The sequence below is a fragment of the Paenibacillus brevis genome, assembly GCF_018919145.1.
GTDB classification, from domain to species: Bacteria; Bacillota; Bacilli; order Paenibacillales; family Paenibacillaceae; genus Fontibacillus; species Fontibacillus brevis.
The window spans coordinates 288,358-346,028 of record NZ_JAHLQJ010000004.1; the positions used below are offsets into that span (position 1 = coordinate 288,358).

At 51.7% G+C, this 57,671-nt stretch carries 54 protein-coding genes, 1 tRNA gene and 2 other annotated features (1 of these 57 running past the window's edge); of the genes, 8 read left to right on the plus strand and 47 right to left on the minus strand.

Going from position 1 to position 57,671, the window contains the following annotated elements:
* Positions 1 to 214 precede the first annotated feature (214 nt).
* Positions 215 to 1,438, plus strand: coding sequence for an MFS transporter (locus KQJ23_RS06560; RefSeq protein WP_430522283.1), 1,224 nt, complete (start codon positions 215 to 217; stop codon positions 1,436 to 1,438).
* A gap of 231 nt (positions 1,439 to 1,669) precedes the next feature.
* On the opposite strand, the gene KQJ23_RS06565 is transcribed toward KQJ23_RS06560, so the two are convergent.
* The 3 genes from KQJ23_RS06565 to KQJ23_RS06575 form a co-directional block, all read right to left on the minus strand.
* On the minus strand, positions 1,670 to 3,373 hold the full coding sequence (locus KQJ23_RS06565) for an S-layer homology domain-containing protein (RefSeq protein ID WP_216477948.1): 1,704 nt from the start codon (positions 3,371 to 3,373) through the stop codon (positions 1,670 to 1,672).
* 170 nt (positions 3,374 to 3,543) lie between these two features.
* Entirely contained in the window at positions 3,544 to 4,803 is a 1,260-nt protein-coding gene (gene tyrS / locus KQJ23_RS06570; protein WP_216477949.1) for a tyrosine--tRNA ligase, read from the minus strand.
* A 220-nt stretch (positions 4,804 to 5,023) separates the two neighbouring features.
* Positions 5,024 to 5,252, minus strand: a binding site (T-box leader).
* Positions 5,253 to 5,320: 68 nt separating this feature from the next.
* Positions 5,321 to 5,974, minus strand: a complete 654-nt coding sequence (locus tag KQJ23_RS06575; protein WP_249529544.1) for an O-methyltransferase — start codon at positions 5,972 to 5,974, stop codon at positions 5,321 to 5,323.
* Between the two features lie 105 nt (positions 5,975 to 6,079).
* On the opposite strand from KQJ23_RS06575, the gene KQJ23_RS06580 reads away from it, so the two are divergent.
* Both KQJ23_RS06580 and KQJ23_RS06585 read left to right on the plus strand, forming a co-directional pair.
* Positions 6,080 to 7,225 carry a THUMP domain-containing class I SAM-dependent RNA methyltransferase gene (locus KQJ23_RS06580; protein ID WP_216477953.1) on the plus strand — a complete coding sequence of 382 codons (1,146 nt, stop codon included), beginning with the start codon at positions 6,080 to 6,082 and terminating at the stop codon, positions 7,223 to 7,225.
* A gap of 180 nt (positions 7,226 to 7,405) precedes the next feature.
* Entirely contained in the window at positions 7,406 to 9,388 is a 1,983-nt protein-coding gene (locus KQJ23_RS06585; RefSeq protein ID WP_430522284.1) for an LTA synthase family protein, read from the plus strand.
* Between the two features lie 101 nt (positions 9,389 to 9,489).
* Here KQJ23_RS06585 and KQJ23_RS06590 read toward each other — a convergent pair whose 3' ends face one another.
* The 19 genes from KQJ23_RS06590 to KQJ23_RS06680 all read right to left on the minus strand — a co-directional run bounded on the left by KQJ23_RS06590 (position 9,490) and on the right by KQJ23_RS06680 (position 32,496).
* Positions 9,490 to 9,972: a DUF6773 family protein gene (locus KQJ23_RS06590; RefSeq protein ID WP_216477955.1), complete on the minus strand. Its 483-nt coding sequence runs from the start codon at positions 9,970 to 9,972 to the stop codon at positions 9,490 to 9,492.
* Positions 9,972 to 10,169, minus strand: a complete 198-nt coding sequence (locus KQJ23_RS06595) for a helix-turn-helix transcriptional regulator (RefSeq protein WP_216477957.1) — start codon at positions 10,167 to 10,169, stop codon at positions 9,972 to 9,974. The genes KQJ23_RS06590 and KQJ23_RS06595 overlap by 1 nt, the downstream gene beginning before the upstream one ends.
* Before the next feature lie 212 nt (positions 10,170 to 10,381).
* Positions 10,382 to 11,440: a LacI family DNA-binding transcriptional regulator gene (locus KQJ23_RS06600; RefSeq protein WP_346779355.1), complete on the minus strand. Its 1,059-nt coding sequence runs from the start codon at positions 11,438 to 11,440 to the stop codon at positions 10,382 to 10,384.
* A gap of 48 nt (positions 11,441 to 11,488) precedes the next feature.
* Positions 11,489 to 12,598, minus strand: a complete 1,110-nt coding sequence (locus KQJ23_RS06605; protein ID WP_216477960.1) for a glycoside hydrolase family 172 protein — start codon at positions 12,596 to 12,598, stop codon at positions 11,489 to 11,491.
* 40 nt (positions 12,599 to 12,638) lie between these two features.
* On the minus strand, positions 12,639 to 13,565 hold the full coding sequence (gene rbsK / locus KQJ23_RS06610) for a ribokinase (RefSeq protein WP_216477962.1): 927 nt from the start codon (positions 13,563 to 13,565) through the stop codon (positions 12,639 to 12,641).
* A gap of 11 nt (positions 13,566 to 13,576) precedes the next feature.
* Positions 13,577 to 14,194 carry a KpsF/GutQ family sugar-phosphate isomerase gene (locus KQJ23_RS06615; protein WP_216477964.1) on the minus strand — a complete coding sequence of 206 codons (618 nt, stop codon included), beginning with the start codon at positions 14,192 to 14,194 and terminating at the stop codon, positions 13,577 to 13,579.
* Positions 14,195 to 14,459: 265 nt separating this feature from the next.
* The gene (locus KQJ23_RS06620) at positions 14,460 to 15,281 is read right to left on the minus strand and encodes a carbohydrate ABC transporter permease (protein ID WP_216477966.1); all 822 of its coding nucleotides are present in this window, start codon (positions 15,279 to 15,281) and stop codon (positions 14,460 to 14,462) included.
* Positions 15,282 to 15,291: 10 nt separating this feature from the next.
* On the minus strand, positions 15,292 to 16,179 hold the full coding sequence (locus KQJ23_RS23675; RefSeq protein ID WP_216477974.1) for a carbohydrate ABC transporter permease: 888 nt from the start codon (positions 16,177 to 16,179) through the stop codon (positions 15,292 to 15,294).
* 72 nt (positions 16,180 to 16,251) lie between these two features.
* On the minus strand, positions 16,252 to 17,571 hold the full coding sequence (locus tag KQJ23_RS06630) for an ABC transporter substrate-binding protein (protein ID WP_216477976.1): 1,320 nt from the start codon (positions 17,569 to 17,571) through the stop codon (positions 16,252 to 16,254).
* An 89-nt stretch (positions 17,572 to 17,660) separates the two neighbouring features.
* Complete coding sequence (locus KQJ23_RS06635) at positions 17,661 to 18,992, minus strand: ABC transporter substrate-binding protein (RefSeq protein WP_216477978.1); 1,332 nt, start codon at positions 18,990 to 18,992, stop codon at positions 17,661 to 17,663.
* A complete protein-coding gene (locus tag KQJ23_RS06640) occupies positions 18,982 to 20,562 on the minus strand; it encodes a response regulator (RefSeq protein ID WP_216477980.1) in 1,581 nt (526 codons plus the stop codon). The genes KQJ23_RS06635 and KQJ23_RS06640 overlap by 11 nt, the downstream gene beginning before the upstream one ends.
* A 3-nt stretch (positions 20,563 to 20,565) precedes the next feature.
* Positions 20,566 to 22,374 carry a cache domain-containing sensor histidine kinase gene (locus KQJ23_RS06645; protein ID WP_216477982.1) on the minus strand — a complete coding sequence of 603 codons (1,809 nt, stop codon included), beginning with the start codon at positions 22,372 to 22,374 and terminating at the stop codon, positions 20,566 to 20,568.
* Between the two features lie 145 nt (positions 22,375 to 22,519).
* On the minus strand, positions 22,520 to 24,526 hold the full coding sequence (locus KQJ23_RS06650) for a glycoside hydrolase family protein (RefSeq protein ID WP_216477984.1): 2,007 nt from the start codon (positions 24,524 to 24,526) through the stop codon (positions 22,520 to 22,522).
* A 69-nt stretch (positions 24,527 to 24,595) separates the two neighbouring features.
* A complete protein-coding gene (locus tag KQJ23_RS06655) occupies positions 24,596 to 25,678 on the minus strand; it encodes a glycoside hydrolase family 172 protein (protein ID WP_216477986.1) in 1,083 nt (360 codons plus the stop codon).
* A 43-nt stretch (positions 25,679 to 25,721) separates the two neighbouring features.
* Positions 25,722 to 27,986 (minus strand): DUF6259 domain-containing protein, encoded by a 2,265-nt coding sequence (locus KQJ23_RS06660; RefSeq protein WP_216477988.1) that lies wholly within the window; start codon positions 27,984 to 27,986, stop codon positions 25,722 to 25,724.
* Between the two features lie 21 nt (positions 27,987 to 28,007).
* The gene (locus KQJ23_RS06665; protein ID WP_216477991.1) at positions 28,008 to 28,832 is read right to left on the minus strand and encodes a carbohydrate ABC transporter permease; all 825 of its coding nucleotides are present in this window, start codon (positions 28,830 to 28,832) and stop codon (positions 28,008 to 28,010) included.
* Between the two features lie 27 nt (positions 28,833 to 28,859).
* The gene (locus KQJ23_RS06670; protein WP_216477993.1) at positions 28,860 to 29,744 is read right to left on the minus strand and encodes a carbohydrate ABC transporter permease; all 885 of its coding nucleotides are present in this window, start codon (positions 29,742 to 29,744) and stop codon (positions 28,860 to 28,862) included.
* Positions 29,745 to 29,857: 113 nt separating this feature from the next.
* Positions 29,858 to 31,267: an ABC transporter substrate-binding protein gene (locus KQJ23_RS06675; RefSeq protein WP_216477995.1), complete on the minus strand. Its 1,410-nt coding sequence runs from the start codon at positions 31,265 to 31,267 to the stop codon at positions 29,858 to 29,860.
* Between the two features lie 89 nt (positions 31,268 to 31,356).
* Complete coding sequence (locus tag KQJ23_RS06680) at positions 31,357 to 32,496, minus strand: glycoside hydrolase family 183 protein (RefSeq protein WP_249529546.1); 1,140 nt, start codon at positions 32,494 to 32,496, stop codon at positions 31,357 to 31,359.
* Positions 32,497 to 32,871: 375 nt separating this feature from the next.
* Here KQJ23_RS06680 and KQJ23_RS06685 point away from each other — a divergent pair, with 375 nt between their 5' ends.
* Entirely contained in the window at positions 32,872 to 33,783 is a 912-nt protein-coding gene (locus tag KQJ23_RS06685; RefSeq protein WP_216477997.1) for an AraC family transcriptional regulator, read from the plus strand.
* Positions 33,784 to 33,938: 155 nt separating this feature from the next.
* Here KQJ23_RS06685 and KQJ23_RS06690 read toward each other — a convergent pair whose 3' ends face one another.
* From KQJ23_RS06690 to KQJ23_RS06710, 5 genes are all read right to left on the minus strand, one after another.
* Complete coding sequence (locus KQJ23_RS06690; protein WP_216477999.1) at positions 33,939 to 34,172, minus strand: YuzB family protein; 234 nt, start codon at positions 34,170 to 34,172, stop codon at positions 33,939 to 33,941.
* 54 nt (positions 34,173 to 34,226) lie between these two features.
* The gene (locus KQJ23_RS06695; RefSeq protein WP_216478001.1) at positions 34,227 to 34,529 is read right to left on the minus strand and encodes a HesB/IscA family protein; all 303 of its coding nucleotides are present in this window, start codon (positions 34,527 to 34,529) and stop codon (positions 34,227 to 34,229) included.
* A gap of 96 nt (positions 34,530 to 34,625) precedes the next feature.
* The gene (locus KQJ23_RS06700) at positions 34,626 to 34,889 is read right to left on the minus strand and encodes a YkvA family protein (RefSeq protein ID WP_212939502.1); all 264 of its coding nucleotides are present in this window, start codon (positions 34,887 to 34,889) and stop codon (positions 34,626 to 34,628) included.
* 134 nt (positions 34,890 to 35,023) lie between these two features.
* Positions 35,024 to 35,950 (minus strand): M14 family metallopeptidase, encoded by a 927-nt coding sequence (locus tag KQJ23_RS06705; protein WP_346779356.1) that lies wholly within the window; start codon positions 35,948 to 35,950, stop codon positions 35,024 to 35,026.
* 23 nt (positions 35,951 to 35,973) lie between these two features.
* Positions 35,974 to 36,612, minus strand: a complete 639-nt coding sequence (locus tag KQJ23_RS06710) for a TraX family protein (protein ID WP_216478005.1) — start codon at positions 36,610 to 36,612, stop codon at positions 35,974 to 35,976.
* Positions 36,613 to 36,892: 280 nt separating this feature from the next.
* Here KQJ23_RS06710 and KQJ23_RS06715 point away from each other — a divergent pair, with 280 nt between their 5' ends.
* A complete protein-coding gene (locus tag KQJ23_RS06715) occupies positions 36,893 to 37,795 on the plus strand; it encodes a diacylglycerol/lipid kinase family protein (protein WP_216478007.1) in 903 nt (300 codons plus the stop codon).
* A gap of 65 nt (positions 37,796 to 37,860) precedes the next feature.
* Here KQJ23_RS06715 and racE read toward each other — a convergent pair whose 3' ends face one another.
* From racE to KQJ23_RS06750, 7 genes are all read right to left on the minus strand, one after another.
* The gene (gene racE / locus KQJ23_RS06720; protein ID WP_216478115.1) at positions 37,861 to 38,679 is read right to left on the minus strand and encodes a glutamate racemase; all 819 of its coding nucleotides are present in this window, start codon (positions 38,677 to 38,679) and stop codon (positions 37,861 to 37,863) included.
* Positions 38,680 to 38,863: 184 nt separating this feature from the next.
* Positions 38,864 to 39,304, minus strand: a complete 441-nt coding sequence (locus KQJ23_RS06725) for a YtxH domain-containing protein (protein ID WP_216478009.1) — start codon at positions 39,302 to 39,304, stop codon at positions 38,864 to 38,866.
* Between the two features lie 142 nt (positions 39,305 to 39,446).
* Complete coding sequence (locus KQJ23_RS06730; RefSeq protein ID WP_216478011.1) at positions 39,447 to 39,875, minus strand: DUF86 domain-containing protein; 429 nt, start codon at positions 39,873 to 39,875, stop codon at positions 39,447 to 39,449.
* A gap of 45 nt (positions 39,876 to 39,920) precedes the next feature.
* On the minus strand, positions 39,921 to 40,208 hold the full coding sequence (locus KQJ23_RS06735) for a Dabb family protein (RefSeq protein WP_216478117.1): 288 nt from the start codon (positions 40,206 to 40,208) through the stop codon (positions 39,921 to 39,923).
* A gap of 118 nt (positions 40,209 to 40,326) precedes the next feature.
* A complete protein-coding gene (locus KQJ23_RS06740; protein ID WP_216478013.1) occupies positions 40,327 to 41,634 on the minus strand; it encodes a 6-phospho-beta-glucosidase in 1,308 nt (435 codons plus the stop codon).
* Positions 41,631 to 42,620 (minus strand): N-acetylglucosamine kinase, encoded by a 990-nt coding sequence (locus KQJ23_RS06745; protein WP_216478015.1) that lies wholly within the window; start codon positions 42,618 to 42,620, stop codon positions 41,631 to 41,633. The genes KQJ23_RS06740 and KQJ23_RS06745 overlap by 4 nt, the downstream gene beginning before the upstream one ends.
* A gap of 444 nt (positions 42,621 to 43,064) precedes the next feature.
* Entirely contained in the window at positions 43,065 to 43,937 is an 873-nt protein-coding gene (locus KQJ23_RS06750; protein WP_216478016.1) for a helix-turn-helix domain-containing protein, read from the minus strand.
* Positions 43,938 to 44,111: 174 nt separating this feature from the next.
* Here KQJ23_RS06750 and KQJ23_RS06755 point away from each other — a divergent pair, with 174 nt between their 5' ends.
* Entirely contained in the window at positions 44,112 to 44,423 is a 312-nt protein-coding gene (locus tag KQJ23_RS06755) for a hypothetical protein (RefSeq protein ID WP_216478018.1), read from the plus strand.
* A gap of 89 nt (positions 44,424 to 44,512) precedes the next feature.
* Here KQJ23_RS06755 and KQJ23_RS06760 read toward each other — a convergent pair whose 3' ends face one another.
* The 13 genes from KQJ23_RS06760 to KQJ23_RS06815 form a co-directional block, all read right to left on the minus strand.
* Complete coding sequence (locus KQJ23_RS06760; protein ID WP_216478020.1) at positions 44,513 to 46,036, minus strand: 2-isopropylmalate synthase; 1,524 nt, start codon at positions 46,034 to 46,036, stop codon at positions 44,513 to 44,515.
* Between the two features lie 94 nt (positions 46,037 to 46,130).
* Positions 46,131 to 46,366: a binding site (T-box leader), on the minus strand.
* Positions 46,367 to 46,543: 177 nt separating this feature from the next.
* Entirely contained in the window at positions 46,544 to 46,933 is a 390-nt protein-coding gene (locus tag KQJ23_RS06765) for a PadR family transcriptional regulator (RefSeq protein WP_249529547.1), read from the minus strand.
* Positions 46,897 to 47,070, minus strand: a complete 174-nt coding sequence (locus KQJ23_RS23680; protein ID WP_249529548.1) for a PadR family transcriptional regulator — start codon at positions 47,068 to 47,070, stop codon at positions 46,897 to 46,899. Before KQJ23_RS23680 ends, KQJ23_RS06765 begins: the two co-directional genes overlap by 37 nt.
* A gap of 136 nt (positions 47,071 to 47,206) precedes the next feature.
* Positions 47,207 to 47,279, minus strand: a tRNA-Lys gene (locus tag KQJ23_RS06770).
* A gap of 178 nt (positions 47,280 to 47,457) precedes the next feature.
* Positions 47,458 to 48,144: an MBL fold metallo-hydrolase gene (locus tag KQJ23_RS06775; RefSeq protein WP_216478119.1), complete on the minus strand. Its 687-nt coding sequence runs from the start codon at positions 48,142 to 48,144 to the stop codon at positions 47,458 to 47,460.
* A gap of 50 nt (positions 48,145 to 48,194) precedes the next feature.
* Positions 48,195 to 48,752, minus strand: a complete 558-nt coding sequence (gene maa / locus KQJ23_RS06780; protein ID WP_216478022.1) for a maltose O-acetyltransferase — start codon at positions 48,750 to 48,752, stop codon at positions 48,195 to 48,197.
* A 24-nt stretch (positions 48,753 to 48,776) separates the two neighbouring features.
* Positions 48,777 to 49,982, minus strand: coding sequence for an MFS transporter (locus KQJ23_RS06785; protein WP_216478024.1), 1,206 nt, complete (start codon positions 49,980 to 49,982; stop codon positions 48,777 to 48,779).
* A 25-nt stretch (positions 49,983 to 50,007) separates the two neighbouring features.
* Positions 50,008 to 51,036 (minus strand): ROK family transcriptional regulator, encoded by a 1,029-nt coding sequence (locus KQJ23_RS06790; protein ID WP_216478026.1) that lies wholly within the window; start codon positions 51,034 to 51,036, stop codon positions 50,008 to 50,010.
* Between the two features lie 142 nt (positions 51,037 to 51,178).
* Positions 51,179 to 52,273 carry an ABC transporter permease gene (locus KQJ23_RS06795; RefSeq protein ID WP_249529550.1) on the minus strand — a complete coding sequence of 365 codons (1,095 nt, stop codon included), beginning with the start codon at positions 52,271 to 52,273 and terminating at the stop codon, positions 51,179 to 51,181.
* A 14-nt stretch (positions 52,274 to 52,287) separates the two neighbouring features.
* Positions 52,288 to 53,553 (minus strand): ABC transporter permease, encoded by a 1,266-nt coding sequence (locus KQJ23_RS06800; protein ID WP_216478029.1) that lies wholly within the window; start codon positions 53,551 to 53,553, stop codon positions 52,288 to 52,290.
* A gap of 11 nt (positions 53,554 to 53,564) precedes the next feature.
* Positions 53,565 to 54,497: an ABC transporter ATP-binding protein gene (locus KQJ23_RS06805; RefSeq protein ID WP_216478031.1), complete on the minus strand. Its 933-nt coding sequence runs from the start codon at positions 54,495 to 54,497 to the stop codon at positions 53,565 to 53,567.
* A 112-nt stretch (positions 54,498 to 54,609) separates the two neighbouring features.
* Positions 54,610 to 55,245 carry a response regulator gene (locus tag KQJ23_RS06810; protein ID WP_216478034.1) on the minus strand — a complete coding sequence of 212 codons (636 nt, stop codon included), beginning with the start codon at positions 55,243 to 55,245 and terminating at the stop codon, positions 54,610 to 54,612.
* Positions 55,242 to 56,309 carry a sensor histidine kinase gene (locus KQJ23_RS06815; RefSeq protein WP_249529551.1) on the minus strand — a complete coding sequence of 356 codons (1,068 nt, stop codon included), beginning with the start codon at positions 56,307 to 56,309 and terminating at the stop codon, positions 55,242 to 55,244. Before KQJ23_RS06815 ends, KQJ23_RS06810 begins: the two co-directional genes overlap by 4 nt.
* Before the next feature lie 271 nt (positions 56,310 to 56,580).
* Here KQJ23_RS06815 and KQJ23_RS06820 point away from each other — a divergent pair, with 271 nt between their 5' ends.
* Together KQJ23_RS06820 and KQJ23_RS06825 are read left to right on the plus strand one after the other, a co-directional pair.
* Positions 56,581 to 56,967, plus strand: a complete 387-nt coding sequence (locus tag KQJ23_RS06820) for a MarR family winged helix-turn-helix transcriptional regulator (protein ID WP_249529552.1) — start codon at positions 56,581 to 56,583, stop codon at positions 56,965 to 56,967.
* Positions 56,968 to 57,030: 63 nt separating this feature from the next.
* A protein-coding gene (locus KQJ23_RS06825) for an MFS transporter (RefSeq protein ID WP_216478040.1) crosses the window boundary here: on the plus strand, positions 57,031 to 57,671 show its beginning. 790 nt of this gene lie beyond the right edge of the window; the window shows 641 of its 1,431 coding nt (coding positions 1-641); the start codon lies at positions 57,031 to 57,033; the stop codon falls past the right edge of the window.

Consider the following 57,671-nt stretch of genomic DNA (forward strand, 5'->3'; position numbering starts at 1 on the left):
TGAACTATCACTTAATTCACTAAGTTTTATTATGCCCTTTTTAAGAGCAAGTCACAACATTCGCGCTGTGATTCTCACGGACTCTTCATTCATGTCGATCCCATGACAACATATCGACAATGCTGCAGGACAGTCTGAGGAGAGTTTTAACTGTGGTATACTGGAATAACTTGTTTACTTCGAACCGGATGACGCAGAAAGGAAGTGAAGCACATTGAATAAGTCATGGAAGGTTAACCTCATTGTGCTCTGGTTCGGGTTGTTCTTTGTCAACGCGGGAATGACGATGGTCACTCCGTTTCTCTCCTTGTTCCTTGCAAGGGATCTGAATGTGCAGGGAGAGCATGCCATCGGGATCTGGGCAGGGATGATCTTCGCGGCGAATTTCGCCACCTCCTTCATCTTCCAGCCGCTGTGGGGCAAGCTCGCCGATAAATATGGCCGCAAAGTAATGGTGCTGCGCTCCGGCTTCGGGATGGCGCTGGTCATCGCCCTTATGGGCTTCGCGACGCATCCTTGGCACTTGCTGGCTCTTAGGCTCCTGAACGGAACCATCTCTGGCTTTAACCCTGCAGCCGTGTCGCTGATTTCAGGTACCGCGCCGAAGGATAAGATGGGCTTGGCCATGGGAACGATGCAATCCGGTAATGTCGCCGGTACAATTCTAGGTCCGCTGATTGGCGGATTACTGGCAGAATGGATCGGCTTCAGGCCTATTTTTTTTGTGACCGGAATTTTGCTGTTTCTGGCTTCCATGCTCACTCTATTTTTCGTGCATGAGGATTTTGACCGGAAGGAAGCGGCCCAAATGCCGCAGGTCTCTGTGCTGCAAGGCTTCACTGAGCTGAGCAAAACCCCTCAGCTGCTTGCATTATTTATGGTAACGCTGCTGCTCCAATTTGCCTTGGTCAGCCCCATGTCCCTCTTGCCGCTCTACGTCGAGAAGCTGCATGGCATACCGACAGACGTGGCTTTCTGGGCCGGCTTCGTCTCAGCAGTCGCAGGAATGTCCAATATGGTCACCTCTCCCGTGCTTGGAAGGGTGAGCGACAAATTGGGGGCACATCGCGTATTGACAGTCTGTCTGATTGGAGCTGCCGCCAGTATTATTCCGCAGGCTTTTGTAGAATCGGTCTGGCAATTGATCCTTGTCCGCTTTGTGATGGGCGTCTTTATGGGAGGTTTGCTTCCGAGCGTGAACGCCTTGATTCGGTTCTATACCCCGGACGGAATGGAAAGCCGCGCCTATGCCTTTAACAGCAGCACGATGGCGCTCGGAAATATGCTCGGCGCGATGATCGGCGGATTCCTCGCCGGATTCATAGGCATCGAAGGACTGTTCATTGTAGCCGGAGCGCTTCTGCTTGTGAACATGGTCTGGGTCAGAATGAAGCTCTATGCCCATCCCGCAAAGAGCATCCCAGAGGGCCGCACCTAGCGAATAAACAATAAGGCTGAGCAACAAGTATTTGAAAAAGGTAGGCGAGAAAACATCAGTTCTGTTTTCCGCCCACCTTTTTATTTTTTTGCTTTAATCTATATAAAGCGTTCGCCTTTGTGAACGGATTTCTACTCTATGATGCCTTCGTCCAGTCAAAGAAATCCGTGAACAACAGCGATCGTAAGAACACTTCACACGTTGCCTCCAGTGTACAATCTTTAGTTCAACTTATCTAGTATACTTCTCCATCAGCTTCGCGAGCATGACATATACCTGTTCCTTTGTCAGATTGGCCTTAGGCTGAAATTGGTTAGCGCCTGTTCCCTGTATAAATCCAAGGTTATATGCAGCATAGGCGTCAGCTTTCGCCCAGGATGCTATTTGAGCATCATCGGCAAAGATTGCGTTTGTATTGCGTAATGCCGCAATATTTCCGCCAAGCTTCTTGTGCAAGTTCATCAACACAACTACAGCCTCCTGTCGGGTTAGCTGCTTGTCAGGAGAGAATAGCCCCGCTGAAGTGCCTTGAATGATTCCAAGCTTGGCCGCATGGGAGATTTTCGATTGATCGATATCGGCGAACGGGCTTGCCGCTTCCTGCATTTCATAGCTTGTCAGATATTGATACAGGTTAAAAGCGATCGTGGTGAACTCCTGCCGGCTGATTTGGCGGGAATGGTTGATATCTGCAACACCGTCAAGCAGGGCATTGCTTTTCAGCTTTAAATAGTATTCTTGCGCCCATGAGCTGACCGTTGCATCGGACGATTCATTTTGCAGATTAGTTTGTGGGTGGGTCTGGGATTCAGATATTGATTCTTCTTGCTGCCCGGCTGTGAAGAACTGCGTGTCATAAGCGATCGAAACCGATTGGCCATTTGCCTTGCTGTAAAGTCCCGTAATCTCGATATGAAATTGATCCTCCGGATTATATTTAATGCTGGAATCAGGCCGGAAAATAATACAGAACGGAATCGCATAATAACCGGTATCTACCTTAAAATACTTGCCGCCCTTATTCTGATCGCTTGGATCCAAGCTCCATACCTTGCCATCTGCTTTACGCGTCATCTTTACCTTAATTCCATTCGTTCGCTTGTTATCATAAATATCCGGGTTCAGCGAAACCGACCATGGATCCTTATCATGCCATACTTCCAGCGGGAACTGTCCCGCCGACGGCCAGGCAATCTGATCGTAAACCACTTCACCCGCCGCACGAGAGGCATCGAACGAGTACATATTAGAGTAGGGTACTTCTATTGTGCCCGACTGACCGACTACGGCGCCAAACATGGTTTTCTTCATAACTGGATTCAGAATCCAGCGGCGATGTCCTACTCGATCCATGTTGCTCTCACCGGAATCCGCCATATAAAGATCAAAGACGGCTTCTCTAAACGTATCAGCTCCATATGCGATATTGCTGCTTTTTGCTGCGTTTGCTCCTATACGGTATAAATCCTCGTTCATTCCGCTTGGCTGGGAGGGATAATGACTAAGCTGTCCATTTATGGCATTAAGTAATGCGGCCGCCTGCTGCTGCTTGCCCAGAGCGTAATCCGGCTGTACATCATCGGGAAGACCAGCTAAATATCGGGCTAGATTCACAGCTTTGATTCCTTCCAAAATATATGCATCTTTGAGCTTACCAGATGAATAAGGTGCCGTTATGCTTGGCCGTTCCTCATACGCCTCTTCCCATAAGTACCCTGCCTCGGGCTGTAGCGGTGCATACTCCTTCATCTTCTGCACAATCGCCTCGCGCGTATGCTGCTCTATACTGCCCTGTACATCATGTTTAGCATAGACTTCCTGACCAGGCAGAAGCACCGTCGCAGCCAGCACCGCAGCTGCAATAATCGTCGCTATTCTCCCCCTTTTCTTTCCATCCTTGTTGCTCCTCTGACTGGCTGAAATCATCTTGTTCATGTTCCCTCCGATTTACTCTGTGATAAATTTCCTTCTATAATATAATTCGGTTTGAAGTAGCGATGTTTGAACCAACAAAAAGGCAAGACATATCCCTCCTACTCAAAAAGGAGGTAAGCCTTGCCTTTGGTCGCTCACTTTGATGTTCTGTTGTCGGTGTTCCTCAGTCCCTAAGTCAATTTCACCAAATGATATTTCTTCTTGCCTTTGCGGATAATGATGAATCGCCCTTCGATCGCTTGCTCCGCGCTAACCTCGAACTCAAGCTCACTTACGCGGTCACCATTCAATGAGATGGCACCGTTCGTGATATCCTCACGAGCTTGGCGTTTCGATGGCTCAATACCGATATCAACAAGCCAGTCAACGATATTCTTGGCTTCTTTGCCAGCTTCAAAAGCAGGCATTTCCTTGAAGCCTTGTTCGATCTCATCCGCAGTCAACGATTTGATGTCGCCGCTGAACAGAGCAGCCGTAATTCTCTTCGCTTGCTCCAGCATGTCTTCGCCATGCACGAATCTGGTCATTTCTTCAGCCAGCCTGATTTGAGCTTCACGTTTATGCGGTTCCGTTTGAACCTTCTCTGCAAGAGCCTCGATCTCTTCCTTACCGAGGAACGTGAAGTATTTCAAGTATTTAACGACATCGCGGTCATCGGTGTTCGCCCAGAATTGGTAGAATTCATATGGTGTCGTCTTCTTCGGATCAAGCCAGATGGCACCTCCAGCCGTCTTGCCGAACTTTGTGCCGTCCGCTTTTAACATTAAAGGAATCGTCAAGCCAAATGCCTTGGCTTCCGAGCCTTCCTTTTTACGGATCAGATCCAAACCGCTAGTGATGTTGCCCCACTGGTCGGAGCCGCCGATCTGCAGCTGCACATCCTCATGCTGATACAGATGCAGGAAGTCCATCGATTGTAAAATTTGATAAGCAAATTCGGTGAAGGAAATCCCGCTTTCAAGGCGATTGGCAACAATATCCTTGGCCAGCATCGTGTTGATGCTGAAGTTCTTCCCGTAATCACGCAGGAAGTCGAGCACATTCAATTGATGCGTCCAATCATAGTTGTTCACCATGCGCAGTTTAGTATCTCCGTCGGTCAGAAACAGCTTCTTCATTTGCGCAGTCAGAGCATCCACGTTCGCCTGTACTTCCTCCATCGTCTGCAAGGACCGCTCGGATTGGCGTCCGCTCGGATCACCGATCGTTCCTGTTGCGCCGCCGATCAAGATAACCGGCCTATGTCCTGCCAATTGGAATCTTTTCAGCATCATGAAAGGGATCAAATGCCCGATATGCATGCTATCTCCGGTCGGGTCAACCCCGCAGTATAAAGAGATCGATTTCTCCTCCACCAGCTTGCGAAGACCTTCCTCATCCGTCTGCTGATTAATCGCCTCGCGCCATGCCAATTCATCAATAATGTTCACTGTATTCAGCCCCCTATATTTCTTCTATGATAAGTTGAACCACTGAATTTTACGTTCTGGGGGCAACATGTGAAGTGTTCTTACGAACGCTTACGCTTCTACAGCACACTTCACACTTATGTCCTTTCTACGCAGCTTTTATAGGTCAACTTATATAGTCCTGTCCTAACCCGATATACGAGTTTGAAAATAAAAAATCGCCCCTAAGTCCATAACAGACTACAGGGACGATTGAATTCACCGTGTTACCACCCAAATTGTATGATGATATTATTCGCCGGCTCATCATACCACTCTCAGCTTGATTATCGTAAGCTAACCCGCTTGGCATTACCCAAGATACTCCAGAGTGTAATTCGCAAAGGATCAGTGTGCTGCCAGGTTCCATCAACCCCTGGCTTTCTGGAAAGCAGTGACTGCCTGCTACTTCGCTCTTTCAACGTATATCGCATATAAGATTACTGAGAAGTATAGTGAATTCTTTTTCAATTGTCAAATGGAATTCTTGCTGCCTTTTCTACTTCACGATCGCCAGCGCCAAACCGTCATAAGCCGGAAGCATAGTACTGAGCAGCCGCTCATCTGAAGCAATCATTTCATTGAACTTACGGACAGCCTGTACCGAGGGACCGTTCTTCTCCGGGTTTACCGTCCGGCCCCGCAGCAAGGTATTGTCGCCTGCAATGACCGCTCCTTGATTCGCCAATGTAATGGCATACTCCAGATAGGATGGGTAATTTTCCTTATCGGCATCAATCAGGAACATGTCAAAACGCGCTCCCTCACTCTCAAGCTGCCTCAGACTTTCCAGCGCAGGCCCAATTCGGTACTCTACACGATCTCCATATCCGGCTTTTTTTAAGTTACGGGCAGCGAGCGCAGCGTTCTCTTCTTTCAGCTCTAACGACACAAGCTTGCCGTCTTCCTGCATCCCACGCGCCAGGCAAATCCCGCTATAACCGCCTAATGCGCCGATCTCCAGAATGCGGGACGAGCCGGAGAGCTTGGCCAGCATCGTAAGCAGCCTCCCGTACCCCGGCGCAATCGACACATCCCGAATGCCGCTCTCTAGGATAGAGGCTGTAACCTGCTCCAATACCGGATCTTCCTTATAAATTTGTTCACTGTATTGTTCAGGGGTTAGCCCCCCGCCGTTTTCATGATCTTCCAAGGGTAATCCTCCATTTTCGGTTTGTATCTTCCCGGACATTGTCCTATACTGAATTGTATGGCTTTTTCCAAGGAACGACAAGTAGATCACGGAGTTGATAGATAGATGAAGGAAAAATTACAGTTGATCGCCACGGCGCCAATGGGGCTGGAAGCGGTTGTTGCACGAGAATTAAAGGAACTGGGATATCAGGATACGATCACTGAAAATGGACGGGTTACGTTTAGCGGAACCTTGGCTGACATTTGCCGCTGTAATCTTTGGCTGCGCACCTCTGATCGGGTTCTGATCAAAATGGGTGAGTTCAAGGCTACAACCTTTGACGAGCTGTTCGAAGGCACCAAAGCATTGCCTTGGCACGACTGGATTCCCGTACATGGTGAATTTCCGGTAGAAGGCCGTTCCCACAAATCACAGCTAAGCAGCGTGCCTGCTTGCCAGGGGATTGTCAAAAAGGCAATCGTAGAGAAGATGAAGGAGAAATATCATACAGAATGGTTTCAGGAAAATGGACCGCGCTATGTCATCGAGGTGAACCTGTTAAATGATGTAGCTCTGTTGACGCTGGACACGACCGGACCGGCCCTGCATAAACGGGGATACCGGAAGCTCATTACCGAGGCTCCCCTGAAGGAAACGATGGCCGCCGCGCTCATCCTGCTCAGCCGCTGGAACCAGAATCCTGCGCGCCCGTTCTACGATCCTTGCTGCGGATCAGGGACACTGCCTATCGAGGCTGCGATGATCGCCTGGAACATTGCTCCTGGCTTGCGCCGCACCTTCAATTCCGAAGCCTGGCCAGTCCTTCCGGAGGAGCTTTGGCAGAATGCCAGGGATGAAGCGATCGATGCGGTCCGGGATGACATCCCTCTCCAAATTGCCGGAAGCGACATCGATCCCAAGGCGATTGAAGTAGCGGAGGCTGCTGCCAAAAGCGCCGGACTGGCCAAGGAAATTTCTTTTCAGACTCTGCCTGTTACGAGAGTCCGGCTGGAGGGTGAATACGGCTGTATCATCACCAATCCGCCTTACGGAGAACGTCTTAGCGAAGAGAAGGAAGTTCGCAAGCTTATCGGTCAACTCGGCCGCCTGTACGTGGAGCTTCCGACCTGGTCCTTCTTCACCATTACGCCAACCAAGCAATTTGAACATGATTTTCAGCGTAAAGCGGACAAGCGCCGCAAGCTATTTAACGGCCGAATTGAATGCCAATACTTGCAATTTCTCGGACCCCTACCTCCGCGGCATTAATGCCAAGGCGGAGGGGTTCTTCGCCGCTAATAGACAGGTCCTTGAGTTTTTGTACAATTTTCCGCACAAAAAGTGGATATACGAGGGGACAGCCGTTCATTTAAATTTTTTTCGTATAAAAGAGCTCCTTGGATTGATTTATCGAGGACTTTTATCCATGACTTTATTTCATAACTGGAGGTGAGCACTTTGCTGGAATTTATCGTGTTCATTTTGTCCTTATTCTACAAGCTCACCGTTCTGCACGGTAATCTTCATGCGCGCTATATCGATATGAACCTGCTGGACGATGTCATTGCCATCGGCTCCGTGATGCTCGTCTCCTTCTGGACTCTGTGGCTGCCGCGCCGTGGGCGGATAATAGCTCTAATCGTTCTGGATGTGCTGTTAAGCCTGCTGATCTTCGCCGATCTGGTCTACTATCGTTATTTCGGCGATTTTATTACGGTGCCTGTACTCCTTCAAGCAGGTCAGGTTGGCGAGCTCGGCGGCAGCATTCGGGAACTGCTCCGTCTCTCAGATCTTCGATTGGCTGCTGATTTTCTGCTCATATTTGTTGTCTGGACAGGCATGAAACTGTTTAAAAGCAGCCGCAAGCACCGCTACAGCACTTATGAAGCAGCGCCAACATTGCGAGGTTCAGAGCATAGCGGAACGGCAATACGCTTATCCGGCACCGGACGGCGCCGCAGTCCTCGCTCTCGGCTGCTATCCGGAATTCTAGCTTTTGTACTCGGATTCATCTTGACAGTCGGTCCGATTACCTTCTACGCGAACACCTGGGCTGTCGGGTTGTTTGAAGGTGCCTGGTGGAACCTGTCCCTCTACAATGTGACCGGACTGCTGGGCTTTCATTATTACGATGTCTCCCGTTATGTGAAGGAAAACGTACTCGGCAAGCCCAAGCCTTCCCCTGAGGAACTGGACGAGATGAAGCAGTGGTTCGCTGAGGCTGCCCAGGTAAGGCAGGGAAACAAAGAGACATTCGGTGCCTATGAAGGCAGTAATGTGATCGTCGTTCAAGTCGAGGCCTTCATGAATTTTATGATTGGCAAGGACATCCATGGTGTGGAGATTACGCCGAACTTTAACATGCTGATGGGGAACAGTCTTTACTATCCGAACTACTATCATCAGACGGGACAAGGCCGAACCTCGGATGCGGACTTCACCTCCCATGTATCGCTGCATCCGCTGCCTTCTGGTTCTGTGTTCACCCGTTTTTCCAATCATACCTTCGACTCGCTTCCCCAGATTCTCGCTGGACAAGGCTATGACACGGCGGCATTCCATGCCTATGAGGGAAGCTTCTGGAATCGGACGCAGATGTATGAGGCGATGGGATACGATCATTTTTATACCAGAAAGGATTATACTCTCGATGAAGCGATCGGTTGGTCTCTCGGCGATAAATCCTTTTTCAGGCAGTCGTTGGAACTCATGGATGACCAGCAGCAGCCGTTCTATAGCTTTCTGATCACCTTATCAAGCCATCATCCATATACACTGCCGGACTCTGCCAAGGATTTTGACTCCGGTGAATTTAGCGGCACCATTTTCGGCTCCTATCTGGAATCGATCCATTATGCGGACGCAGCGTTGGGACAATTGGTAGAAGGACTGAAATCCCGGGGGCTGTGGGAAAATACAATTCTCTTTGTCTACGGAGATCATGATAATTCGCTGACAGATATGTCTGATTACGAGCAATTTCTCGGCAAGCCGCTCACTGAGCTGGACATACATCAAATTCTGAATCAGGTGCCTCTTCTGGTCCACCTCCCTGATGAGGCGCTCACCGGGATCGATGACCGTGCATCTGGACAGCTTGATTTGGCGCCCTCCCTGCTCCATTTGCTCGGCATCGACTCGTCGCCTTATCCGATGATGGGTAACAATCTGTTTGCCGATTCCATGGATGCGTCGCCGCTTGTCGTGTTGCGTTCCGGTGCCTTTACGGACGGGAAGCTGTACTATATTCCATCACCGGATCATCAATACGACAATGGAAGCTGTTACGATCTTGCCACTAGGAGCAAGACCGATATCGAGGCGTGCCGGATTCCCCATGAGGAAGCGCAGAAGCGGCTTCTCATGTCCGACAAGGCCGTCGAGCTGGACCTGATTCCGTTGCTGAGAAATGAAGCCGGCTCCCCGAATTAAACATACGAGGTGAGCATCTTTTTGCCTGCTTCGGTTGCATAAACTCCATTTCCTTAAAGTCCTTCCTCTGTATAACGGAGAAAACAGGATTGATTCAGCAATCAATCCTGTTCCTCTTCTTCATTTAGTCTTTTTTCAATCCTTTCTTGCCCCTTCCTGTTAAACCAATACAGAAGAGCGATCACAACGGAGATAAAAACAGCTGCCGAGATAAAGGTTACCGCTAATACTGCAATAAAATATCCGTCGAATATGCCCGTATATTTATCACCGTACAAGGTATAGTTCCTTATTCCATTTGTAATGCTGACAGCAAGGCTTAATACTAAGACAGCTGATACTGTCAGTCCTTTGCCGCCCTTAGACGTATTCATGAAATTGGATCCGACCAACATGCTTCTTACCGCAATATAAGCTATGGACAAAACAATAACGCCCAGTTCAACGGCATACTGTGAAAAGGACATGTCCATGACATAGGATTTGATTAAAACAGAAGCCGCCGAAAGGAACAGCACTACAAAATAAGCTTCGCTTTGAATTTTGTTATTTAATTGCAAGACGCGTTCATCTTTGATCTTCATCAGGGTTCCTCCCAAAATAAGTCGTTCAGATTTTTGTTAAGAGCTTTACATATGGCGATGCAAAGCTTCAATGTCGGATTATAATTCCCGGACTCGATCAAACCAATCGTCTGCCGGGTGACGCCAACCTTATGGGCCAAATCCTCCTGGCTCATATCACATTCAATTCGGGCTATTTTGAGCTTTTTATTCTTCACGAAAGTCCTCCTTCCTTAGCTATATTATACATTATGAATTACTAAATGCAAATTATATATTACATTTAGAATGATAAAATTTACCTTTGGTCACCTGTTGCCAGTGTATTTATACTTCTGAACTCTAAAAAAACAGCTCCCCCTGAGGCCACTACGGTTTGTTAAACCGTCTGCCTCACGGGAAGCTGTTCTGTCTTGGAATATGAAAACTGTCACACGTTCAAGACGCTAGACCGGCTCGATTCGCGCACGACAAGCCGGGGCTGCAGCCGGACATTGGCAATCCTGGACGGATCATTCTTCATTTGCTTTAAAAGTAATTCAGCAGCTCTCCCCCCAATCTCCTCTGCACAAAGCTCAACAGAAGTCAGCTTGGGAGATATCCGCTCACATATACTCAAGTTATCCATTCCCGAAAGTGCAATATCCTTAGGGACCGATAACCCTTTCTGTTCACATGCACGTAGAATGCCCATCGCCATCAGGTCATTTGCAGCAACAATCGCCTCCGGTAGTTCGGACGAATCCGACAATAACCGGGTCCCGGCCATATAACCGCTGTTTTCCGTAAAGTCGCCCTCCTGCACATAGTTCTCCGGTTCGCTCAATCCGGACTCCAGCAATGCGTCGCGATAGCCGCAATACCGTTCATAGCCTGTCTGCTCGCTGGCCGGTCCCCCCACATAGGCGATCCGCTTCAAGCCCTGGGAGATAAAATGCTCCGTCGCCTCCCGGATGCCGGCATGTGTATCCACATATACATAATTGAACCGGTCCTGCCCGGACGCCGACTCATATTTATTTGTCAACACGACAGGCGCATTGAGCCGGTTAATTGCCTCGATATTTTCCTCGCAAAAATGAAAGGATACCATAATCATTCCGTCGGCATATTTCTCACGAAGCAGTTGAATCGCCCGTAGTTCCTCAGTCAGGCTATTCTTCGTATCTACTAAGATCAGCAGATAGCCTGACGGCTCCAGCACGCTATTGATCCCTTGGATCATATCGAAGTAGAACGGATTGCAGATGTCCGGAACTGCGAACAAGATTTTGCTCGATACGCCGGTCTTGAGCATCTTCGCCGAATGATCCGGTGCATAATCCAGCTCGCTGGCCGCCTGTAATATTTTGCGCCGGGTCTCCTCCTTGCAATAGCCTCTTCCGGACAAAGCCCTGGACACGGTAGAAGGAGATAGGCCCAAATGTTCCGCTATATCATAAATTGTAGCCAATGGATTCACCTCAAACCAATCTGATATCGATTGCACATCTTAATATCCATATTCTAGAATAGGAATCATCCATTGGCAATAGCATTACGGATTCCGATGCGCGAACTGCTTGCGGTTGGACTCCTCGTCAAAAGGCAAAATATCCGGCAGCGGCATCCGATCCTTCATCTTCGGCAACGGCGCGAACGGCTTGTGGGGCTCAGCCTGGTACCAGTACGCGGTGGAGGAGACATCGTCGCTGCGGTGATTGTTATGTCCGTGCTCAATCGTCACGCGAATGCTCTTATCGAACAGAATCGGGTCTTGAATGTGATAACGGTAGACTGAAATCTTGCCGCTCCAGTTCGGCCCGCCGCCCAGAATGATCCCGTGATAAGGCGTGGATTGCTCCTGCTGCGGACACCAGGCTGTATTGAAGTAGTCCTCGGTACCCGTACCATGCAGGGATGGCGGCCATGGCTCGCCGTCGATGAAGATCATGTCGTCACCTTCGCCGTACCAGTTCCATTCCAGCGTCGGGCGAAGGTTATGAATATTCATGTTGCAGCCTACATAATGCCCCTTCCCTTCAGCCTCCAGAATGACATAGTTGCCGTCGCCCGTTGTATTTTTTCCGCCAAATTCAAAAAAGGCATTGTCTGCGTCTTGGTCAGAGATCCCATCCGTCGGGCACTCCCGGTGCCATTTGGCATGAAATCGAAGCTCATCCTCGGGCAGGCTTTCGTATTGCTCATAATCCACGTAGAAGTAAAACTTGATGACCTGATCCGCTTCGCTTTCGATTTCAATTCGGGCTCCGTCCGCAAACGGCATCGGGAAATAACTCACGAACGACTTGCCGTCCTCCGGACTCATCATCAGGCAAGCAGAAGCGTAATTTTTGGTGATCCCGTGGCCGAGTCCGAAAAAGTCGCCGATCGGCGCTTCCACGCTGGGCTCGGTCTCCCCGTCCCAATACATCCGAAGGACGATCTTCCGAGGAAGGAACATCTCTTCAACCGGCGCATCCGTAGCCATCGTCATCCAAATATGCTTAATGCAGCCTGCACCGGACATCCGGCAGATTTCTGTCCTGTCTCCGGGAGATATCGAGAAATAATCCTTGTTGCCGCCTGTGCGGTCATAGCTGGATTCGCGCTTGCTCTTTCCTTGGCGGGCGCGGGAGATGCTAGCAATGTTAGGTGTCAATTCCATGTTATCGTTCTCCTTGAGTTTATGAGTCAAAGCTTATGGGTTAAGCTCCGGTTTTTCTCTCCTGTAAAAAAAGCTCCACTTCCTCACGGCGCGGCAGCGATGGAATCGCCCCGTGCCGCGTCACGGTCAAGGCTCCGACCGCATTAGCGAACCGGACGGCCTCCTGTACGGAAGCACCGCGGATCAATTCCGCAGCCAACGCTCCATTGAACGAGTCCCCCGCCGCTACCGTATCCACGGGCTCGACCGGATAACCCTCGACCCGGGTAACCCCGGTGCTGTCGGCTACGAGCGCCCCTTTTTCCGCCAGTGTTACAATGACGCAGGCTACCCCCTGATCGCGCAGCTTCTGCGCTCCAAGGATCAGATTCTCCTCCGTATCCGCGGCAATGCCTGTCAGCAGCGCCAGCTCGCTCTCATTCGGTGTCAAATAAGTAATTTTGCGCAGCAGATCCCGGGGAAGCGGCCTGGCCGGCGCCGGATTCAAAATGACCGGAATACCGCATTTATCGGCAATGTCGGCCGCTTGGACCACGACTTCCAGTTCCATTTCAAGCTGCATGATCAGCATCCTGGACGCCTTGATCCCGGCTTCAAGCCTCCGGGTCTCCTCGGCGGTGAACTTCATGTTGGCGCCGGGCACCACAATAATCCGGTTCTGCCCGCCTTGCTCAAGCACGATATTGCCGACGCCGGTCGGTGCCTCTCCGTCGACCAGCACGTCGCTCCTCTCAATGCCTTCCTGCTGCAGCACTTGCAGGAATTGCTCGCCGAAGGAATCGCGGCCCAGCTTGCCGGCCATGCTGACCTTGGCTCCGAGCCTGGCGGCCGCAACCGCCTGATTCGCGCCTTTTCCGCCGGGAAACCGGTCGAAGCTGCGCCCGATCACCGTCTCTCCCGCCTGCGGAGCGCGTTCGGCACCGATGACCAGATCCATCATAAAGCTGCCGATGACCATAATACTCATGCAAGCACCCCCTATTTTCCCTGCTCGGATTGTGCTTTGTCCCCCGCCTGGGAGAGCTGGTTGCCCAAGCTTCCGCCCGGATGGAACAAATGGAAGCTCTCTTTGGTGAAGCCCTTCACCTTGCACAGCGTGACGACAAGGGCATCGCCTACCGCAAGCTGAAGCAAGGCGCTGGTTGTTGGAGCAAGACCGAGATGGTCGGCTTCCCTTTCATACCGGTAAGACAGCACTGCACTGCTGCCTCGTCCGAGTGTCGACTCCGGATTTTTCGTAATGGCAATGCATTGGGAGCCGATCTTCCTGATGATGTTCAGTACGTTCAATACCTCCGCCGTCTCCCCGCTGTTCGACAAGAGGATGACGACGTCCTTGCTCTCGATCATTCCGCTGTCCCCGTGTACGGCTTCGGCGGAATGGACAAAGAAGGCCGGCGTACCTGTACTCGACAGGGAAGCGGCAATCTTTTTACCGATATGGCCCGATTTGCCGATCCCGGTAACAACCACCTTGCCCGTGCAATGCTGCAGCATCTCTACCGCTTTTACATATTCCTCGCCGACCTGCTCGCTGGTCGACATCAACGCGTTAGCCTCATTTTGCAGCGCTTCGCGCACCCATTCATGTATCATGGCTCTCAACCTTTCTTCTAGTTAATTTCTTTAAGGGGTTGTTCAAAAAGTCATCTTTTGATCACGAAGTGTTGCACGGGAGTTGAATCGACATCGAATCTTGCGTTCACCCTTGAAGTCCGGGCGGATGCTTACGAGGCATGCTTCCTTTGGAAGCATTTCACTCCTGTAGGTTTTGCCTACACTCCGTTCCTCCTTCTTCAGGTTCTCACAACCTTCTCGGTGCTGAAAAGCTGACTTTTTGAACTCGCACTTTAGTAAAAGTTCACTTGATTCCCGTCATTTTGATCCCCTCAACGAGATACCGCTGTGCGGCAAAGAACAGTATTAAGGTTGGAATCGCTGCGATCACGGCCGCCGCCAGCACGACATTCCACGGCGTGTAATATCCGCCTCCGACAAGATTAGCGAGCTGCTGCTGGACGACCCACAGACTTTCGCTCTGCGTAATGATCAACGGCCATAGATACGAATTCCAGTTCGCCACGAAGAAGCCGATGGTCAGAGGGATAATGATCGATCTGGATAGGGGCAGAGCGATCCGGAAGAACGTTCCGGCAATCGACAAGCCTTCAATGTATGCCGCCTCCTCCAGCTCCTTCGGAAAGTCTCGATAGAACTGGCGGAACAAAAAGATTCCGTAAGCATTAAAGATCGAGGGAACGATCAACCCCGCATAGGAATTGAGCATGCCGAAGTTTTTGGTAATCAGGTACAGCGGAATCGTGATGACTGCAAACGGAACCATCAAGGTACTGAGCGTCCAGGAGAAAATTAAATTCCGTCCGGGAAAATGAAGCCGGGCAAGAGCATATCCATACATCGAATGGAAGATCATAGCCACGATCGTAACGGTGATGCTGACGAACAGCGAATTACCGATCGAACGCATCATATTTGTGCTGACGACGACTTCTTTAAAGTTTTGCCAGACGAATTCGACGGGGAACCAGGTTACCTCCAGCACGTTCGCTTCGGACCGCATGGAACTGATTAACAGCAAGTAAATCGGGAATATCATCAACAAGCCAAGAATAACGGCAATAACGGCCAGCATTGTCTGAGCATTGAATCTTACAGTCCTCACTTTGGTCACCTCAATCTTTGGTAGAGAATAGTTTCATTTGGACAAGGGAGAGACAGAAGATCAGCAAGAACAAGACAAATGCCAGCGCCGAGGAATATCCCATGTTGAGCAGCTGGAATCCTTGCTTGAAAATATAGATGACGCTTACTTCCGTACTGCTCGCCGGTCCTCCCTTGGTCATAACCATAATCTGGTCAAACACCTGGAATGAACCGATCGTAGTAACGACGAGAATAAACGTATTGGTTTCTTTAAGCAGCGGAAACGTAATTTTCCGGAAGGTCTGCCAGCGGGAAGCGCCGTCGATTCGGGCCGCCTCGAAATAATCCCTGGGGATTTCCTTGATTGCCGACAGGAAAATAATCATGTTATAGCCGATGTTGATCCAGAGCAATACGGCGATGATGCTGTAGATGGCCTGGGACGGGGAACCGAGAAACTGCTGGGATGATCCTCCGAAAAACCGAATGATCTCATTGATGATCCCATTGCGGGGATCGAGCATATACATCCCGATGATGGCCGAGATAACCGAAGTAATGGCATAAGGCATCAGAAACATCGTTCGTGCCGGTGATACTACTTTCCCTCGAAGTCCGTTCAGCAGCAGTGCCGAGCCTAGCGACAGGCAGAACAAGAGCGGAACGTAGATGACGCTGAACTGCAGCGTTTTCCCTACCGAATGCCACCAATCCATATCCTTGGATAAGGCGACGTAATTGTCCAGACCGATGAACTTCATCGGATTCAGCGCATCCCAATCATGGAGGCTGACATAGAAGGCATAAATAATCGGCAGGAATACAAAAATGAATAATCCGATTAAATCAGGCAGTAAAAAACAGTAGGCTGTGATTCTTTCCTGCATCGCTCTTGTACGTAGTTTTTTGAGAACCACTGGTTTTCCCTCCTCCGGCAAACCTCCCGGGGGCACACGGCTCACGCACGCCCCCGGAGTATTTACACTTGATCACTTCATCGCTTCATTGATTTTCGCGTCGGCTGCTTTCGCGGCTTCCTCGCCTGTCATATCTCCGAACATGACCCGTGTCATAGCATCGCCGATGGCCTCTACCACTGCCGGATTGTAGACCGGCTCAGGAATGGCGGAGCTGTAGATCTCGTTCGTAAATACTTGACGCAGGCCTTTATTATAGATCTCTTGGCCGGCATCAATGACGGACTGGCGGGCTGGATAAGCAAATTTCGTCTCCGTAGCCCATTTCAGCGGACGGGAAGTATCCTGATCGGCGAAGGCCCACATGACGAATTTAGCCGCTTCCTCCAAGTTCTTGCTCTTGGCATTGACCGCGAATTTCCATCCGCCTGCCGTCGTCACCGGCTTGCCTCCTTCAGGAATCGGAAGCGGAGCCAGCTTGATCGGCACATCGCCGAACACTTCTTCAATCCGGCTGACCGCCCAAGTGCCGCAAATTTGCATGGCAGCGGTCTGTTTGCCCAGATTGTCGATTTCCCATGGACCGTACTGAAGCTTCGCAGGAGAGAGCTTCTCCTGGAAGAACGTGCCCCAGAAATCGAGCGCCTTAGCCGTTTCCGGCGAATTGAACGCGGAAGTTTTGCCGTCTTCGGCCAGAACCTGACCGCCGGCTTGCCAGAGGAACGGATAGAAGTTGAAATTGAAGTAAGCCCCTTTATCCGGCGGCAGGACCAACCCTGCTACCTTATCGGTAGTCAGCTTGCGGGCGGCATCCAGCAATTCGTCCCATGTCTTGGGCACTTCCACATTGGCCGCCTTCAGCATATCCTCGTTATAATAGAGTCCCATCAATTCCATCTCATAAGGCAGCGCCTGGATTTGTCCGTCTACCGTTACGGCATCGAGCGCGGAAGGAAGGAAATCCTCCTTAACCCCTTCCGGGAAGTAAGGCGCCAGATCGGCCAGGTAGCCGGAATTTGAAAACTTCATGAAGTCGCCGGGGCTGATCATGTAAATATCGGGACCATTGCCGCCGGAAAAAGCGATCGGGAGTTTGGTAGCCGTATAATCGGCCTGATTGTAAGTCGAATATTCAATTTGCACACGATCCTGGGCTGCGTTGTATTCCTTCACCAAGTCTTCAAAATACTTCTGCTCGGCTTCGGTGTGCATATCCCAGAACTGCAGTTTAATCTTTTCCTTCGATCCTCCATTGGTGGACTGAGCTCCGCTCGAGCCGGACTGGTTAGCCTGGTTGTTCGAGTTGCCGGAACCGGAGCCGCAGCCTACCTGGAGAAGGAGCAAAAGCGCCATCATGGCAGGCAAGACGATTTTCCAACTGGTCTTCTTCATCTCGTATGAATCCCCTTTCATTTTGTGATCGACTTCAGTATAGTCTCAGGGATTCAAGCCCGTAACGGGAAATAATTTCGGAGGGTGGATTATTTTTCGGTATCCGTCAGGTAATCCGTAATTTGCCTGTACGTGCTCTCGGTAAGATCATTTGGCAATGCGCCTCCATACAGCAGCCGTTGCAAGGATTCGGTAAATATACTGCTGATCTCCGCCGGATACTGCGGCTCCTGGCGCTCCGTTCCGTAAATTTGCTCGGTGAACACGCGGCGAAGGCCATTCAAATATTGCTCCTCTCCCGCTTTCATCACGGACTTGCGCGGGGAATAAGCGAATTTGACGTCGCTTACCCATTTGAGTGGAATTTCCGGTTCTCCGGCAAAAGCCCACATCACGAATTTCTTCGCTTCTTCGTTATACTTGCTGAAGTGGTTGACGCCGATCTTCCATCCGCCGGCGATCGTGACGGGTTCTCCCCCCTCCGGAACCGGCAGGGGTACAACCCCGATCGGCTTGTCGGCATAGATCGTCTCCAGCATACGGATATTCCAGGTTCCGCTCACCTGCATCGCCGTCTCGCCACTGGCCAGGATTCCGATATCCGTCGTCGGACGGGATGGGTGCATGTTAAGCAGGCCCTGATCCACCATACCCCGATAGAACCGGAACATCGCCGCAGCATCCGGTGATTTCAGTCCGGACGTGCGCCCGTCCCCGGACACCAGATCGGCCCTGGTCTGCCACAGGAAAGGAAGCCAGGTGAAGCTCTGGTACACGCTCTTGAACGTCTCTATCGTGAGCCCGCTGACTCCGGGAGACTTCAGTGCGTTGGCTGCCGCCTCAAGCTCCGGCCAGGTGGCAGGAGGCATGAGCCCATGCTCGCGGAACAACTCCTCGTTGTAATACAAACCGAGCAATTCCGTCTCGAACGGCACCGCATAGATCTGATCGTTCAATGTAACCGACTCCAGGGCGGCAGGATCGAAATCCTGACGGATTTCCGGGGTGAACTCCTTCGTCAGCGTCTCCAGAATGCCCGCATTTTCAAACCGGCGAATCGTCCCCGGGGATACGAAGAAGATATCCGGCCCATGACCGGTGGCGAAGGACGCAAGCAGTTTATTATCGGTGAAGTAGTCGTCGCTCGAAATAAAGTCCACCTGGATTTCCACATGGGGAGCCTGCTTCGAGTATTCCGCGCCCAACCACTTCCAGAATTCGAATTCCTGGCCGGTATGAAAGGACAACAAGTGAAGGACGATCCGGTCCGGGCTCGCCGCCTCCACCTCGGGATTATGCAGCACGATATCCATATCACTGCGGTTCCCCGGCGTCTTCCCGCCTCCGCACGATGCCAGAAGGAGTACGAGAACAAGACCGAGAAGCCCCATCCGCAGTAAAGACTCAGACTTACTTCTCATCGTCCTCCTCCTTCCGGTAGAAGAATTGCCGATACTCGCCGGGGGTGACACCTTCCGCCTTCTTGAACAGGCGCGAGAAATACTTCACATCCTGATAGCCGACCATCTGCGAGATGTTATACAGCTTGAGATTCGGATCCGTCATCAGGATTTTGGCTTTATCCATGCGAAACTGCGTCAAGTACTCGATGAACGACATGCCCATCTCCTGCTTGAAGAAGGAGCTGAAATAACTGCTGCTCATTCCCGCTTTAGCAGCCACATCATTAAGCGAGATATCGTTCACATAGTTCTGGTGAATGTAATTGACTGCTGCCTCCAGCGTCCGGTTATGCTTCTGCTGCTTCTTCCACTCCGCCTTGGCAATGCTGATCGCAATCAGTTCGTCCACGAACCGGATGAAATCATCGGCCGAGAAATTGAACTGGAACCACTCGTACGGCTTCAGCTCATCCTGGAACACCAGGGCGGTAATTTTCTGCTCATGAACATACCTTACGACGGAGGATAACAACTGCAGGCAATAGCCGTGAAAAATCGGGTATCCTGCATTTCGTTCCAGAATCGTCCCGACGAACCGGCGCAACGTCTCGCAGGCGCGTTGAACCTCGCCTTCCCGAAGGGACAGCACGAGCGCGGCATCCAGATCGCTCGGGTACCCTGACGAATCTTTGCCTTCATCAGGGGAACCCTCATATTCATGAACTTTCCCGCTGCCATAAATCCAGCGGTTAAGCAAGGCCTCTCTTGCCTGGGAAAACGCATGCGGCAACTGCTCAAAATGACAGATCTCTCCGCTGATACCAAGGGAGATCGAAATTCGCACCCACCTGTGCACCTCATAAATAATGGTTTCGTACAACTGGCGCGGGCAGGCCGCATTCATCAGCAGGAAGTAAATCTGGGAACTGTTCCCGAACAGAAAACGGGTACTCAGCCCCTCGCAGCCGTTCAGAATTTCATAGACAATATTCCGTACGGCAAAGGTAACGAGTTGCCGGTCTCCCCATTGATCCTCAGTCACGAGCTCATCCAGATCCTCGATGTCGATGGCGAGCACACGGAACGAAACGGCGTCCTCCGGAATTTGCCGCCGCAGACGGCCGCTATGATCGGCGGAATCCTCAATGCCGAGCAGCCAGTCTTTCCACAGCTTGGCGTAATGGAAATCAGCTGCCGCAGCCGTTACCTGAACCGCAGGCTTGCGGATTTCCTTCTTCAGCCTGCCGAGCAAATCGCGCACCTCTTCCGGCTTCAACGGCTTCAGCAAGTAATCAAACGCGCCGAAACGAATGGCCGTCTTGGCATATTCGAAATAGCCGTAGCCGGACAGAATAACCACCTGAACGGGGTATTCCCGCAAATAATTCAGCAGATCAAGCCCGTTCATGTGCGGCATGCGAATATCCGTAATCACCAGGTCAGGGATATCCTTCCGCACCATTTCAAGCGCCTCGATTCCGTTCTTGGCCTGGCCGATGACGGTCCACTCGGGATCCAGGGCGGGGATGAGCCTTGTCAATCCGTTCCGGACCTTCGGCTCATCGTCTACGATCAATACTCTATACATGTTTTAGCCCTCCTGTTGTTCATCATAGGTTCCGCCAAGCCGTTCTATGGCCGGAAGGACGATCGTGACCATCGTGCCTTCCCCGTACACCGAATGGACCTGGACGCCGAATTCCGGACCGTATTCCAGCTTCAGCCGGTCGTTGAGATTATACATGCCGATACCATGTGCCATGCGGCTGCGAATCAGCTGCAGGCGATCCCCCGGAATGCCGCTTCCGTTATCCCGGATCGTAATGACAATCGCCTGCCCGTTCTCCTGCCTCTTCATCCGGACTTCGATCAGTCCGCCGGACTCCAGCTCTCCCATCCCATGCAAAATGGAATTTTCCAGGTAAGGCTGCAGCAAGAGACGCGGTACTCTATATTCATACAGTTCTTCATCGATATCGAATCGGACCTCGAACCGCTCCTCGAATCTCATCTCCTGAAGATAGGCATAGTTCCTTGCCCATTTCAGTTCCTCCCTGATCGTGACGAGCGGGCTCCCCGGCCGGATCGCATATCGCATAATATCGCTCAAGGAGGTAATCATGCTGCTGATCTCCGGCTGCTCCCTTTCGATTGCGATCCAGTTCATCGCATCCAGCGTGTTATAGACAAAATGAGGATTGATCTGGGCCTGCAGCGCTTTGACCTCGGCCTCCTTCTCCTGCTCGGAGATTTCCTTCACTTCCTGGATCAAATCGTTGATCCGGCTGCTCATGCTGTTGAAGGAGCTCTGAAGCAGGCCGATCTCGTCCTCCGACTGGGCCTGGAGCCGGTACTCGAAGTTGTCTTTCTGGATCCGCTTCATCGCAACGGCCATCTGCCGGATCGGCTTGGTGATATAATGGGTCGTCAACGAGGCCAGCAGCACGAACAACAGGGCAAACACGCACAGCGTTACGATGAAGAAACGCTTGAGCGAACCCGACTCCTTGCCGACGTCGGATTGGGGAATGAAGGAGAAGTAGTGCCACCCGTTATACTCGGACTGCACCATGCCGATGCGGTACATCTCTCCGTCAATGTTCTGAAGGGACAAGGAGTCGCCGCTTGAGACCATCTCCTTGAAGAACGGCTGCCCGGCCAGGTTGATTCCGTAAGCCTCGTCATTACGGTGCCAGATCATGTGCCCTCCGCTGTCCGCAATCAGGATCACCCCGTGCGGACTAACGTTGACTCTTTCTACGATCTGGTCCAGCGCCGAAATTTTCACGTTCATCATCAGTACCCCGATGTTCTGCAGCGAGTCCGTAACGTCCTTTACCAGCATTCCGGCCGGAATGTACTGCGTCGCATAGCCGAAATAGTTATTGGGGGGCATTTCATAAGTCGGAAGCCAGATAATCTGTCCCGCTTTCCGCTCAATCTCCTCCGTCCATTCCGGATGCTCCTGCAAAATCGGCTTGAACAATCCGGAGCCCTTAATATCGGCGAAATACATGCTGCCGCTTCGCGCCAGCAAATAGATGGAGTCGATATCCTCCTTGCCCCGGAGCGACTCCCGCAGAAACCGGTTGACCGAATCCTCCGCACCGGCGGCACTGTTCTTGAGATTGCGCCCGTCCATCAGGCTCAATTGCTCGATCATCAGCTCATTGTCATAGACGGCAAGCATGCGGTTCTCGATTTCCGACAACAGCTGGTCGACGTTGTTCCGCACAAGATGAAGCGCTTGCAGCGATTCGCGGTCTGCCCGTTCGGCGGCAAAATTGCTGGAACTCCGATAGAACAGAAATCCGGCAAACACCAGCGGGGCCAAAATGAATAAGGCAAGCATCACCATCAGCTTGTTTCGAAGTTTGGCATTTTTCAGCTTCATCCACATTCTTCGGGTTCTCCTCCTGTTTGCAAGCAATTACGTGGAAATACAGCATTTGTGGCATCGATTGCAGAATTTGCCATTCAGAAGCAACCGAAGCTATCATTGATGCTCTCGTAACCACTCTATCACAATTCGAAGAACTCCAGAACTAGAGATTTAACGCCGGATAATGGGCCTTCAATCGCAAGTAGCTTTCCGCTGCCGCACCGTTGCCCCAATCGAATATCGTGAACTCTCCCATACCGAGTCCTTCCCCGTCGGCCTCACCTCCATGCCCGTAGTTTTCCATCATGAATCCGTAGTCCCGCTCCCCGAAAAAAGGATATGCCTTCTCCCATTGCTCCTTGGTTCCGGGATTCTCCGGACAGTACATCATGACGAACGCGCATTTGATCGCTGCGATCCCCCGTTCGATATACTCCGTCCGCTTGAGCACATGCCCGTATTCGATCAGCAGCTCGGCGAACAGGCTCTGGCGCGCATCATTCCACTCTCCATCCGCGTTCATCACGCCGAACCCGCCCAGCGCCCGAACATAGATATAGGGAGGCTGCCAGGAAGCCTGCGTCATCAGCAGTTCATCCAGACAGCGCTCTCCAAGCCTCAGGTACCCTTGGTCCCCCGTCATCCGCCAGCATCCCAGGAAAGCCTCGGCCGTCCAGAACATAGACAGGTTGCACTGCTTATACATAGCGTTGCGGACAAATTTAGCACCGAGATGCTCCAGGCCGTAGCCCGAGCAGGACCAATAAGTCTCAAAATCCTCCCATCGGCCAATCGGAATGATCTCTTCGGCCACGATGTCCGCGGCCTTCAAAGCACTGTCGGCATAGCGCTTTTCCCCGGTGAGCTCATGAAGCTTCAACAGGAACGTTACGGACACCGCAGTCTCCGGAGATTCCCGCAGCTCCTCCAGCGGTTCCAGCGACAAGGCATCCAGCCAAGCCGGGTAGTATCCCTTGGCATCCTGTAACCGAAGCAAGGCCTCCCCGTAGCGGACGGCATAGGAAAGCAGCCTTGAATCCTGCTCGAGCTCCTCGTACCAGCGAAGCATCCACAGTGCCGTCCAGCTCATATCGGCGATATGATAAGGGGCGCACTTGATCGAACCGTCCCGACGGGGATTCCGGTTGGAATTGCCCCAATAAGCGGTATCCCAGCCCTGGCTGCGGTTCACCGTTATTCCCTCGGCTTCCAGTCGCGTCATTTCCGTGGCAATAACGGAAGGGAACAGCCCTTCCCGCTGCGGGGCGGACAGCGCCAGTTCCTTCGACAGCCGCGCCCGGGTGATCAGCTTGTCATCTCCCGTTTGAGCGCCAAACCGGTACATTCCCGAAGCCGAGCGCAGCGAGCTGAACCAGGCCTGGTTCCAGACAGACCGCACCTCCCGCTCGTTGACCGGCCCGGGGTATCCCGGACTCTGCGTGACATTCACGATGAAGGCGGCGGCCCCGACCTCCTTGCCGTCCAGCTCAAATTGCTGCCAAACCTGGGGTTCCCAATACTCGAAGGCCCAGCGGTAAGCATGCCGCACGAATGGCTCCAGCGCCGTATCCAGCGGCTCGCCCGCCTGGAGCAGCTTCGTTCCCCATCCCTTCCACAGGAAGTCCAGCACCGGGCGCCAGGGATTGAACAGCACCTCCGGGTCGTCAGCAACCATCACATAACAGCCGACAACGGTCTCTCCGGCGGCATAGCTCGCTCCCGGAGCCCGCTCGAACAGCACATGCTCCTTCACCCGGCTGTTGCTCATACCCAGGATGATTTCGCAGCGCCCGGCATCATTGTCCAGATACCATCTGGCTTGAGCTTCTCCCGGCAGAAGACCGAGATCCGGAATCACCGCCAGCAGGCGGCAGTCATCCTTGAAGATCACCGCCGGGGAGCGGAAGCAGTGCTGATCGATCACGTGGCTGTCGGTCGGCGTCAGGTGCGGCGCCCAGTGAAATGATGGGCTGAAGGCCGGCTTGAACGTAAGCCGCCAATCATCCTGGCGGACGGTTTCCTCAAGCCGGAAGGTCAGCGTGAGTCGGTACAACCCGTCATGCAGCCTGCCCCATTCGATTTCAGGCTGGACGGAGCCGAGGTCATCACAGGTGACTGATGCCACGAAGCGCTCCAGCCCGGAATTCCGCGGAAAATGATTATGCCCCAACCGTTTCTCCTCCTTATGCAAAGTGCATGTATTACTGGATCGAATCGGATCAATCTTCTCATCCTAAAGTCAGATGACCTCCAGGCCGTCGTTGTCCGGCAGCGAAGGGTAAGTCGCGTGCGGCTCGGCCTGATACCAGAACGACACAGACGCGATATCGTCCTGCAGCGGCAAATACCGGCCTCCCGAACGCCAGCCCAGCGCCTGGATCGTCACCTTCAAATCACTGTCGAACCGGATCGGGTCCATCACATGCCAGCGGTACATGCCGAAGCGCTGCTGGCTCCGGTATAATCCGTCCGGCTTGAGCACCTGATGAAACCCGAGATACGCCGTGGAGAAAGGAGCATATTCTCCCTTCGGCTGCTCGAAATTCCAGGCCCCGCCGAAATAGTCCTCGGTTCCGGTGCCGCAGATCGTCGGAAACTCCCGGTCTCCGTCCATAAAGAACTTGATCTCGCCTTCGCCCCACCAGCCGTTATTATTCACCTGCCAGGCCAGGTAAGTCCCCACATAGTGCCCCTTCCCCTGAACGTCGTCCAGCAGCACATGAACATCCTTATAGGCAAGCAGGTTGCTTCTTCTCCACTGCGCGTGGAAATAGGCGGCATCCTCCGGCACTTCAGTCAGCGTATAGTCGATCTGATAATACAGAACGACCGGTGTTCCCATGCGGTTCTCCACCGTTATTCTCGCCTTCTTGCGGAACGGCATCACCCAGTAGCTGTTCATTCCCCCGGCCGGATTTACCGCCACCGGCAAGGAGTTGACATTGCTGCGCTCGCACCAGCCGTTGCAGAAGAAATCGCCGAGCGGCGTCTCCACGCTGGGCTCGCTCTCGTCATCCCAATACATCCGGAGAATCATGTGCCGCCAGCTGTCCGGAAAACAAGTCAGCCAAATATGCTGAATCGCACCGGGACCGTCGATCTCCGCCACGGTAAATACCTGTGCGGGCGCAATTTCTACGGACGGCGATACCTTCCAGCCCTGGCCGAGATCCCGGGCGCACCCGGCTCCCGTGCCTTCGGTCGCCATACCTCCCTGGCCTTTGGCGCCCGTAAAATTCTCCGCACTGATCGATCTTGTCTTGGCAGGCGACATGCGGAATAAATTGCCCAGTCCCATATCCAGTCCGTTAAATTGGCTCATTATGAAATCTCTCCTTCAAGTTGTGTAGTATTGTTGGCGATCATTATTTCCTGCATAACGGTATTTCCAGCATAACGACGCTTCTTGGCGGAATCTCAAGCATAAATCCGTCCCCAGCAGTTATGACCGTTTCGGCGCAGTATTCCGCCTCCGCCGAGTAGCAGCGGCAGACCGCTTCCTGAACCTTCTCTCCTCCCGGGATGTCCTCCCAGCGGATATTTACGCGCTCTGTCCCGGTTCCTATTCCGGCAAAGAACAAGCCAATACTCTCATCCCGGTATTGCCATGCCGCATGCACAACTCTCTCCACCGCAAGGCTTCCGGAATCGTTATATTCCGGGGAATGAATCCCATGGTTATAGTGGAACCAGTCCAGCGGGACCTTGCCGGTATCCAGCGGGACCTTGCCGGTATCCAGCGGAAGCGGCGGAAGCATCGTGCCGTAAGCCAGATATTTGTTCGCTGCACCGGTTCTGAGCCCGGCATACATCCCTACATAGCGGGCTCTTTCCTCGGAAAAAGCATAGCCCCGTGGCTCAAAATCCGCATAATGCTCATCGCTGCGGTTCTCCGTCCCGTCCAGAGCTTCCATGGGACTGTACTCGTAGTTCAGCTCATACAGCCCGCCCCATAAATACGTTCTGGCTACCGTGTAATAAAATAAGTCTCCGATCTCCTCCGTCAGCTTGCCCCATCCGTCCATGCGCACAGGTCCGTATTCATGGTATACATACGTGAACATCGGAATCAGTACGGCATCTCCCGTCTTGAACAGCTCCCGAAACGGATAGCCTTCTAGCGGCGCCGCAGGCTGCCCACCGGCACGGGCTTGATAGAAATCAAGCTCTCTCAGGAACACTTCGTTCATCATTTCCGTTCCCATCGGCACATACCGGCCGGCCGCTTGAATCATCGCTTCCTTCGTCTCGGCATAATTGCTCCGGTACGCCTCCGTAATCGCCCGGCCTGCGCCGACCGGATGGCCGTGGGAACCGTCGAGACAGACCTTCAGGATGTTATTGGCCGATATATCGTAATAGATCGCGTCGACATCATCCTGAAGCTGCAGCGTCTCGTCCCTGCGGCGGTGCAGCTCCCGCGTATACGGAGCGGCCGGGCACAGGAACGGGAAGCGGTAAGCGTCGATGCTCTTGACCTGTTCCGGGAATTTCTGCGCGGCCGCCTTTCCCCGTTCCCCGTCGGCCCCCGCAAAGTTGAACAGATAATCAAATTCGAACGGGGCGAACTTGTCTCCGAGTTCGCGCATGTAATCCAGATTGCTGCGGTTGAACCGCGTAGGGAACCAGTCGTCGTAGCCTCCCGGAACTCCCTTCCCGAACGTCTGGGGCGCATGGGTCCAATCCGGACCGAGAATATGGAACATCGGGGTTCCGATATGTTCATGGTATTTCCGCAGCCAGGCCGTCCGGTCGTATCCGGCATTGATGCCGAAGGTTGCAACGCCCGCTTCCTCATACAGCCAGCGGTACAGCGTCTCGTCGTCCCGGTCCCGCCGCTCGCCCAGTGTCCCCTTCGCGCACCACGGCTGCTCTTTGGCCCAGCTCTTGTACAGCTCGGCGGCTTCATGCCAGCCTTCCCCCCGCAGCAGCTGTACCACCACCGGGTACGTCACGCAGACTCCCTTCCCCGCCTCGATCTCCTCGACGGCATGAAAGAAGGAGGCCTCCAGCCAGCCGGCAGGATTTTTGTAGAAGTTCAACCATTTTGCATAGCCTTTATGATCCAGCGCCGCGAAATAAAGTCCGCCCTGGCCCAGCCCGTAATAAGCGAAAAACTGCATCGATGCTCCGGAAAAGCTCTCGGGATAAGGCATATGCCGCATGCCGGAACCGTTCTCCGCGAAATGCCGTAGCGGATTGCGTACCTGGATGCCTGTCGCAAAGCTGTGGGCGATATAGTCATCTTCCCCTTCTTCGGTGATATTCCGTAAATCGGGAATAATCGGATAGTCCAATCCGACGATGCTGATGCCCTCGGACGCTTCTGCGCGGCAGCGGAACTCCGCCGCCCCGGAGCCGTCCTCCAGCACGATGGCGGCATGAACGATGGGGCCTGCCTCGCACACCCAGCGAAGCAGGCATTCCTGCCTTCCCGCCTCCCGGCGCAGTTCATAGGCGAACCCGCTCCAAGCGCCGCTCATACCATTTTCGGTCTCTAGGCGGAAGGCGTCGCTCCGGGATTCAGGCGCGATATATTCTACTCCGCTGCGCAAATCGCGAAGCGAGATCACCGAACCATCCAGTTTGCTCATTCCAATCGACAGGATTCCATTCTCCAGTTCAATCACCGATACCCCTCCTTGCCGCAGCTATTTCAGTCCGGATATTTTAATCCCGCGGATAATGTATTTCTGGAAGATCAGGAACAGTACGACCGTCGGGACGGCGGCCAGCGTAGATCCCGCCATCAGCAGCCCAAGCTCGGTGGCCCGCTCGGACCGGAACGTGGCCAGATACTGCATGATTTGAAACAGGTTGACATTCGTAATCGTCATGGTCGGCCATACGAAGGAATTCCAATATCCCAGGAACGAGCCGATCCCTACGATGACGAAGACCGGATAGGACATGGGCAGGAAGATGTGCGAGAATATTTTGAAACGGCCCGCCCCGTCGATCAGGGCTGCTTCCTCCAGTGCCATCGGAATATTGAGATAGAACTGGCGGATGAAGAACATGTGCCCTGCGCTGGCCACGCCCGGCAATACGAGAACGGCCATCGTATCCAGCATCCCCAGCTTGGTGACGACAATGAACGAAGTAAGCAGGATAGCCATGCCCGGCACGAACATCGTCAGGATCACATACACCCACAGCACCCGCTTGAAGCGGAATTCGAGCCGTGCGAACACATAGGCGGCAGAGGAGTTGATCGCAAGGCTCAAAACCGCGAACAACAGGGCTCCTCCGAAAGTAATCAGCATCGATCTGATGAACATCTGATCCTGCAAAATCGAAATATAGTTTTCAAACAGCCACCGCTCCGGCAAAAATTTGAACGGGGTCGCCAGCACTTCCGTCTTCCCCTTGAAGCCCGCGATCGCCATCCACAGCAGCGGGAACAGTGCGATGCATGCAATCAGCAGGCCGACGGCATACAGGACGATTTTTACGAACTGCTCTTTTAGTCTCATCGCTGATAGTCCTCCATCCGTTATGAGTTATCCGTCAACAGCCTTATCCGAGTTCAGCACCTTGAAGATAATGGCCGAGATCGTTCCCAGCACAAGGAACAACAAGAGCGCCGATGCGATGGAATGGCCGACAAGCACGTCGTTTTTGAAATGGTTGAAAATGTACAGGTTCGGCGTCAGCGTCTCGTCGATCGGGCCTCCGCCGGTCATGACGAGCGGAAGCTCGAACTGCTGGATCGCTCCGGTAAATCCGATGACCAGCAAATACAGAATGACGTTCTTCATCAGCGGCAGCGTGATCCGTATCATTCTGGCGAACACTCCGGCTCCTTCCAGCTCCGCCGCCTCGTAATAGCTCTCGGGGATATCCAGCAGCCCGGCCAGCATGATCAGGGCCGTGATTCCGAACCCAAGCCATACAACCGGTACCGCAATGCTTCCGAGTGCCGTCCGGACGTCGGCGAGCCAGGCTACCTTTTCCATGCCTATCAGCTCCAGGAAATAGTTCGCCAGACCGGCGTTGTAATCATAGATAAAGGCAAATACGATGGATGCGATAATTCCGGAGATGATCGTCGGGATATAGATCGAGGTCTTGACGAAGCCCGACAATCTTTTTCCCAAACCTTTGATGACATGTGCGAATAAAAAGGCCAGCAACAGCTGAGCCGGAACTACCATAAATGCGAACCTCAGGCCGATCAGGATCGATTTCGTGAACAGCGGATCGGTCAGGACATTGGAGAAATTGCGGAGTCCGACATAGACCGAATCCTGATAGAAGCTCCAGTCATAGAAGCTCACATTGACCGCGTACACGAACGGAATGATGACGAAGACCGTCAATAGGATCAAAATCGGCAGCAGCATGATATATGCGATCTTGTTATCGTAACGAATATTGTTGCGCATGTTCACTCACCGCTCTTCCTTCTGCATTCGTGAAAGAAAACTCATGGAAAGCCTCCTCCGTCCGCAAGATACGGAATGTCTTGCGGACGGAAAGGCCGCTTTTCATTGCAGCTTTATTTCGGATTGGTGCCCGCCAGCTGCTGTTTCTCGATGAAGTTGTTGATTTCTTTCTCCGCCGCCGTAAGCGCTTTGTCCACGCCCTCGCCCTTCATTGCCTTCTCGATCGCTGTGGCGAAGAACATGCTGATATCCCACGGATAGACCGGCTCGGCTTCGGAATAAGGAATGATCTTCTCGGATATCAGCTTGCGCCATTCGTCATTCTTGGCGTCCGGATCCTGATTCATCGCTTCGTCAACCGATTTGCGCGGCGAGAATTTGGAGAATTGGCTCGTCTTGAAGAACTCGATCATGATGTTCGGGTCTCCGCCGAGCAGCCAGCCAATGTACTCCGCAGCCTCCTTCGGATGCTTGGATTTGCCGTCAACGACGAGCGTCCAGCCGCCCAGCGTGGCGGTCGTCTTCGTCTGGTCTCCGTCGATGCTCGGCATCGGAGCCACGCCGATTTTGTCCAGCATATCCTTGTAGTCGTTGCGGAACAGCCCGATCGACCAGGAACCGGACACCTGCATGGCGGTCTTGCCTTGCCCGAACGGCGTGGCATCGGCATAAGCGGCAAGCTGCTGCTTCGGCATGATGCCTTCCTGATACAGCGTCTTGTAGAAGTTAAGCAATTCCTTATAGCCGTCATTCACGACATCCGCCTTGGACCAATCATTCGTGATCGGGAGATGTCCGGCGGAATTAAATTGCAGCCCCCAGCTCGACCAGCCCAGGTCTCCGGCGGTTTGCGCCGTTGATACACCATAGATGCCGTTCTTGGTCAGCTTCTTGCCGTACTCGATCATTTCCGCCCAAGTGACCGGCGGTTTGTTCGGATCAAGTCCGGCCGCCTCGAATAAGTCCTTCCGGTAGTAAAGCACCGTCGAAGGCTCGACCAGCTTAGGATACGCGTAGTACTTGCCTTCCACCGTGACGAACCCCTTCACATTGTCGTACAGGTCGTCGAACAGACTTTGATCCATATACTCGTTGAGCGCCAGTATTTGCCCTTGCTTCGCGGAAGGGGCCAGATTGCTGTAGTTCATGGTCAGCACGTCCGGCGCTTTGCCGGCCGCTTGGGCGGCTTTCAGCTTCTGGGCCCAGGCGTCACCGGGTACAATGGTCAGCTTGACTTCGATATCGTCATGCGTCTTGTTGAATTCATCCGTCCATTTCTTAAACCAGGCATCCGTCGAATCCTCGAACTTTTGGGCCCAGAACTCGACCTTAACCTTCTCTCCGGCCGCGGTATTCCCTCCGGTGCTCTGTTCTTCCTGGGCTTTGTTGTTCCCCCCGTTTTCTCCATTGCTGCCTGTCGCGGAATTACCTCCCGAACCGCCCCCGCATGCGGAAGCAAGCATGGATACGGCCAGCAGCATGGTCCATAGCAGGACCCGTCTTTTTGTACGGCGCTGTTTCATTTTCGTAAACCTCCCCTTTAGTTTGAAGCTGTATTCAAACGCCCGAAGGCGCGTAAACCAGACATGATCGGGTGAACTATATCCATGGATTAATCGGCATCCTCCAACGTCTCAAGTGTGGCCCGGAACCAAAACACGTTATAGGGATCCCACAGGGACAGGGCAAAATAGAGCGTCTTTCCATCCTCGGACAGGAAGCGGTCATTCATGAACGGGGCGTACAGCCCGGGATAATCCGATGCCGGAACGAGATCTACCGGATCGCTCCATGGCCCCCAAGGACTTAGTCCTTCCCGGAGCACCACGCCCTGGCCTTCCCTCAGGTAAGTCATCAACCAGCGCTTCAGGCCGGGATTCCAGATGACCGACAACTCGCCGACACTGTCGTCGACAACGGTCTCCGCTTTGCTCATGTCCGGACTCCAGACCGGCTCCCCTTGCGAATCAGCCCCGGCAAAGTACTCGTATTGGTTCAGCTCTTCCAGATGCTTCTCCTGAACCCGCATCAGTTGAACGCCGCCGAAGCGCCCGGACGGAATACTCCAGAAATAAATCGTTGCCTCGTCACCGTCTCCGACCGTGAACGGACTGACCTGGATAAATCCGCTGTCCCCCGGCCACTGAAGGCCGTCAACGACCGACCACGACTGTCCTTCATCTGTGGATTTGGCGACGCCGGCATAATTGGCGTCCCACTTTCCGGGGTCGCCCCAATGATTGACCGACATAAAATACAAATACAACGCCCCGTTCGCGGAGAGCCCATGGGTAGGAATGATCGTCATCTCGTCATGGTCGATCTTTCTGGACGGAAGCAGCTCTTTGGCAAATCCGATCTCGTCGGCGATCATGCCGTCAAACGTTATACCGTCGGACGGGTCCCGGTCCGAGCTGTACGCCATCACGTTGGAGCGCCAGAAGCTGCCGCCCCCGCCGGTCATCCCTTCCGGCCTCTCCCCGAACGTATCCCCGAAGACGAAATAAGTCTTCTCGTCCACCGTGAACATGGAGCCGAGATCCGTACCGTGCACCGCGAATTCGTCCGTCCTGTTCAAGGAGTCCTTTCCCGTCAGTTGGGCGATCTTCTGAAGATCGGATGTGCCTTTCACCATGAACGTCTTGTTGCCGGCCGGTTCTGTCATCCGCTCTGCTTCAGTGGATCCGTTGCTGCAGGACGCAATAATCAGAAGCGCAGCTGACAGAGCCATCAGTTGAAGACTTCGCCGCATATCGATGTTCCTCCTAAGGAATATTCGGCTGCTCTTTCACCGTTACGACAAGCCATATTCATTTCTGCAATCGATTGCAGATTTGGCAATGTCAAGCCTCCTTTTGGAGGCGAGCCCCGTAGTTTTATTGTCCACATGCCATTTCCCCCTTTAAAGGTCAAGCTGATGATGATATCATGAAAGCGATTACATTAAAAATTTTACATGATATCTGCTTATTGTTCTATGTTGGGATTTGTTATTTCTTATCCAATCTTGCTTTTATGATGCTCTTGCATGAAGTTCAACCTTTATTCACCACTATTAATCTAGTATTTTTGAAAGGTAGAAGTAGACTTTTTGCTTCCATTCTTGCTATAAGGAGGAGTCAGGGACATGGACACAGATCTCACATCCGTCACGCTTCAGCATATGATGCACCGCCTGTCCCCAAATGTGCGGCGGGCCTGGAATCATCGTGTCGATGAGATGCGCCTGGAGCCGCGGATTATTTTTGATTATGAACTGCTCTATGTGGAAAAGGGAGAGCTTACGATTCGGCTGGCAGAGGAGACCATCGTCGCCGAACCCGGGTGCATTATTCTGTTCAAGCCGGGGAAGGAGCACGAGTTCTATAGCTCCAGAGGCGAATGCTGGATGCCCCATATCCATTTCGACGTGCTGTATTACGACGATTATGAACAAGTACCGATCAATTTCAAGAACCGCAATGATTGCAGCAAAGAAGAACTCGCGTGGCTCCGTCCGGATATCCTGGGAGAGGTGTTCAAGTTCCCCGATGTGTTCCGGATCGGGAATCATGCTGAAGTCCACAAGACGCTGATGCAGATCATTCATGCTTACGAACGGCGTGATGCCGAATCTCCCCTCCTGCAAAAGTCGCTGGTGCTGCGGATTATTTACTTGCTCCTCAAAGGGATGAAAGCCAAGGAAAACGTCCATCTTGTTCAGCATCAACGGGCAATGGAGCAAGCCGTAACGTACATGATGGAGCATTATAACGAGACGGTGCCGCTGGAGAGCTTGTCCAAAATCGCCTGCCTCAGCGTGTTCCACTTCTCCCGTGTCTTCAAACAGACATTCGACTTGACGCCGCATCAATTTCAGATCCGCTACCGGATCGAGAAATCGAAAGAGCTGATGATGTTCAACCGCCTGTCGCTGTCCTCCATCGCCGAGAAGGTCGGGTACAGTAATGTCTACTCCTTCAGCAAGGCGTTCAAGCAGCTTGAAGGCGTATCGCCGCGGGAATTTCTCCGTACCTATTCGCGGATCACGGAGAGCTAGCCGCAAGAAGAAATCCGATAAGAGGCGATTACAAAAAAAAGACGGCCCCGAATATCGACCGGAGACCGTCTACTTCCCGAAAGCTGCTTAACCGGCAGCTCGCGGGTTTATATTGCAATCCGAAGGCTAGTACGGGATAACCGTCTTCCTTCAGTCTACTCTTTAGGCTTCTTCACAAAAGGCGCCGCCTTCTCGATTACTTCATCCTCAGTCGGCGCACTGACATAGCGGCCATTAATATATACAAACGCTCTCTTGCCGCAAGGCCCGCAATACGATTTGCAGCCTACTTGAATCTCGGCATCGGGAGCCATCTTCTGAAGCTTGGGTACCATTGTCTTTAAGCGGATATGATTGCATTTGTCACAGATCCGTATATCGTTAGCCATACTATTCCCTTCTTTATTCGGAGCTAAGCTGCCTTACCCGTGCGGGGTGTGATATTAGTGGTCACCGTGATTGCCTTTGGAAGGATTCGTAATGACAAAGCCCTCTTCCGGAAAATACAGATAATCAATCTTAACGCCATCAAGCAACGGATCATTCCCATCCAGAATAACGTCAATCTCCTTATCGGTAGGAATCACGGTGTCGCCTTCCTCCGGCTTCACCAGATCCATCCCGTAATGGGCATGATCACCATGTGCATGTGTAATAACAACCTTCAGAGCCAAGCCCTGATTCTCTTCCTTATCCAATTCCTTCTTTATGACTTTCGCCGCATTGCGGGTAATTTTTACTTTCATTAAAATCACTCCATTCTCAATATGACATCAATATTCCTATTGTAAAGAAACATTCGCGCCCGCGCAAGACATGGCCGATTATTACTAACACCCCTGCTAGGGATTGATGTCAATTCGTTGAACCCCGTCCCGATCCTTCTGCTCTGCCCGCCCGACAAACCAGTTCATTAGCAGCATCGTCACGGCAATATCATCAATCGGTATGAAGGGCAGGACATCCGGCAGAATCCAGTACAGAATGGCAGGTATGCCAAGAAGCAGCTTGTCCAGCAATGGAACTCTCGGCGAACGAAGAAGCCCTGGCAGCTTGCGGAAAACATGTCCCCAGTGGCGCAAGGACCAAATTCTTGACCATTTCATGGCGATCCCTCCCTATTAGTACAATACCCTAAAGCTCCGAGAATTAAATAAGATGAGTCTGAACTTAGTTCGACTTTATATTTACTTCAAACGTACCGCATATGCAAGAAGTTACAAAAAAAGCGGGGCGCGCATCATAGCGGCCCCCGGATAAATTCAGCCAGCACTGGAGCAAGGCCCCGGTAGATCCCATCATACTGCTCCGGCGGAAGCGGGTTCACGCCTTCGCCGGCCTCGACCGTGTAGCCGGGCCGCCGGAATTCATGGATGAACCAGTCCTTGTACCCGGCATCGCTGCCGGTCAGCTTGACGGACTGGTAACCATCCCCGGCCGCGGCCATCCTCGCGGCCAGTGGCTCTGACTCCCGCGGCTCGCAGTCGCGGTAGTTCCAGTAAATCTCCTTGCCCTGCGTGTGCAAGGAGAGCACCCGGCTGAAGCCCGCTTCGCGCGTCAGCCGGGCCAAGGCGGCCGCCTCCGGCTCGCAGAGCGGATGCGGCCCGCCGTAATCCTGGGGCGCCGGGCCTGCCACGCCCCGGCGCTCCCGCTCCAGTTCCCAGCCTGCCGGGAACTGGTCGTTAAGATCTACGCCGCGGATATTGGCCTTCCAGCGGCGGAAATCCCTGCTGCCGCCGTTCCACGCGGCGAGCTCCTCCGCCCAGGCACAGCCGGGCGGGATGCCGTCCTGCGCCAGGTCCGCGCCGTCCGGATTGGATAGCGGCACCGCCCACAGGGTTACGGCGTCCAATTCCGGCGCACCGCCTGCGAGTCTCCGGATGGCCAGCTCCTCTACATAACGAAGCAGAAGCGGTGCGGTAATCCATTCATTGGCATGGACAGCCGCATTCATATGGACCTGCTCCGCTCCTTTTCCAAGACGAACCACCCAAAGCGGCTCTCCCAGAACACTCTCTCCAAAAGCTTCAACGGTAAGAATATCGCTATATTTCTCCAGAAGCCGATCCAGCTGAATGGAATACGCACGGCTGCGATATCCCTCCTGCTCCAGTCGAACAATGGATTCTCCCGGCCATTCCACGGACGAATCTCCCCGTATTTGCACACATCCCCCTCCTTGATGCTCCATTAAGGAGCCAAGATGCGCATTCCGTACACCACGAACATGAGAATATACAAGTGAGCCGGATAGAAGGAGCGCCATAGCCATGCCGGAGCCCGGCTTGCCTCCACTTTACGCCAAAGCCCCCCTCCATAAGCAATCGGAAGCGTTATGACCAGGCTTGCCATCTGAATCAACCAGCCATAAGCCACAAGATAAATCAGATTGAGTCCTAAATGCATCAGCAGCAGCTGAGAAGAACGCGCATATTTGAATATAAGCACCAGAAGCAGTCCATATGCTCCATAATCGAAAGGAAGCACCTCCATTGCGAGGCAGCACAGAGCAATCAGCAGGGCCGAGAACGCGCCTGGCCTGATCCGTTCAAGCAGCTTCAAGATCAGCAATGAGACCAGCAGCGTTGCCACCACATTCAGCCCGCCAGGCTTCAGCACCAGCTGATAGGGAATTTGCGAGATCACTGCAATCAAAGCTAACCTCAGCATATAATTCCGAAAGCTTGAGGTATGTCTGTAGCCTTGGACAAGCGCATAGGCATACAGGGGAAAAGCAAGCCTGCCGATGATCCGCCAGATCGCTTCATCCGGAAAAAACAGCAGGCCTGTATGATCAATCAGCATGGTGAGCATCGCAATCCATTGCATAGTTTTACTCCTTTTTAGATGTTGTTCAAAAAGTCAGCTTTTGATCACGAAGTGTTTCAGGTGGTTATTTCGATATCGAATCTTGCGTTCACCCTAGAACTCCGGTACTCATGTAGGGTCTACCTACACTCCGTTCCTCCTTCTTCGGGTTCTCGCAACCTTCTCGGTGCTGAAAACCTGACTTTTTGAACTCTCAATTATAAAATAAAAATGATTCCATTCTAGCTCTATTATGATTTACACTTGAACCAGAAGCGGCTACATAATTGGAGGAACCTGCATGTATTTATTTGTGATTAATTCTAAATCAGGAAACGGAGGAGCCCGCCGGGTCTGGGACAAAATCCGGACCGTACTCCATGAGCGGAATATTCCTTATGAGTATACATTTACCCAAAGCGCAGAGGAAGCGCAAGCCTATCTCAAAGGGCAGCTGATCAAGCGCGAGGACTGGCTGGCCGTCGGTGTGGTCGGCGGTGACGGAACGATCCATGGCTTGCTGCCGGCTATGCAGAATTCGGGCGTTCCGCTCGCGGTATTCCCGGCAGGATCAGGCAATGATACTGCCAGAGGCTTCAGCATCCCCAGGAACACGGAAGCGGCCCTAGATATCATGCTGAAAGGCCATGCCCGTTCGGCAGACTTGATCTCCATTGCCGGGCGCAACACATTGACAGCGCTGGCTGTCGGCTTCGATGCCGAAGTCGCAAATAACGTCAACAAAAGCTACTATAAGAAAATCTGCAACTGGCTTGGGATGGGAAGACTCGCCTATATTATCGGAATCTTTCATACTCTGATTTCCTTCCGTCCCGCCGCATTGACGGTGAGCTGTGATGGAGAAGAGCATTCCTTCTCCTCCGCCTGGCTGGCCGCAGTCAACAATGTGACCACTTATGGCGGCGGGCTTGCCATTTGCCCCGAAGCAAGAACGGATGACGGACTGCTAGATATATGTATTGTTCATGACTGCTCCCGGTTAAAGTTGCTGCTGCTGTTCCCAACCGTGCTTTTCGGCAAGCACACCAAGCTGTCCTTCGTGACGATGCTTCGCGGTCAAGAGATTACCGTCCACAGCAGCCTGCCAAGGCTTGCCTTGGGCGATGGGGAGCATATCGCATCTACTCCGCTCACCGCTTCCGCTCTCCCGGGTGCGATGAAGGTAATGACTCCTTCAATCTAATTAATTTCAGCAGCATATGTGCAAAAAACCTTTGGCAGAAGGCTCTGTCCAAAGGTTTTTTCGTACTATCCGGTTGGGCTGGAAATCTGCCACACGATCGGGGTGAGCTCGATTTGCTTGCCCAGCCACCGCAAGGCAATTTGCCGGAACATTTCCGGGTCTCCGCTGCAAAAAAACTGGTGAACCGGCAGCTCGCTGCCACGGGCCAGCTTCCCCTTCTGATGGAGGACCGTGCTGATCTCCCTCGCCGTCTCATCGGCCGAGCTGATCAGCTTTACGGACGAGCCTATCACAGTCTGAATCACTGGTTTCAAGAAAGGATAATGCGTGCATCCCAGAATCAGACAATCCATGGAATACTGCCTGATCTCCTTCAATGCATCCCGTACAACCTCAACGGCCTCAGGCGTCTCATAGAGCCCTTGCTCCACAAGCGGAACAAGGGTCGGGCAAGCCTCGCTGACAATTTCAAGAGTCGGATTCAGCTCCTTCAATGCCGATGAATATGCTCCGCTTCGTATCGTTCCCAGGGTGCCGATAACCCCGATCTTTCCCGTTTTGGTCGTGCTTATCGCAGCGCGCGCACCGGGATGGATCACACCAATCACCGGGATCGCCACCTTGGACTGAATATAGTCGAGTGCTGCCGCAGTAGCTGTGTTACAGGCAATCACAATCATTTTCGGATTAAATTGAATCAGAAAATCTACAATTTGCTCGGTAAACAGGCGTACTTCCTCTGCTGAACGAGGTCCATAAGGCGCACGCGCAGTGTCTCCAAAGTAAATAATTTTCTCTCTAGGAAGCTGTCTCATGACTTCCTTGACGACGGTAAGGCCTCCTACACCGGAGTCCAATATGGCAATGGCTTGCTGCACGAACATACCGCTTCCTTCATTGAAAATTTGCATTCATTCCTTACATTATGTCAATCCCGCTCCAAGCGTACCTAAATCTTAACCCAAATAGCGGTGAGGTACAACCATAAGCCCTATTTGGGAAAGTTTGCGCAGCGAAGAAGCCGGGACAGGTCGATGCGCCTGCCCCGGCTTCTTCGGGAAACTTGCCTTACTCTTTATCCGTTTCTTCCTCGACTGCTGCTGCTTCGGCCTCGGTGCCAGCCTCTTCGGTTTGTCCGGACACCGTTTCTTCAGTCTGAGCAGCCTCATCGGCTTCCTCGGATGGTTCAACAGCCACTTCCAGAGCAAGCGGCTCTTCCTGAGCAGCTTCCTGCACTTCTTCGCTGCTCGCTGCCTTCGAAGCGCGCCAGGTCTGGAACTCATGGACCAAATCCTCAGCCTTTTCCTTCACTGCGCCGGCGATCTGTGTGCTTTGTTCTCCCACCTTGCCTGCTACTTCCTGAGTTTTCTCTCCGACTTGACGCGCCCCTTCCGCAAGATCCTTGCGAAGCTCACGGCCCGCTTTCGGTGCGAATAACAATGCAGTTACCGAGCCGACAATCGTACCGATCGCCGCTCCCCAAATCCAGCCCTTCTTCCCGTCACTCACGTCTCATCTCTCCTTGTTCGGCCCTTTGCCCAGTACAGCTCCAGTTCAAGCAGATGCTTCTGTCCGGGCGAATGCCTATATCGATATTGTATTATAAGCAATGCGGGGTTGTCCCGACACACCTATGTAGAAAAAATAATGACTAGGCTTGAATACCTTCCTGATCCAAATAACTCTTTACTCTGATCGTAAAAGCATGCAGCAGCCCCGGCAATTCTGCGGACAAATCGTGCGCACGGCTGCGATCCCAATCCACATAATCCTGAACGAGCGGTTTTCTTAGCCGGACCAGCCCAGTAAGCTGCAAGGCCAGCTCATGATCGATAACACGTTCATCCCGCATGATTTCAACTATGTCCTCATAGCTGCTTGCATCCCGCATAATAAAACCATCAATTAGATAGCTGCCTACATCGGTTATGGCCTCAATAGCCAGATGCAGTGCCCGCTCCTCGGCAAACCGCAGCATTAGCCCGTTATTGTCAGCAGCTGCAGTTTCCGCTAGAACTTGAGAAATTCGGGGCAGCAGCTCCAATCTGCGCTCTATCTGACTTCGGTCAACATAATACATCGTTGTTCGGGCCTCCTATATCAGAGAGTAGGCGAATCATTCCCATCAATATTCAAAATCGACAGCAACCTGGCTTTCTCTAACCTGGGACATATGCTCGATGACCTTCTTGTGCTCGGGATGCACTTGATAGCCTTCCAGATCCTCCAGCGAATCGAATTCCGCAATGAGAGCGATGTCATAAGAACGTGCCGACTTGACGACATCAATTCCGACCTCCAGACCTCTTAGCTGCTCAACCTTTCCATTCAGTCCCCGTAATACCGAAACCGTATGCTCGATATTTTCCGCACTCGTGTCTTTAAGCTTAAACAATACGATATGCTTAATCATGGTAATCACCCCTTTGTACAAAATATATCATAACAACAACTCCTCTTCCACCGCAGACGGCATGCACCATCCGGCAGTAGAAGAGGAGGATTGGCAGGAGATAGGACCTGTCACACCATTATGCAAAAAACTTCGGCAGATAAGCCTTATGAGCTTCCAGCAGTTCTTCCAGCAGCACCTTTGCCACCGTTACTGATGGGACCAGCGGATGATGAACCAGCGCCTGCAGGGCCAGCCCCCGGTCCCCGCTGACAGCCGCATCAATCGCAAGGCTCTCATAGGTCTTTACCGCGTGCAACAGCCCCTTAATGGTCTCAGGCACGTGCATCGGTTTCAAAGGAACAGGTCCGGCAGCGGTAACTACACAGTTAATTTCAATACTGGCATCCTCCGGCAGGAAATCATAGATCGCTCCATTTGGCACATTCAAGGTTTGGATATCGTTCCGGCCCAGATACAGCGACTTCATCAGCTGGACGGCGGCCTCGGAATAATAGGCTCCACCCCGTTGCTCGAGCTGCTTCGGCTTCTCCTGCAAGCTCTCATCGGCGTACAGCTCGAACAGTTCCTTTTCCACGCGTCTGACCACATCGGCACGTGTCCCGTTTTTCTCGAGCGCTTCCTTCTCCTCTTGGAGCATTTCATTTGTCATATAATAGTATTTCAAATAATATGTCGGCACCGCATGCAGGGACTGCAAAAATTCGGGATCCCAGCCTAATGTCGGTACATTCTTCGCGTTGTATTCCCCTTTTCCAGCCAGGAGCTCCGGCATTCTCTCCTTTCCGTTCACCAGTGCCGAGGTCACCCAGTGCAGGTGATTAATGCCTACAAATTCCGGGAGCACCTGATGCTCGGAGGTTCCATATGCTTCGGCCAAAGACTTCTTGAAGTTGATCGGGGAATTGCACAGTCCCACAGTTTTGACCTGCGAGTATTTTGTCACTGCCTCCGTAATCATCCCAGCCGGATTGGTAAAATTCAGCATCCAGGCGTTCGGTGCGAGCTCTTCGATATCCCTGCAAATATCCAGAATCACCGGAATGGTTCGCAGCGCCTTGAACATTCCTCCCGGTCCTGTCGTTTCCTGGCCGATCACATCATGCTTAATCGGAATATGCTCATCCCGCTTGCGGGCCTCGAGCTGACCCACCCGCATTTGAGTCGTCACATAGTCTGCGCCTTGTATCGCCTCTCTCCGATCCAGGGTCAATTCAACCTTGATAGGCAGGCCGGATTTGCGGACCATCCGCTTAGCTAGGTTCCCTACAATCTCCAGCTTCTCCCGGCCCTCTTCAATATCGACCAGCCATAGCTCCGAGACCGGCATTTCCTCATAGCCTTTAATCAACCCCTCGACCAGCTCTGGCGTATAGGATGACCCGCCTCCGATAACAGCAATTTTTATTGTTTTGCGATCCTTCATGACTTCAGTTCTCCCTTCCTATCCGCGATAGTTATCTTCTTCAGCCGTTCTACCACTTCATCCTGCGGCACATATCCATCCCGATCCATCGCGCTAAGCACCGCGCCAACAACCGGTTCCATTACAATACGTCGTATTCTGGCATATGGAGCCGTCTCATGGACCCGCTTCGCAAGCGATTCCCGCATGAGATCGGTTCGGCTCTTGGAGAGGATGCTCCCGCCAAGCACCAAATCAAAGTGATCTTCCTCCATATCCAAGCGGCGGATTAAAGCCGCGGCTGCATTGCCAAGCTCTGCCCCCTGTTCTCTTAGAATCCCTTCAGCCACCGCATCTCCCGCTTCAGCCGCAATAAATACCTGCTCGGCCAGCTGCAACGGTGGTTCATAGCCTTCATCCAGCATCGCATCCAACACTTCAGGAATGCTGCTGAAGCCGATGCTTCTCAGGACCAGCTCCTGCAATAAAGTCTGTGGCCCTCTAAGGTCCCAGGCCCTTACCGCCGCGCGAAATGACAGATTTGCCAGGTCCCTTCCGGAGCCTTGTCCATCACCGAACAAATAGCCGAACCCGCCATATTGCAGCTCTTGGCCGTCCCGGTTTCTGGCAGCCGCATTGAAGCCGGTACCGCTAATGACGACGGCCCCATGCGAGGCTTGGCTGCCTGCTCGCATGGCAATCATCGTGTCACAGGCAATGTCGGTTCTGGGGTACTGTAGCCGTGCAATCATCGGACGAAGCACTCTATAATCCGGTTCCCGGTCGGCCCCGGCCAAGCCGAAATAAGCGAAGGTGATCTCGTCTTGCCTTAAGCCGGCTTCTCTCAACGCTTGAGCGCATGCCGCTGCAATCTCATTCTCCGCATCGGCATTGGTCTGGTGGTTGCCGTTGCCGGAGATTCCTATACCGCACGGTTCTCCTCTTGCATCCACGATCAGACAATGTGTCTTGCTGCCTCCCGCATCCACGCCCATATAATAGTTCATATGCATCGCTCCTTCTTCCCCAAGCATACAAAAAAGGACTAATGCATTTCCTCTGCAATAGTCCTGAACTATAATATGATCTTACTGAAAATCACTGCCATCTATGTTGAATTTATGAAAGGGTAGAAATCCACTCAAAAGCGAACGCTACGCGTTATGCTTCCGAAGTGAGGGTGTCCCATAAGTTATCACCGGGACTCCATTCGGCGAAATCTCCTGCAAGAGCGCAGCACAATGCTTTAACAGCAATAGAAACCGGATTATTGATTCTGCGTGTCGGGGCAACGTGTGAAGTGTGCTGTAGAAGCATCAGCGTTCGCCTTTGTGAGCGGATTTCTCCCTTGTTAGAACTTAGTCCAATCATAGAAATCCGCGAACAACAGCGATCGTAAGCACACTTCACACGTTGCCCCTTCTAACGCGCCTTCTTCTTTTGTCTTTGCTTCAACTCATAGAGGTTTTTCCTTGAAGCTTCCTGCGCATAGCGCTTGGCGGTTTACCGACGTAACGCAAGAATAGCCGGTTGAAATTGGATAGATTCCGAAAGCCCGACTGATCGGCGATTTCCAGAATACTAAGCGAGCTCTGCTCCAGGAGCTGAACCGCGTGATCGAGCCTCAGCTGCAGCAAATAGTTCATAGGAGACATCCCCGCTGCCTGGCTAAAAAGCGCACTGAAACGGGATGGGCTGAGATGGGCTTGCTCCGCTAATTCGGAGAGAGTCCATGCACGCTCCAGATCAGATTCCATTCGCTGAATCGACTCGCGAATCATCTCCAGATGCTTGACAGCCGGGCGGAATTCCGCTGTCTCCGGCTGGCGGAAATAGCGGTGCACCTCTGCCAGCAGCAGCAGCAAACAGCCGTGCAGCACCGAATACCGTGAGCTTTGCTCTGATGGATATTCCTCCAGCATTCTCAGAATATACTCACTTAACCTGGCATTTGCAGCTTCGATCTGATCAGCCGTGATCCTGTTCGGGAAAAGGCTTCCCGTTTGTCTGAAGGGCAGCATAATCTCCGGGTTATACCGATGCTCCGAGCCGACCAGAGACGGCTCGAACATGATGACGACCATTTCCAGATCCTTTCCCTCATATGCCCGATGCAGATCATGAGAATCGATCAGAAATACATCGCCCGCTGCAAACTGATATTCCTGTCCGTTGATGATATACGTCCCCACCCCGGAGGTAATGAGGTTAATCTCCAGTGCGCGATGCCAGTGCAGCCGTTGAAAGAGAGGGCTAACCCCCTTGGACATGGAGACCGTCATCGGAAATTCGCCTGGCATTTGTATGAGGTCAGGTTGAATCATCTGATATTTTCCTCCTGCGGCTTCATTCATGCTTGCCTCTATTAAAGCATACCCGCCAGGATGACTCAATTCTCTATTGTACGAACCCTATGAAACTAGCACACATATAGTATAGAGTCCTCAGCGGTTTCCATTGGCTAGGACATACCATCCAATGATAAGGAGGTGATGCCCATGAACGCTATGCTTTCCGGCAAGTATCGGTCCGCCCGCCGAAGTATCCGCATCTTGAGTGCAAGGATCGAGCTGCTGGAACATCGTGTGGAGCATTTGGAGGAAACCGTCCAGTCTCACGTTCTTCCTCTCCCATTAACCCGGGAACGGCTCCACAGCTTGGTCGGCACCTCCCTCACGGTCCAAGTCTTTGACCAGAAAATCCAAGGAACCTTGCTCTCTGTTCAGCCCGATTTCCTTGAATTAATGGATCAGGAGGGAAGGCGCGTCATAATCCCTGCAGAACGCATAACAGCCATCGATCTGGAGTAGCGAAGCCGCCAAGTTCGGATGCTTGCATGTCTTACCCTGCAGAATCGATGCTTATTCTATTCACCTGCGGGGGCTTTTTCTTCTTTTTCCTAAGTATCCAGCAGCACTGCATTAATGCCGTTGATGAAGGCCTGGGCACTCGCCTTGATAATGTCTGTGTCCATGGCTTTACCTGTATAGATATTGCCTTGATGCTTCAATCGAATGTGAACCCGGCCAAGCGCCTCTTTTCCCCGCGACATGCTGTTAATTTTGTAATCCAGCAATTCAACCTCCAAGCCGGTCAAGGCCCGGATCGTTCCATAAAGGGCATCAATCGGCCCGTCTCCGCTTCTGGTGTCCTCCAGACTGACCCCCTCTCTCTTCAGCTTAACGGTTGCCGTTGGAGCTTCATCGTCTGTAACGACCCGAAGCGATTCCAGCTCATACAGCTGACTGCTTCCTTCGGACTGCTTGCGCGCTGCCGATAACAAGGCAAATACGTCATGGTCGTAGACTTCCTTCTTGTCATCTGCCATACGAAGAAAGGCGGCAAACAGCCCTTCGAATTCATCCGTAGATCCGGCATAGAAGCCCAGCTTCTCCATTACATGCTTGAAAGCATGGCGGCCAGATCTTGCGGTCAATACGAGCTCCATGCTCTCTACTCCAACATCCTCCGGCGACATGATCTCATAGACCTCCTTGTTCTTCAGAAGACCGTCCTGGTGAATACCGGAGGAGTGGGCAAAAGCGTTCTCACCCGTAATGGCCTTGTTCACTTGAACATCCAGTCCGGTCAGATAAGTGAGCAGCCGTGAGGTTCTCATAATTTCCTTCAGATTCAGATCCGTATGACTCTGATAGAACGATTCCCTCACCTTCAGCGCCATTGCAATCTCTTCAAGCGAAGTATTTCCGGCCCGCTCACCAAGTCCGTTGATGGTACACTCCACCTTCTCGGCCCCGTTTTTTATGGCGCTAAGTGTATTCGCGGTTGCCATTCCCAGATCGTTATGACAATGAACACTGAGCATCACACGGTCATTGAGATTCTTCAGACGTTCGTGGATCTTCCGGATTAATTCGCCAAATTCCTCCGGTACCGCATACCCAACTGTATCCGGTATATTAATGATCGTCGCTCCTGCTTTGACGACGGCCTCAATGGTCCGCCACAAATATTCGAATTCCGATCTGGAGGCATCCTCCGTAGAATACTGGACCTCGGGCAGTAGCGTACGGGCATACTTAACGGCATCTACCCCCATCTCAAGCACTGCATCTCTTGAACGGCTGAACTTCTTCTCCACATGGATATTCGAGGTGCCAAGCACGATATGGATGAATGGATTTTCAGCCAGCTTGATGCTCTCATATACGCTGTCAATGTCATTCTTAACGGCCCTTGCAAGAGCTGTTACGGAAATACCTCTCCCTACCGTACGTGCGATCTCTTGTACTGCTTGAAAATCACCTGCAGAGGAAGCCGGAAACCCGGCCTCAATCATATCGACATGCAATTGCTGCAATTGACGGGCGAACTCCACCTTCTGCTGTACATTGAGCTTCGCTCCCGGAACCTGTTCACCATCTCTCAAAGTCGTATCAAGCACCCAAATTTTTCGGCTCACAATCCCTCATCCTTCCTGTTTTAAATTATCCTTTATGTGAAGCGGGGGCGGCTGAACCCGGAATTCAGCCAACAAAAAAAGCCCCGTCTCTATAGCTAGAGACGAGGCTTACCCCGCGGTACCACTCTAATTGATTCTACGCCAAAGGCAGAATCATCTTGTTCGATGGCCATCACCATCTATCCCGATAACGGTGGAACTCCGGCATACCCTACATTGTCAGGCAGCAGTTCATAGACGAGTTCAGAATGTTGGACCTGCCGTTTTCCACCTGCCAACGGCTCTCTGCGAAAGTCCTGAATTCCTACTATTTCTAATCGCAACATTTCAATTTTGGAATTGTTATACATACTATGGCAAATTGTCGAGAATGTCAACCGCCCGTATTCCTTGAGCCTCGATTAGTTTTGTCATATTCCTTCTCCTTATAGTTAATGTTGTTTATTCAATGTTGACTAATTGGGTATTTTTTTCTCCCTCATAGAGGGAGAAATATGCATTGACAAACTATAAAAGTTTCAAAGCTTTCTCAACAAATTCCTGCTGCTGCTTGATGATCGAAAACATATTATCGAAAACCAGCTTGACCATAGGAGGCAGCCCATGATCCATCGCTTCGCTCTTTGCTTCCAATCCCTGTTTGATACTGGCATATTCTTCGTTCAACGTAAGGCGCTGCTGTTCCAAAGCCTGTTCGGCCTCTTCAGGGGATAGCTTCTCATAAAAAGAGATTCCCGCGTACAGGGTGAAAGGATAAATGGCGGAAGTCACTGTCAATGCCTCGCGAACCAAGTCCTTCAGGTATGCTCTTCCTCGATCCGTAATTTTGTAAATTGCTTTTTGACGGTGTCCAGACTGTTCTATACCGCTGATCTCGACATAGCCCTCTTGATCCACTTTTTTAACGCATGATAAATAGAGCCTATTAGCACACCGCTCCATCGTTCAGCATCCGTTGTCTGCAGCATTTGTTGAATGTCATAACCGGACATCGGCTTCATATCCAGCATGCCGAGCACAAGTAATCGTGTCACTGCTTTCACCTCCAATACTCAACATTGAATATTCCACATTAATTATTTTGATGAATCAAGTCTCGGCCGAAAAATATTTCGAGCATACAATTTGGCATACAAAAAAAGCCAGCATTTCTGCTGACTTTTCGAAGAATGGATCGTCAGGGGCTCGAACCCTGGACCTGTCGATTAAGAGTCGAATGCTCTACCAACTGAGCTAACGATCCATAATATTAGCTTGTCCTGCACCATTTGTGCTTCTTCGAAATCCGGCTTTTTTAAAAGGCTGTTTTTCGAGGGGACTTTTATAGTATATCCATTTTAAAAAACAGAGTCAAGCATTATTTTTGAAAAAATGATTTGGAATAACTAACCTGCTTTTTGAGCCGGCGGAAAGCCGCCGACTCACCTGAGATAAACTCCACTATGGTAAATATAATACGTGTTGGCATCTAGGCTCTTCAATAAGCACAAGGATTGCTCGGCCTGGACGAGATTCATACAATACTGAGGATTCGCAATCGCCAGTTCACCTTCCTCCACTACAGCGGCATCTCCCGTAATCACACTTTTCAGCTCTGGAAAATACAGCGAAATATGCCCTGACGTATGACCCGGTGTAGCTAATACTTCGCAATGCCCATCCATGAGGCGATCCCCGTCCCGAACAAGCAAATCGACTGTAGCCGCTTTTAACCTCTTCAATTCCTCAATGAACTCCCGCCCGGACTCCGCCTGTTGCTCATCCATCTCCACCAGCAATTGTTCGGCTTGATGCAAGCGCTCCGACTTCACCTCTCCGGATATAGCCTTGCTCTCCCGCTCGCTTGCAATGATTCTAACTGCAGGATGCTTCTCCTTGAAATCATGTAAGGAGCCGATATGATCATCATCGTAATGCGTAATAATGATCTGGGTTAGCTGGTCCGGATGATAACCCTGCTGCAATATTTCGCCTTCGATTTGATCGAGAAATCCAGGGTAGCCGGTATCCACCAGAGTCAGTTCATCTTTATACACTATTAGGCTGGGGCAGATCGAGTACATTTGTCCATAATACTCGAATTCAATGGGCAGATTAATGATCTGCACAGGGTTATCCATTTCGCCTGCATTTGTCATGCATAAAGCCCCTTTCCTGATTAAGCAATCGGTTTAATGATTCTGGCCGGGTTGCCTCCAATGACTACATTATCCGGGACATCCTTTGTCACCACGGAACCCGAGGCGATGACAACGTTGTTGCCGATGGTCACACCGGGATTGATCACGGATCTTCCGCCGATCCACACGTTATGACCGATATTCACCGGTTTGCCGAACTCGGCTCCGGAATTTCGTTCAGCAGCATCAAGCGGATGTGTTGCGGTATAAATATGAACACCCGGTGCAATAAAGCAGTTGTCTCCGATCCGAATTTCACAAACATCCAGAAAAACACAATCAAAATTGGCATAGAAATTCTCGCCGACATAAATATTATAGCCGTAATCGCAACGAAAAGCGGGTTCGATATACACGCTTTCCCCCGTCGAGCCTAATAACTGGCCAAGCAGCGCTGTACGCTGATCCATATCTGTCTCAATGGTATTATTGAACAGGCGAGTCAGCTTGCGAGCGTTTAATCTGTCCCGTGTCAGTTCCGGATCTCCTGCCATATAGAGTTCACCATTGATCATTTTTTCTTTTTCTGTCTTCATAAGAGCACTCCTATCTTTATGCGGTTAAATTGAGTTGCGGCTCGCACTTTGTTTCCCGAAAAACACGTTAAGACGTTCCGAAAAAAGCAGCATAGCGGCGGCAGATGTTGCGATAAAAAATGGAAATATTCCGATTGTCGTATACCCGGCCAGCAAGCCAAGCAGCGGCGGCAGCAAGGTGCTGCCCGTATAGGCCATGGCCATCTGATAACCCATAATTTTCTGGGCTCTCGCTTCTCCAAATCGAACAGGCGTCTCATGCAGCATGCAGGGGAAGATCGGAGAGAGTCCTAATCCGGCAACCAGCAGTCCGCATAATGAAAAACCGGCCGGAAGCGGCAGCAATAGAAGCAATGTGCCTGCCAGCGTAGTAATTTGTCCCGTGCGGATCAATTGGCGATTTGTCAGTTTGAACGTAACAAAGCCGGTAATGAAACGCCCGATGGTGATGCCTGCGTAGTAAATAGACACCCAGAGCGCAGCTTGATCGGCGGCCAGTCCTTTCATTTTGACCAGATAACTGCTGCCCCACAGGCCTACTGTTGTCTCAACCCCGCAGTAGAACAAGAAGCACGCCAAAGCAAACATCACACTCTTGAGGTGAGGCTTCCCTGCTCCGCTGTGACCGGACAGAGAGTCCCCCTCAGTTGGCTTATCCCCCAGCCCAGTGCTCTGCTGAGCTGCTAATCTTCTCCATAACGGGAGTGACACTAGCAGTACGATTACCAGTGTAAATTGAATTCCGGCAACCGCCTGATAACCATCTCTCCAGGAAGCATTTCCATTCAGAAAAGTGGCCATGATAATCGGGCCAGCCGTTGCCCCGACTCCCCAGAAGCAATGCAGCCAGCTCATATGATGGGCTTTGTAACGGGCAGCGACATAATGGTTAAGTGCCGAATCAACGGCCCCTGCGCCAAGCCCGAGCGGAATAGCGCATACCATCAGCCAAATGATTGACGGAGCCACCGAAAAGCCTGCCAAAGCGCCTGCTGTCAGGATACAGCTGACAAGCGTGACTGGGCCTGTGCCGAACCGACGGGCAACAGAACCGCTAATCAGACTGGATACAATGGTGCCAATGCTGATCGTCATCGACAGCACTCCGGCCATTCCGATCGGTGCGCCAAGCTCCGGTCTCATGACAGGCCAGGCTGACCCGAGCAGCGAATCAGGAAGCCCGAGGCTGATAAAAGCCAAGTAAATAATCAATAGTAAAAGTGTTCCCATACGTATAAAACTCCTATCCTCATCATCAATCCTCATGGTCATCAAGAATCAGGTTCATGCCGAGCTTCTTCAGCCCGTTTAGATAATCTTCTCTCCAGTCGCTTGCCGCAAGTACGGGCAGATGCTCTTTGGGAATATAGGCGGTACTTCTTGAAGCGATGGCATCCAGAAGCTCTTCGCTGACTTCGTCGCGGCAGAAAATGACTGCCTTCGGATTCACCATAGCGGCATAGGCAGCTATCAACCGGCTTACCGCATCGATTGCACTGAAATTATCCATCATGACAGCGGCACCTTCTTCGTTCGAGATCGCCTGTTGAAAATTCCCTCCGTCATAGAGAGGTACGAACGACACTTCTCCCGAAAAGGACGTGCTTCCGCGAACAACACTGCCGTTAAGCCATAGGCCTGCCCCGGGCCCGTTTTGTCCGAAGTACAAATAGACCAGGGATTCGCTATTGGACACGCGCATTCTTTCGCAATAACCGAGCACAGCCGCATTCATATCATTCTCCACCGCAACGGGAAGCTGGAATTTTGCTTGGAAATATCCCTCCAGATCAAAGTCCTGAAACTTCTCATATCCGGGAATGTAAATGATGCGCCCATCCTTGACAGAACCAGGCACTCCAAAGGAGACCGCACGAATGCCGGGATGAGCCTCCATCAGAGACTCCAACTGCTTGCTCAATGTATCGATTCCTTCTTGAAGCACACCGGAACAGCTTCCGCTCTCCTTCACTTCGCCCAGCGCATTACAGATGGCATACGGCGTTTCCTTCTTCTCCAGAAACATCGTGATCCCCAACCTGTAATCCGGGTTGTAGGCATAGCGTCTGGCTCTTCTTCCGCCGCTCGAATCGTCCAAACCAACAGTCATTACTTCACCCGTCTTCTCCATCGCGCCGATAAATTTGCTGATCGTCGGAAAGCTAATTCCAAGCTGTTCGCTGAGCTCGACCTTTGTTGCACTTCCTGAGGTTAACAGCGCTGTGCGGATACCGCGAAAAATATTCCTTTTCATATCTCTCGGTGTTGAAATCCTGTCGTCCATCCCTACCACCTCGATTCCGAACACTTTTTAAATCAGTTTAATAAGTGCGCTATTATCATATCAAGACCTTATCTGAAAAGATAGACCTTATAACAAAAAAGACTGCTCGTAAGAGCAGCCTGAAATTTCTCTTCCGTCTGAATCACTTCCGTGCGGATTTTCTTTCAGCCAAATTAATGCCAATGCCCATATATACAACGCCAATCAGCAGTATAAGCGAAAGCTGGAGGGCGATCTCACTGATTCCCGCATCCAAATTGACCACCTTCATTAGCGCATCCATCGCATGGGACATCGGAAATAAATCCGCAATGAAGGATAGCACCGGATTATTCAACGCTCCCGGCGGCATATAAGCACCGCTAATAAGAGGAAGCATAGGCACAAAAGACGGGTAAATCGCGTAAAACTGCTCCGGCTTGCTGACAAACCCCGTGATGAGCATAGCCAGACTGATCATTCCGAAGATGAAGATGGCGATGATCAGTAAAATCAGCCCGAAGTGGTGACCTAGATCAAATTTGAATACATACTTGAACAGGATGAGAACGACGGTGACCTGAAAAAGAGAAATAAAAAAGCTGTATGAAATATATCCAAGGTACATGCTGGTCTTATGGATTGGCGACAAGATCATCCGGTCCCATATTCGAGACACCTTATCGTTCGTAACGCTATTCACCTTAAATCCCATCGTGAATATGGAGATCAGGAGTGTAAAGGCAAACATGAGCTGTGTGCTCATATTATGACTTTGCACCTTGCTGCCGTCAATCCCTTGCTTGGTCAGTCGAAAAGGAGGCTTCCGCACATATTCGTTCACTGCTTCTCTAAGCTTTTCTTCTTTAATAACGCCCGAGGAAGCCTGAATTTGCATTTCCTGGGTATAAATCTTGCGAACATACTGATCCACCTGCTGAATTGTTGGGGAGTCGGAAGCCGCAACCAGACGGTAATCCTGCTCCATCAGCTTCACCGCGACATCGCTTCGCCCCTTCTGCACCTGTTCACGGGCATGCTTCGCGTCCACCGCCTTGAAGTGATAATACGCCCCTTCCCGATTCAGCAACGGCAGCCATTTCTCCTCGATTGCCGCGCCGTGTTCATCTTCACTGAAGACAGCGATTGTCGTCATGTTCTGTGTACTGCGTACAAACAATAAGGTGGCCAGAATGCTTAAAGCAATGAAGAGAAGGAGGATCAGCGGGTTTCGTCTATCCTTTGCAAGTTGTGCCATGAATACCGAGCCCATCAGGCTTCACCTCTTTTCGGATACATAAGCATTCCTGCAAGTAAAAATAGAATGCCAACCAGACTCAGCACAACCAGAGGCATCCCTAGAGACAGAACCCGCTCCAACTGAATCCACTCCATCACCGTTGCCAGCATAAGCCCATTCGGCGTCCATTCGCTGATTTGCTGCAGCCATTCGGGAAATAGATAAATTGGAACAAAGTTCCCTCCAAGAATGCCAAGCGCCATCGTAAAGAGCAGAAAAAGACCGTTGACCGCATCCATATTGTTTGATCTAAGCGCAATGGAAGTATAAAAAGCGGAAATACCGGCTACAGTCAGCGCATAGATGGTGATCATCAGCAGAAGACCGAGCCAAAAGGAGAGCGGCTTTCCCGCAAACAAGCCAAGCAGCAAATGCGATACAACCACAACAAATAAAAATTGCAGCCAGACCAGAATAAAAGTAGCGCAAGTCTTGCCCATCAAATAAGACATGGGTCTCGTATCCGCCGCAATGATCCGTTTGATGACTTCTTCCCGCTTTTCGGTGCCCGTCTTCTCAGCTACGGTTGAAGCAATAAACAGAGAAAACAGCGCTCCCATAGCCAGCGTAAAGTATTGGCCCATCGTGAACGGTTCGGCACCCTCCAAAGCTTCACGTCCGCCCTTCGGCAATGCTACTGTCTCCGCTGCTGTCATATCGCCTACAGAGTGCTGAAGACCAAGCTGGAAATTCACCTGATCGAAAAATTCGCTAATCATCATTTCGATGGCTGTCACATTCATGGAGTTTCCGGCTACGACGAAAGGCAGGCTGACTGCGGAAGCTTCCTTGCCGAGCATGATCGCATTCAGCATGTCATAGGTGTACCCTTGCGGAATTTTGATCCAGCCGTCGATCTTCTTCTTTTCCAGCTGTTGAAGCGCCTCGGATTCACTCAGCTCATACACCGTCAACCAATCCGCAAGCTCCGGACTATGCAGATATTGCTCCAGATAGGCAATTGGCTTCACGCCTGAACTGTAAGCAATTAGCGCTTGAGCCGCGGCCTGATCCTCAAGCCTCTCGGCATCCGCTATAAATTGATTAATCCCCGCCTCTTCGGCATCTTCGTTTACAATAGCCAGCTTAAGCTCAAGAGGATTGGAACTTATCCCTGCTACACCCGTAAAAGCAAAGCTCAAGATGACAATCAGGATAATCGGCGTCACGAGGACCGTGAGGATCTCCTTGCGATTTCTCCAGAACAGCAACAGGTCCTTGAAGATAAAAGTAAGCAATCGTATCCCCCCTAGTCTCTCAGTGTCCGCCCCGTTAAATGCAGAAATACATCCTCCAGGCTTGGCGTATCCATCTGGTAATTGATCAACTCGGCGCCTGCCTTCTCGGCTTCGCGAACCAACAATCCCAATATATTGCTGCCCTTTGAAGCAATGAAATCGATATTCTCCTCGTTCGCCTCCACATGATGGATATGCTTCAGCCCCTTGATCGCCTCTACAAAGGAGGCGCTCGGCCGGTCAAGCTGAATCTGAATCTTGTCCTCGTTGGAAAGGATGCTCATCAGTTCCGCCTTGGTGCCTGCCGCAATGATTTTGCCATGATCCATGATGTATACCCGCTTGCACAATTGCTCGACTTCCTCCATGTAATGGCTCGTATATAGCACCGTCGTACCTGTACGCTCATTCATCATCCGCACCATCTCTAAAATATGAGTACGGGATTGAGGATCAATCCCTACGGTAGGCTCATCAAGAATCAGGATTTTCGGTTGATGGAGCAGGGCCGCTGCAATATTCACCCTCCGCTTCATCCCGCCGGAGAACGTCTTCACGAGCTCCTTCTGCCTATCTTTAAGACCAACCAGGTCAAGCACATCCTGGATGCGTTCTTCGAGCAGGCGCTTTTCGACTTTGTAGATTTTCCCGAAAAACTTTAAATTTTCATAAGCCGATAGTTCTTCGTACAATGCAATTTCCTGAGGAACTACACCGAGTACTTTTCTTAATGCAGCCGGAGCCTCCACCGTGCTTTTTCCATGAAACTTGATATCGCCCGACGTCGGCTTGATCAGCGTCGAGATCATCGAAATCGTCGTCGATTTCCCTGCTCCGTTCGGACCCAGCAGCCCCACAGAGTCCCCTTCATCAAGGTAGAGGTTAATTTCGTCCACAGCCCGTTTGCCCTTATATGATTTGCTAAGCTTGAATACCTCCAGCATGCTGTACTCCCCCTGCATCCCCATAATTTCCTAAAGCATAAAATAAAAAGACCGGAGCCGCTACTTACTCCAGTCATTAATTCTTATGTATGCATGACTTCAGTCATTTTTTTCATACCAGATGGTGCTTGATTGCATAAATGGCTAGCTGCGTCCGATCTCTCAGCTCGAGCTTATCCAGAATTTGACTGGTATGGTTTTTGACCGTCCCAATCGAAAGTGCCAGACGCTCGGCAATCTCACGGTTGCTAAGTCCTTCGCCAATACAAGACAAAATCGCCCGTTCCCTTGGCGTCAGCGACGGATCCGGCTGGTTCGCATCCTCCTGCTTGCCCAGCAGGGCTGGCACCACCTTCGCGGCAATCTGATCCTCAAGCGATAGTCCGCCTGCAAAGGCGCTCTTCACAGAGCGGATTAAAGCAGAGGTGTCTCCGTTTTTCAGCAAATATCCGCTTACTCCGATTTTTAAAGCATTCATGACATAATCCTGATCATCAAAGGTTGTCAGCATCAACAGCTTCACTTCCGGTGAACGCGCACGGATACACCTCGCTGCCTCGATTCCGTCCATTTCAGGCATGCGAATATCCAGCACGGCAACATCAAATTGATGATGCTCGCAAAGCGCGACGGCTTCCTGGCCGTTATTAGCTTCTCCCGTTACCTTGATCTCCGGATCCGTCTCAATCATCGCTTTCAAGCCTTGCCTGACCATCACTTGATCTTCCGCCAGCAATACTCTAATCAATAGGCTCCCCCCCTGTCCGTAATTTGAAGCCAGCCCCGCAACACAAACTGCCCGGAAGCGGCAAAGACCTCCAAATCCCCGTTCAATTTATTCAATCTCTCCCTCATTGAGGTTAATCCAAATCCTTCCTGATACGAGTAAGGATTTATAATCGGGTTGCTAATTTCAAAGCGAAACACGCTGCCGCCCGGCGCCTCGAACAGAATCTTCGCCTCTCTAGCTTTGCTGTGCTTCATAATATTAGTTAGTGCTTCTTGAACAGAACGGTAGATGGCGAAGGATTGTTCTCCATGAAGCGGAGCGCTGAAAGCACCATGATTGACAGTAAAATAAATGCGTAAGAAGCTGTCGCTCTCCAGCTTCCGGATCAATCGGATAATTCCCTGCAATCCGCCTGTGTCCCCGCGCCTGAAGGCTTTTACAGCCCTGCGGGTCTCTTCAAGGCTATCGTAGGCAAGCTGTTTTAACAAATCGACCTCCTCACGATACGGATTCCCGTCCTTCAAACGAAGCGATTCGATCTGCATAAGGAGCGCCGTTAACTTATGTCCTACCGAATCATGGATCTCATGGCCGATCAGCATTCTCTCTTCCTGTCTCGCCGAATCCTCCTCGGTCGCCAGCCTTCTTTTTAAGCTTCTATACTCCGACATCAAAGTGTTGTACCTTGTATTAGCAAAAGCTTCCCGTTCATGCTTTAACCGATATAGCGCTGCGCCAGAATACAGCAGAATGGCATGGATCGAAATAAACAGCCAAGAGAAAGGCTGCAGGCCTGCCCTTACGGCAACCAGGCAAAGTCCCGCAATCTGAAGCACAGCAGGAAAAATGGCAGAGAACAGGGACAGACGTTGGACCATTTCCCAGACCACCATACATTGAATCAGTATAAGAAAGGGATTAAAAGCCTCATCCGTCAAGGGATATAGGCTGCCTGCCGCGAGAGTCGACAGGGCGCACAGTAAGCCAGTCGTAGTTCTGGGCTTCTTCGCCAGCAGAGGCAGAACAAAGAAAACTGCAAAATAGGCCGCTGCACCAAGCAGTCTCCAATACTCGGTTGACATGTGATTCCAATATGTACTCAAAGCTGCTGCCCAGACCAATAGCTGCAGAATAATCCGTATAAAGTATGGCTTCAACCCTATCCCCCGTTCTATCCAGAGCGTTCATACCTATGTATTGATTAAAGCATGAGTTTGCCCCCTTCATCAACGAGTGACCTCATAACGATTGACAGTATTAAGTTTATATACTAAACTAAATTTCATGAAAAATAAATCGAAGCATTCACAACCTATTAGCAGTCACGGAAGCAGAAGCTTGGGCCGTTTGATTATGCAGCTTAGAAAGCTTGAACGGCAGCCCCATACCTTTGGACAGGCAGGCAAGCTTACTCCCAGCGAGATCCATACGATTGATGCCATCGGCTGCGACGGAGCCATCCTCATGAATGAATTGGCTGCACGTCTCGGCGTAACCAAGGGAGCGATCACCCAACTGGTTGATCGGCTGGAGTCTAAATTATTAGTCTTGCGCTCTCCGCATCCCACCGACTCAAGAAGCTCCCTCCTGTCACTCACCGACATGGGAAAGGAGGCTTATCTAGCTCATGAAGCGGTACATATCTCTTTCTATGACCAGCTTCGCTCACAGTTGACAGAACAAGAAATTGAAGTATTCGAAAAAAGTATAAATATATTAAACCGCATGTTAGACAAGTAATTTTTTTTGGGTATTTAGTTTAGTAATTAAACTAAATACAGAGTTGGCAAAGGAGGAATCATTATGACGGACTTAAACAGCGCGGCACGGATGTTGACGAAGCAGCAACGGACATGGCTGTTGCTTACTATATGCATCGGGGCTTTTTTATCACATTTCACCGCCGGTGCAGTGAATGTGTCCTTGCCCTACCTGCAAGCGGTGTTCCCGGAGGATCCAGCCGGTATCCCCTGGATTACGACCGCCTATCTACTGGCTATTACCGCCCTGCTGCCTATTATGGGCAAGCTCGGCGACCGCTATGGGCACGGCTGGATTCATAATACGGGATACATCATTTTTGCGGTGAGTACGGCACTGATCAGCCTATCTTCGAATGTGCCGAGCCTGATCAGCCTTCGAATCTGTCAGGCGATCGGAGCCGCCATGTTCCAGGCTACGAATATCGCTATGATCAGCGCTTATTATCCGAAGGAACAACGAGGCCGGGCACTGGGCATCATGAGCTCCGTCGTCGCTATAGGAGCGATGACCGGCCCGGTAGCCGGCGGATTCATCGCTGCCTCGTTAAGCTGGCCCTGGCTATTCCTGTTGCCGTTCCCTGTAGCAGCCTTAGCCGCTGTGCTTGCCTTTCGTTTTATTCCTGCCAAGCGCATTCAGAATAAAGCAATCTCCTTAGACCGTGTCGGTGCTATCCTGTTTTT

Bases quoted from the DNA above. Each gene is read 5' to 3' on its own strand.
- KQJ23_RS06565 (WP_216477948.1), bottom strand. From the start codon at position 3,373: ATGAACAAGATGATTTCAGCCAGTCAGAGGAGCAACAAGGATGGAAAG.
- KQJ23_RS06580 (WP_216477953.1), top strand. From the start codon at position 6,080: ATGAAGGAAAAATTACAGTTGATCGCCACGGCGCCAATGGGGCTGGAA.
- KQJ23_RS06590 (WP_216477955.1), bottom strand. From the start codon at position 9,972: ATGAAGATCAAAGATGAACGCGTCTTGCAATTAAATAACAAAATTCAA.
- KQJ23_RS06605 (WP_216477960.1), bottom strand. From the start codon at position 12,598: ATGGAATTGACACCTAACATTGCTAGCATCTCCCGCGCCCGCCAAGGA.
- rbsK (WP_216477962.1), bottom strand. From the start codon at position 13,565: ATGAGTATTATGGTCATCGGCAGCTTTATGATGGATCTGGTCATCGGT.
- KQJ23_RS06615 (WP_216477964.1), bottom strand. From the start codon at position 14,194: ATGATACATGAATGGGTGCGCGAAGCGCTGCAAAATGAGGCTAACGCG.
- KQJ23_RS06630 (WP_216477976.1), bottom strand. From the start codon at position 17,571: ATGAAGAAGACCAGTTGGAAAATCGTCTTGCCTGCCATGATGGCGCTT.
- KQJ23_RS06635 (WP_216477978.1), bottom strand. From the start codon at position 18,992: ATGAGAAGTAAGTCTGAGTCTTTACTGCGGATGGGGCTTCTCGGTCTT.
- KQJ23_RS06640 (WP_216477980.1), bottom strand. From the start codon at position 20,562: ATGTATAGAGTATTGATCGTAGACGATGAGCCGAAGGTCCGGAACGGA.
- KQJ23_RS06645 (WP_216477982.1), bottom strand. From the start codon at position 22,374: ATGTGGATGAAGCTGAAAAATGCCAAACTTCGAAACAAGCTGATGGTG.
- KQJ23_RS06655 (WP_216477986.1), bottom strand. From the start codon at position 25,678: ATGAGCCAATTTAACGGACTGGATATGGGACTGGGCAATTTATTCCGC.
- KQJ23_RS06665 (WP_216477991.1), bottom strand. From the start codon at position 28,832: ATGAGACTAAAAGAGCAGTTCGTAAAAATCGTCCTGTATGCCGTCGGC.
- KQJ23_RS06670 (WP_216477993.1), bottom strand. From the start codon at position 29,744: ATGCGCAACAATATTCGTTACGATAACAAGATCGCATATATCATGCTG.
- KQJ23_RS06675 (WP_216477995.1), bottom strand. From the start codon at position 31,267: ATGAAACAGCGCCGTACAAAAAGACGGGTCCTGCTATGGACCATGCTG.
- KQJ23_RS06680 (WP_249529546.1), bottom strand. From the start codon at position 32,496: ATGCGGCGAAGTCTTCAACTGATGGCTCTGTCAGCTGCGCTTCTGATT.
- KQJ23_RS06685 (WP_216477997.1), top strand. From the start codon at position 32,872: ATGGACACAGATCTCACATCCGTCACGCTTCAGCATATGATGCACCGC.
- KQJ23_RS06690 (WP_216477999.1), bottom strand. From the start codon at position 34,172: ATGGCTAACGATATACGGATCTGTGACAAATGCAATCATATCCGCTTA.
- KQJ23_RS06695 (WP_216478001.1), bottom strand. From the start codon at position 34,529: ATGAAAGTAAAAATTACCCGCAATGCGGCGAAAGTCATAAAGAAGGAA.
- KQJ23_RS06700 (WP_212939502.1), bottom strand. From the start codon at position 34,889: ATGAAATGGTCAAGAATTTGGTCCTTGCGCCACTGGGGACATGTTTTC.
- KQJ23_RS06710 (WP_216478005.1), bottom strand. From the start codon at position 36,612: ATGCAATGGATTGCGATGCTCACCATGCTGATTGATCATACAGGCCTG.
- KQJ23_RS06715 (WP_216478007.1), top strand. From the start codon at position 36,893: ATGTATTTATTTGTGATTAATTCTAAATCAGGAAACGGAGGAGCCCGC.
- racE (WP_216478115.1), bottom strand. From the start codon at position 38,679: ATGTTCGTGCAGCAAGCCATTGCCATATTGGACTCCGGTGTAGGAGGC.
- KQJ23_RS06730 (WP_216478011.1), bottom strand. From the start codon at position 39,875: ATGTATTATGTTGACCGAAGTCAGATAGAGCGCAGATTGGAGCTGCTG.
- KQJ23_RS06735 (WP_216478117.1), bottom strand. From the start codon at position 40,208: ATGATTAAGCATATCGTATTGTTTAAGCTTAAAGACACGAGTGCGGAA.
- KQJ23_RS06740 (WP_216478013.1), bottom strand. From the start codon at position 41,634: ATGAAGGATCGCAAAACAATAAAAATTGCTGTTATCGGAGGCGGGTCA.
- KQJ23_RS06745 (WP_216478015.1), bottom strand. From the start codon at position 42,620: ATGAACTATTATATGGGCGTGGATGCGGGAGGCAGCAAGACACATTGT.
- KQJ23_RS06750 (WP_216478016.1), bottom strand. From the start codon at position 43,937: ATGATTCAACCTGACCTCATACAAATGCCAGGCGAATTTCCGATGACG.
- KQJ23_RS06755 (WP_216478018.1), top strand. From the start codon at position 44,112: ATGAACGCTATGCTTTCCGGCAAGTATCGGTCCGCCCGCCGAAGTATC.
- maa (WP_216478022.1), bottom strand. From the start codon at position 48,752: ATGAAGACAGAAAAAGAAAAAATGATCAATGGTGAACTCTATATGGCA.
- KQJ23_RS06785 (WP_216478024.1), bottom strand. From the start codon at position 49,982: ATGGGAACACTTTTACTATTGATTATTTACTTGGCTTTTATCAGCCTC.
- KQJ23_RS06790 (WP_216478026.1), bottom strand. From the start codon at position 51,036: ATGGACGACAGGATTTCAACACCGAGAGATATGAAAAGGAATATTTTT.
- KQJ23_RS06795 (WP_249529550.1), bottom strand. From the start codon at position 52,273: ATGGCACAACTTGCAAAGGATAGACGAAACCCGCTGATCCTCCTTCTC.
- KQJ23_RS06805 (WP_216478031.1), bottom strand. From the start codon at position 54,497: ATGCTGGAGGTATTCAAGCTTAGCAAATCATATAAGGGCAAACGGGCT.
- KQJ23_RS06815 (WP_249529551.1), bottom strand. From the start codon at position 56,309: ATGTCAACCGAGTATTGGAGACTGCTTGGTGCAGCGGCCTATTTTGCA.
- KQJ23_RS06820 (WP_249529552.1), top strand. From the start codon at position 56,581: ATGCAGCTTAGAAAGCTTGAACGGCAGCCCCATACCTTTGGACAGGCA.